This window comes from Pelotomaculum sp. PtaB.Bin117 (genome assembly GCF_002067195.1).
GTDB lineage: Bacteria > Bacillota > Desulfotomaculia > Desulfotomaculales > Pelotomaculaceae > Pelotomaculum_D > Pelotomaculum_D terephthalicicum.
Genome location: NZ_MVQM01000043.1, coordinates 1 through 56,158 on the forward strand (window position 1 = coordinate 1; position 56,158 = coordinate 56,158).

At 52.9% G+C, this 56,158-nt stretch carries 71 protein-coding genes and 1 pseudogene (1 of these 72 cut by a window edge); 1 reads left to right on the plus strand and 71 read right to left on the minus strand.

All coding sequences use genetic code 11. The features are described 5' to 3' along the window. From A4E54_RS02535 to A4E54_RS02695, 33 genes and pseudogenes are all read right to left on the minus strand, one after another. The coding region (locus tag A4E54_RS02535; protein ID WP_286724166.1) for a F0F1 ATP synthase subunit delta at nt 1-534 on the minus strand (534 nt) is incomplete at its 3' end. Beyond that, nucleotides 528-1,019 carry a F0F1 ATP synthase subunit B gene (gene atpF, locus A4E54_RS02540; RefSeq protein WP_240083157.1) on the minus strand — a complete coding sequence of 164 codons (492 nt, stop codon included), beginning with the start codon at nt 1,017-1,019 and terminating at the stop codon, nt 528-530. The genes A4E54_RS02535 and atpF, both read right to left, overlap by 7 nt. Nucleotides 1,020-1,187: 168 nt before the next feature. Beyond that, nucleotides 1,188-1,421 (minus strand): F0F1 ATP synthase subunit C, encoded by a 234-nt coding sequence (atpE, locus tag A4E54_RS02545; RefSeq protein WP_240083156.1) that lies wholly within the window; start codon nt 1,419-1,421, stop codon nt 1,188-1,190. Nucleotides 1,422-1,509: 88 nt separating this feature from the next. After that, entirely contained in the window at nt 1,510-2,274 is a 765-nt protein-coding gene (gene atpB / locus A4E54_RS02550) for a F0F1 ATP synthase subunit A (protein ID WP_240083155.1), read from the minus strand. Between the two features lie 222 nt (nt 2,275-2,496). Continuing rightward, nucleotides 2,497-2,940 carry an ATP synthase subunit I gene (locus A4E54_RS02555; protein ID WP_286724175.1) on the minus strand — a complete coding sequence of 148 codons (444 nt, stop codon included), beginning with the start codon at nt 2,938-2,940 and terminating at the stop codon, nt 2,497-2,499. A gap of 5 nt (nt 2,941-2,945) precedes the next feature. Beyond that, nucleotides 2,946-3,212: an AtpZ/AtpI family protein gene (locus A4E54_RS02560; protein WP_240083153.1), complete on the minus strand. Its 267-nt coding sequence runs from the start codon at nt 3,210-3,212 to the stop codon at nt 2,946-2,948. A 233-nt stretch (nt 3,213-3,445) separates the two neighbouring features. Further along, entirely contained in the window at nt 3,446-4,603 is a 1,158-nt protein-coding gene (gene wecB, locus A4E54_RS02565) for a non-hydrolyzing UDP-N-acetylglucosamine 2-epimerase (RefSeq protein WP_286724177.1), read from the minus strand. A 106-nt stretch (nt 4,604-4,709) separates the two neighbouring features. Next, entirely contained in the window at nt 4,710-5,186 is a 477-nt protein-coding gene (locus tag A4E54_RS02570; protein WP_282442317.1) for a deoxycytidylate deaminase, read from the minus strand. A gap of 13 nt (nt 5,187-5,199) precedes the next feature. Beyond that, on the minus strand, nt 5,200-6,441 hold the full coding sequence (gene glyA, locus A4E54_RS02575; protein ID WP_286724182.1) for a serine hydroxymethyltransferase: 1,242 nt from the start codon (nt 6,439-6,441) through the stop codon (nt 5,200-5,202). 32 nt (nt 6,442-6,473) lie between these two features. After that, on the minus strand, nt 6,474-6,932 hold the full coding sequence (rpiB, locus tag A4E54_RS02580; RefSeq protein WP_248285915.1) for a ribose 5-phosphate isomerase B: 459 nt from the start codon (nt 6,930-6,932) through the stop codon (nt 6,474-6,476). A 97-nt stretch (nt 6,933-7,029) separates the two neighbouring features. Continuing rightward, the gene (locus tag A4E54_RS02585; RefSeq protein ID WP_286724184.1) at nt 7,030-7,509 is read right to left on the minus strand and encodes a low molecular weight protein arginine phosphatase; all 480 of its coding nucleotides are present in this window, start codon (nt 7,507-7,509) and stop codon (nt 7,030-7,032) included. A 58-nt stretch (nt 7,510-7,567) separates the two neighbouring features. Further along, entirely contained in the window at nt 7,568-8,635 is a 1,068-nt protein-coding gene (locus A4E54_RS02590; protein WP_240083148.1) for an L-threonylcarbamoyladenylate synthase, read from the minus strand. Between the two features lie 138 nt (nt 8,636-8,773). Beyond that, nucleotides 8,774-9,640: a peptide chain release factor N(5)-glutamine methyltransferase gene (gene prmC, locus A4E54_RS02595; RefSeq protein WP_240083147.1), complete on the minus strand. Its 867-nt coding sequence runs from the start codon at nt 9,638-9,640 to the stop codon at nt 8,774-8,776. A gap of 2 nt (nt 9,641-9,642) precedes the next feature. Continuing rightward, entirely contained in the window at nt 9,643-10,710 is a 1,068-nt protein-coding gene (prfA, locus tag A4E54_RS02600) for a peptide chain release factor 1 (protein WP_286724187.1), read from the minus strand. A gap of 2 nt (nt 10,711-10,712) precedes the next feature. Then, on the minus strand, nt 10,713-11,579 hold the full coding sequence (locus A4E54_RS02605) for a DUF1385 domain-containing protein (RefSeq protein WP_240083145.1): 867 nt from the start codon (nt 11,577-11,579) through the stop codon (nt 10,713-10,715). A 77-nt stretch (nt 11,580-11,656) separates the two neighbouring features. Beyond that, on the minus strand, nt 11,657-11,860 hold the full coding sequence (gene rpmE / locus A4E54_RS02610; protein WP_240083144.1) for a 50S ribosomal protein L31: 204 nt from the start codon (nt 11,858-11,860) through the stop codon (nt 11,657-11,659). Between the two features lie 232 nt (nt 11,861-12,092). Then, nucleotides 12,093-13,346: a radical SAM family protein gene (locus A4E54_RS02615; protein ID WP_286724192.1), complete on the minus strand. Its 1,254-nt coding sequence runs from the start codon at nt 13,344-13,346 to the stop codon at nt 12,093-12,095. A 162-nt stretch (nt 13,347-13,508) separates the two neighbouring features. Beyond that, a complete protein-coding gene (locus tag A4E54_RS02620) occupies nt 13,509-14,393 on the minus strand; it encodes a peptidoglycan DD-metalloendopeptidase family protein (RefSeq protein WP_240083142.1) in 885 nt (294 codons plus the stop codon). A gap of 66 nt (nt 14,394-14,459) precedes the next feature. Beyond that, complete coding sequence (gene rho / locus A4E54_RS02625) at nt 14,460-15,773, minus strand: transcription termination factor Rho (RefSeq protein WP_240083141.1); 1,314 nt, start codon at nt 15,771-15,773, stop codon at nt 14,460-14,462. Nucleotides 15,774-15,928: 155 nt separating this feature from the next. Beyond that, nucleotides 15,929-16,417 carry a DUF2062 domain-containing protein gene (locus tag A4E54_RS02630; protein ID WP_240083140.1) on the minus strand — a complete coding sequence of 163 codons (489 nt, stop codon included), beginning with the start codon at nt 16,415-16,417 and terminating at the stop codon, nt 15,929-15,931. Between the two features lie 29 nt (nt 16,418-16,446). Then, complete coding sequence (gene fsa, locus A4E54_RS02635; RefSeq protein WP_240083180.1) at nt 16,447-17,094, minus strand: fructose-6-phosphate aldolase; 648 nt, start codon at nt 17,092-17,094, stop codon at nt 16,447-16,449. Beyond that, nucleotides 17,090-17,297, minus strand: a pseudogene (locus tag A4E54_RS02640) (class II fructose-bisphosphate aldolase); the annotation flags it as partial. The pseudogene A4E54_RS02640 and the gene fsa, both read right to left, overlap by 5 nt. A gap of 3 nt (nt 17,298-17,300) precedes the next feature. Beyond that, nucleotides 17,301-17,981, minus strand: coding sequence for a hypothetical protein (locus A4E54_RS02645; RefSeq protein WP_240083139.1), 681 nt, complete (start codon nt 17,979-17,981; stop codon nt 17,301-17,303). A gap of 158 nt (nt 17,982-18,139) precedes the next feature. Then, a complete protein-coding gene (locus A4E54_RS02650; RefSeq protein ID WP_286724200.1) occupies nt 18,140-18,865 on the minus strand; it encodes a Yip1 family protein in 726 nt (241 codons plus the stop codon). A 148-nt stretch (nt 18,866-19,013) separates the two neighbouring features. Beyond that, complete coding sequence (sppA, locus tag A4E54_RS02655) at nt 19,014-19,937, minus strand: signal peptide peptidase SppA (RefSeq protein ID WP_240083137.1); 924 nt, start codon at nt 19,935-19,937, stop codon at nt 19,014-19,016. A gap of 181 nt (nt 19,938-20,118) precedes the next feature. Then, the gene (gene pyrG, locus A4E54_RS02660) at nt 20,119-21,729 is read right to left on the minus strand and encodes a CTP synthase (RefSeq protein WP_240083136.1); all 1,611 of its coding nucleotides are present in this window, start codon (nt 21,727-21,729) and stop codon (nt 20,119-20,121) included. A gap of 101 nt (nt 21,730-21,830) precedes the next feature. Then, complete coding sequence (gene argS / locus A4E54_RS02665) at nt 21,831-23,516, minus strand: arginine--tRNA ligase (RefSeq protein ID WP_240083135.1); 1,686 nt, start codon at nt 23,514-23,516, stop codon at nt 21,831-21,833. A gap of 403 nt (nt 23,517-23,919) precedes the next feature. Then, nucleotides 23,920-25,266 (minus strand): NADP-specific glutamate dehydrogenase, encoded by a 1,347-nt coding sequence (gene gdhA / locus A4E54_RS02670; protein ID WP_240083134.1) that lies wholly within the window; start codon nt 25,264-25,266, stop codon nt 23,920-23,922. Between the two features lie 106 nt (nt 25,267-25,372). Beyond that, nucleotides 25,373-26,698 (minus strand): glutamine synthetase family protein, encoded by a 1,326-nt coding sequence (locus A4E54_RS02675; protein ID WP_286724206.1) that lies wholly within the window; start codon nt 26,696-26,698, stop codon nt 25,373-25,375. 274 nt (nt 26,699-26,972) lie between these two features. Next, entirely contained in the window at nt 26,973-27,668 is a 696-nt protein-coding gene (locus A4E54_RS02680) for a response regulator transcription factor (protein WP_240083132.1), read from the minus strand. Nucleotides 27,669-27,708: 40 nt separating this feature from the next. Continuing rightward, nucleotides 27,709-28,941: a sensor histidine kinase gene (locus A4E54_RS02685; RefSeq protein ID WP_286724210.1), complete on the minus strand. Its 1,233-nt coding sequence runs from the start codon at nt 28,939-28,941 to the stop codon at nt 27,709-27,711. A 245-nt stretch (nt 28,942-29,186) separates the two neighbouring features. Continuing rightward, nucleotides 29,187-30,440, minus strand: a complete 1,254-nt coding sequence (locus tag A4E54_RS02690; protein ID WP_286724213.1) for an aminotransferase class I/II-fold pyridoxal phosphate-dependent enzyme — start codon at nt 30,438-30,440, stop codon at nt 29,187-29,189. Next, on the minus strand, nt 30,437-30,916 hold the full coding sequence (locus tag A4E54_RS02695) for an Lrp/AsnC family transcriptional regulator (protein ID WP_286724216.1): 480 nt from the start codon (nt 30,914-30,916) through the stop codon (nt 30,437-30,439). Before A4E54_RS02695 ends, A4E54_RS02690 begins: the two co-directional genes overlap by 4 nt. Before the next feature lie 147 nt (nt 30,917-31,063). Here A4E54_RS02695 and A4E54_RS02700 point away from each other — a divergent pair, with 147 nt between their 5' ends. Continuing rightward, the gene (locus A4E54_RS02700) at nt 31,064-31,300 is read left to right on the plus strand and encodes a hypothetical protein (RefSeq protein WP_286724218.1); all 237 of its coding nucleotides are present in this window, start codon (nt 31,064-31,066) and stop codon (nt 31,298-31,300) included. 56 nt (nt 31,301-31,356) lie between these two features. Here A4E54_RS02700 and ypeB read toward each other — a convergent pair whose 3' ends face one another. The 38 genes from ypeB to rplV form a co-directional block, all read right to left on the minus strand. Then, nucleotides 31,357-32,718, minus strand: a complete 1,362-nt coding sequence (ypeB, locus tag A4E54_RS02705; protein WP_286724220.1) for a germination protein YpeB — start codon at nt 32,716-32,718, stop codon at nt 31,357-31,359. Between the two features lie 13 nt (nt 32,719-32,731). Continuing rightward, on the minus strand, nt 32,732-33,427 hold the full coding sequence (sleB, locus tag A4E54_RS02710; RefSeq protein ID WP_286724222.1) for a spore cortex-lytic enzyme: 696 nt from the start codon (nt 33,425-33,427) through the stop codon (nt 32,732-32,734). Between the two features lie 135 nt (nt 33,428-33,562). Next, entirely contained in the window at nt 33,563-34,018 is a 456-nt protein-coding gene (locus tag A4E54_RS02715) for a dTDP-4-dehydrorhamnose 3,5-epimerase family protein (RefSeq protein ID WP_286724224.1), read from the minus strand. A gap of 35 nt (nt 34,019-34,053) precedes the next feature. Continuing rightward, nucleotides 34,054-35,058: a dTDP-glucose 4,6-dehydratase gene (rfbB, locus tag A4E54_RS02720; RefSeq protein WP_240083125.1), complete on the minus strand. Its 1,005-nt coding sequence runs from the start codon at nt 35,056-35,058 to the stop codon at nt 34,054-34,056. A gap of 17 nt (nt 35,059-35,075) precedes the next feature. Further along, nucleotides 35,076-36,143, minus strand: coding sequence for a glucose-1-phosphate thymidylyltransferase (locus tag A4E54_RS02725; protein WP_240083124.1), 1,068 nt, complete (start codon nt 36,141-36,143; stop codon nt 35,076-35,078). A 240-nt stretch (nt 36,144-36,383) separates the two neighbouring features. Then, complete coding sequence (gene cwlD / locus A4E54_RS02730) at nt 36,384-37,187, minus strand: N-acetylmuramoyl-L-alanine amidase CwlD (protein ID WP_286724257.1); 804 nt, start codon at nt 37,185-37,187, stop codon at nt 36,384-36,386. A 247-nt stretch (nt 37,188-37,434) separates the two neighbouring features. Further along, the gene (locus A4E54_RS02735) at nt 37,435-38,307 is read right to left on the minus strand and encodes a lipid II flippase family protein (protein ID WP_286724227.1); all 873 of its coding nucleotides are present in this window, start codon (nt 38,305-38,307) and stop codon (nt 37,435-37,437) included. Between the two features lie 558 nt (nt 38,308-38,865). Then, entirely contained in the window at nt 38,866-39,258 is a 393-nt protein-coding gene (gene rpsI, locus A4E54_RS02740) for a 30S ribosomal protein S9 (protein WP_240083122.1), read from the minus strand. 22 nt (nt 39,259-39,280) lie between these two features. After that, on the minus strand, nt 39,281-39,712 hold the full coding sequence (rplM, locus tag A4E54_RS02745) for a 50S ribosomal protein L13 (protein WP_240083121.1): 432 nt from the start codon (nt 39,710-39,712) through the stop codon (nt 39,281-39,283). A 161-nt stretch (nt 39,713-39,873) separates the two neighbouring features. Continuing rightward, entirely contained in the window at nt 39,874-40,662 is a 789-nt protein-coding gene (gene truA / locus A4E54_RS02750) for a tRNA pseudouridine(38-40) synthase TruA (RefSeq protein WP_240083120.1), read from the minus strand. 194 nt (nt 40,663-40,856) lie between these two features. Then, entirely contained in the window at nt 40,857-41,651 is a 795-nt protein-coding gene (locus A4E54_RS02755) for an energy-coupling factor transporter transmembrane component T family protein (protein ID WP_240083119.1), read from the minus strand. Then, the gene (locus tag A4E54_RS02760) at nt 41,648-42,532 is read right to left on the minus strand and encodes an energy-coupling factor transporter ATPase (RefSeq protein WP_240083118.1); all 885 of its coding nucleotides are present in this window, start codon (nt 42,530-42,532) and stop codon (nt 41,648-41,650) included. The genes A4E54_RS02755 and A4E54_RS02760 overlap by 4 nt, the downstream gene beginning before the upstream one ends. Next, nucleotides 42,523-43,410: an energy-coupling factor transporter ATPase gene (locus A4E54_RS02765; RefSeq protein ID WP_240083117.1), complete on the minus strand. Its 888-nt coding sequence runs from the start codon at nt 43,408-43,410 to the stop codon at nt 42,523-42,525. Before A4E54_RS02765 ends, A4E54_RS02760 begins: the two co-directional genes overlap by 10 nt. Nucleotides 43,411-43,415: 5 nt before the next feature. Beyond that, a complete protein-coding gene (gene rplQ, locus A4E54_RS02770; protein WP_240083116.1) occupies nt 43,416-43,754 on the minus strand; it encodes a 50S ribosomal protein L17 in 339 nt (112 codons plus the stop codon). 15 nt (nt 43,755-43,769) lie between these two features. Next, nucleotides 43,770-44,717 (minus strand): DNA-directed RNA polymerase subunit alpha, encoded by a 948-nt coding sequence (locus tag A4E54_RS02775; protein ID WP_240083115.1) that lies wholly within the window; start codon nt 44,715-44,717, stop codon nt 43,770-43,772. An 89-nt stretch (nt 44,718-44,806) separates the two neighbouring features. Next, the gene (gene rpsD / locus A4E54_RS02780; RefSeq protein WP_240083114.1) at nt 44,807-45,433 is read right to left on the minus strand and encodes a 30S ribosomal protein S4; all 627 of its coding nucleotides are present in this window, start codon (nt 45,431-45,433) and stop codon (nt 44,807-44,809) included. 14 nt (nt 45,434-45,447) lie between these two features. Further along, nucleotides 45,448-45,837 (minus strand): 30S ribosomal protein S11, encoded by a 390-nt coding sequence (gene rpsK / locus A4E54_RS02785; protein WP_240083113.1) that lies wholly within the window; start codon nt 45,835-45,837, stop codon nt 45,448-45,450. Nucleotides 45,838-46,097: 260 nt separating this feature from the next. Next, on the minus strand, nt 46,098-46,469 hold the full coding sequence (gene rpsM / locus A4E54_RS02790) for a 30S ribosomal protein S13 (protein WP_240083112.1): 372 nt from the start codon (nt 46,467-46,469) through the stop codon (nt 46,098-46,100). Between the two features lie 23 nt (nt 46,470-46,492). Continuing rightward, the gene (rpmJ, locus tag A4E54_RS02795; protein WP_240083111.1) at nt 46,493-46,606 is read right to left on the minus strand and encodes a 50S ribosomal protein L36; all 114 of its coding nucleotides are present in this window, start codon (nt 46,604-46,606) and stop codon (nt 46,493-46,495) included. A gap of 116 nt (nt 46,607-46,722) precedes the next feature. Further along, a complete protein-coding gene (infA, locus tag A4E54_RS02800) occupies nt 46,723-46,941 on the minus strand; it encodes a translation initiation factor IF-1 (RefSeq protein ID WP_240083110.1) in 219 nt (72 codons plus the stop codon). A gap of 24 nt (nt 46,942-46,965) precedes the next feature. After that, on the minus strand, nt 46,966-47,316 hold the full coding sequence (locus A4E54_RS02805; RefSeq protein ID WP_240083109.1) for a KOW domain-containing RNA-binding protein: 351 nt from the start codon (nt 47,314-47,316) through the stop codon (nt 46,966-46,968). 68 nt (nt 47,317-47,384) lie between these two features. Further along, nucleotides 47,385-48,131, minus strand: a complete 747-nt coding sequence (gene map, locus A4E54_RS02810) for a type I methionyl aminopeptidase (RefSeq protein WP_240083108.1) — start codon at nt 48,129-48,131, stop codon at nt 47,385-47,387. An 8-nt stretch (nt 48,132-48,139) separates the two neighbouring features. Further along, nucleotides 48,140-49,399 (minus strand): preprotein translocase subunit SecY, encoded by a 1,260-nt coding sequence (gene secY / locus A4E54_RS02815; RefSeq protein WP_240083107.1) that lies wholly within the window; start codon nt 49,397-49,399, stop codon nt 48,140-48,142. Continuing rightward, nucleotides 49,400-49,840 (minus strand): 50S ribosomal protein L15, encoded by a 441-nt coding sequence (gene rplO / locus A4E54_RS02820; protein WP_240083106.1) that lies wholly within the window; start codon nt 49,838-49,840, stop codon nt 49,400-49,402. A gap of 68 nt (nt 49,841-49,908) precedes the next feature. Continuing rightward, nucleotides 49,909-50,094 carry a 50S ribosomal protein L30 gene (gene rpmD, locus A4E54_RS02825; RefSeq protein ID WP_240083105.1) on the minus strand — a complete coding sequence of 62 codons (186 nt, stop codon included), beginning with the start codon at nt 50,092-50,094 and terminating at the stop codon, nt 49,909-49,911. A 204-nt stretch (nt 50,095-50,298) separates the two neighbouring features. Further along, nucleotides 50,299-50,799, minus strand: coding sequence for a 30S ribosomal protein S5 (gene rpsE, locus A4E54_RS02830; protein ID WP_240083104.1), 501 nt, complete (start codon nt 50,797-50,799; stop codon nt 50,299-50,301). A gap of 247 nt (nt 50,800-51,046) precedes the next feature. Continuing rightward, the gene (gene rplR, locus A4E54_RS02835; protein ID WP_240083103.1) at nt 51,047-51,415 is read right to left on the minus strand and encodes a 50S ribosomal protein L18; all 369 of its coding nucleotides are present in this window, start codon (nt 51,413-51,415) and stop codon (nt 51,047-51,049) included. Between the two features lie 65 nt (nt 51,416-51,480). Beyond that, nucleotides 51,481-52,029 (minus strand): 50S ribosomal protein L6, encoded by a 549-nt coding sequence (gene rplF, locus A4E54_RS02840; protein ID WP_240083102.1) that lies wholly within the window; start codon nt 52,027-52,029, stop codon nt 51,481-51,483. 45 nt (nt 52,030-52,074) lie between these two features. Beyond that, nucleotides 52,075-52,473 (minus strand): 30S ribosomal protein S8, encoded by a 399-nt coding sequence (gene rpsH / locus A4E54_RS02845; protein WP_240083101.1) that lies wholly within the window; start codon nt 52,471-52,473, stop codon nt 52,075-52,077. 21 nt (nt 52,474-52,494) lie between these two features. Then, on the minus strand, nt 52,495-52,680 hold the full coding sequence (locus A4E54_RS02850; protein WP_240083100.1) for a type Z 30S ribosomal protein S14: 186 nt from the start codon (nt 52,678-52,680) through the stop codon (nt 52,495-52,497). A 75-nt stretch (nt 52,681-52,755) separates the two neighbouring features. Continuing rightward, a complete protein-coding gene (rplE, locus tag A4E54_RS02855) occupies nt 52,756-53,298 on the minus strand; it encodes a 50S ribosomal protein L5 (RefSeq protein WP_240083099.1) in 543 nt (180 codons plus the stop codon). A gap of 122 nt (nt 53,299-53,420) precedes the next feature. Then, nucleotides 53,421-53,744, minus strand: a complete 324-nt coding sequence (rplX, locus tag A4E54_RS02860; protein WP_240083098.1) for a 50S ribosomal protein L24 — start codon at nt 53,742-53,744, stop codon at nt 53,421-53,423. Between the two features lie 51 nt (nt 53,745-53,795). Next, complete coding sequence (gene rplN / locus A4E54_RS02865; RefSeq protein WP_240083097.1) at nt 53,796-54,164, minus strand: 50S ribosomal protein L14; 369 nt, start codon at nt 54,162-54,164, stop codon at nt 53,796-53,798. 42 nt (nt 54,165-54,206) lie between these two features. Continuing rightward, nucleotides 54,207-54,470 carry a 30S ribosomal protein S17 gene (rpsQ, locus tag A4E54_RS02870; RefSeq protein ID WP_240083096.1) on the minus strand — a complete coding sequence of 88 codons (264 nt, stop codon included), beginning with the start codon at nt 54,468-54,470 and terminating at the stop codon, nt 54,207-54,209. A 63-nt stretch (nt 54,471-54,533) separates the two neighbouring features. Continuing rightward, entirely contained in the window at nt 54,534-54,737 is a 204-nt protein-coding gene (gene rpmC, locus A4E54_RS02875) for a 50S ribosomal protein L29 (protein WP_240083095.1), read from the minus strand. Then, on the minus strand, nt 54,727-55,158 hold the full coding sequence (gene rplP / locus A4E54_RS02880) for a 50S ribosomal protein L16 (protein WP_240083094.1): 432 nt from the start codon (nt 55,156-55,158) through the stop codon (nt 54,727-54,729). The genes rpmC and rplP overlap by 11 nt, the downstream gene beginning before the upstream one ends. Before the next feature lie 2 nt (nt 55,159-55,160). Continuing rightward, nucleotides 55,161-55,856, minus strand: coding sequence for a 30S ribosomal protein S3 (gene rpsC / locus A4E54_RS02885; protein WP_240083093.1), 696 nt, complete (start codon nt 55,854-55,856; stop codon nt 55,161-55,163). Continuing rightward, on the minus strand, nt 55,856-56,158 hold the 3' portion of the coding sequence (gene rplV, locus A4E54_RS02890; RefSeq protein ID WP_240083092.1) for a 50S ribosomal protein L22. The gene runs 45 nt beyond the window's last position; 303 of the gene's 348 nt are visible here — the last part of the coding sequence; its start codon lies beyond the right edge, outside the window — the gene reads right to left on this strand; its stop codon occupies nt 55,856-55,858. Before rplV ends, rpsC begins: the two co-directional genes overlap by 1 nt.

Here is a 56,158-nt window from a genome sequence, read left to right on the forward strand (position 1 = left end):
TTGCTTGAGACGATCTCCGAGGGCAGCCAACTTGGCCTTGATCGTGCCGTCAATTACCTTGTCCCCGATCCGGATCAGCACTCCTCCGAGCAGAGATGGATCGGTAGCATAAGAAACCTGCACTTTTTTGCCGGTCAGCTTGGCCAGCAACTGGTCGAATTCGCCTTTTTCCTGATCTTTCAAGTCTACCACCGATGTGACCCGGACCTCCACAATGTTACGCGCCGCGTTGGCCTTGGCGATGAACTCCGACGCGATATCCCCCAAAAATGTTTCCCGCCGGCGATCCACCAGCAATTTAATGAAGTTAAGGGTCAACTCGGATATTTTCCCCTTAAACAGCTGGTCGAGCAGTTCCTTTTTCGCGGCAGCCGTAATCTGGGGGTGGTACAGCACTTTTTGCAGGTCGGTGTTCTCCTGAAGGATCGTGTCTACGGCTTTTAATTCCTCTTCTATTTGGTCAACTTGATTCGATTCCACGGCGAGATCATATAACGCCGCCGAGTAGCGTCCTGCTACAGCCCCTTTTAGCATAGCAGCTCCCCTGCCTCTTTAACGAACTCCTGGACCAGCTCGTGCTGGATGTTGTCGTCAATCTGGCGCTCCAGGATCTTGCCTGCCACAAGAATGGCCAGACTCGCGGCCTGGTCGCGCATCTCGGCAACAGCCTTGTCTTTTTCACGCTGGATCTCGACAAGGGCTGAATCTTTCAGCCTCTTTGCCTCTTCCTTGGCGCTTTCAATGATTTCAACAGCCTGCTCCTCACCCGCTTTGGTAGCTTTCTGGATAATCTCCTGGGCATGCTCGCGGGCGCGGCGCAATTCCGCCTCAAATTCTGCTTTATATTGCTCAGCTTGCTCCCTTTCCTGCTCGGCGGCCGCGATGCTGTCGGCAATAAGCTTTTGACGGTCGGAGAGTAGTTTGGTCAAGGGCTTGTACGCGACAAATTTAAGGAAGATCAATAACAAAATAAAGTGAAACACCTGCGCCAGCAGGGTCGCATTTGGAAAATTTTCCAAAACTTTTTCCCCTCCATTCGCACGTCTGACACCGGACGTCAAACGTAAATTCGGTCGTTAGGGGCCGGAGGTCAATGAAACCAACCGCCGCACGCCGCAAATCCGGCCGCCTGCCGCCAGGCGTCAAACAATGGCCGGCATCCGGCTTCCGGCGACTGATGTCTTTTCTCAGCCACCAACCTTGCCCCACAGCATGAAGGCAATAACAATCGAGATAACCGGCAGAGCCTCAATCAGACCGAGAGAAATAAACAGCAAGGTCATTGTTGATCCCCTGGCTTCCGGCTGGCGGGCAATCGCCTCAATCGCTTTACCGGTCATGACACCGTCACCGATAGCGGCGCCGCATGCGCCCAGGCCGATAGCAATAGCACAACCAATAGCGGCTCCAGCTTGTAACATTCCGTTTTCCATTTAAAATTCCCATCCTTTCATTAAATGTTATACTTAACCTGTTTTTTTAAGAGACTTGGTATCATTTAAAGTTTGGCTAATGATCCGCGGTAGCTATGGAAATATATACGATAGAAAGCATGGTAAAGATAAACGCCTGGATGCAGCCAACGAAAATACTGAAGGCCAGCCATACTACCGAAGCGATAAAGCCTCCCAGCAAGTCGGCCCACATTCCAAACAGCCCCAGTAAAACTATCAGCATCACTTCACCGCCGTAAATATTCCCGTAAAGACGGAAGGCCAGCGTGACCGGCTTGGAAAACTCTTCGATCAAATTAATTGGAAGGAAAAAAACATAAGGCGTGACAAAATGTTTAAAGTAGCCGGCGCCTTTGTACTTCAATCCGTAATAATACATTAGCGCGAAAGTAGTCAGGGATAGCGCGAAAGTGGTGTTGGGATTGGCTGTTGGGGAACTGAGCGTCGGTACAAGTCCAAGAATGTTGGAAAACAGGATAAAGATAAAGAACGTAATAACCACACCGATGATACCCGCTCCTTTTTGCGGGTCCATGTTCTGGTTGACCAGATTCCTGATTCCCTCAAACATCATCTCAAAGACATTTTGCACCCCGCGCGGCCGCCGCATATCCATATTGCGGGTGGCGACAATGGCAAAAAGCGCCACCAGGATCATTGTCAGCCAGGTCATCACCATTACTTTTGGGATAAACTCAAAATGCATGCCGCCTATGTTTAAATTCCAAAGTATTTGATGCCCGTGCTCATCCAACTCCCAGAAATGAAAAACGTTTCCCCAAATATCTAGCCTCTCTTCAACTTCTGCCATGCTTAACATATTCTTTTCTCACCTCCTTCTCTTTAAATGATAGCCATCTGCATAACTCAAATCCATTGATATAGCTGGATTTGGTGCACACTAAATTTGCTTATCACTCAATATATGATGTGATTTCCTCCCATAAATGTTCGAATTAAGTATCCTTATGCCCTTGCAATCATCCCAAATTCTTTAACGGTAAAAAAAAATGATGTATCCTTAAAATCATCTCTCTCATACTTACTCCCGGCTTCTGACTCCTGAGTCCTGCGTAGTTACTGACTTATATTTCAAAGAGCCGGCAAGGCCGCTTCCCTTCAGCAAGGCACCCGCCATACCAAAAGTAAAGATGCACGGAACCACGAAAATCCCGGCCGCGGCCGCGTAAATATTGGCAAAACCTGTTCTGGAAACAAAATACAAGACCGCCATGATGATGAGAAGCCGCAGGAAAACACCGGCCAGCAATTGTGCTTTGGCGCGGAGCAAGTTCCCCCGGGAAAGGGCCTGCAGTCTTTTATTCAGAAAAAAAGCATTCCACATACCCGTGGCCGTACCCACCAGAAAACCCCAAACAACAGGATTTTTCGGCTGCAGCAACAGCACGAAGCAATAGAACGCTAAAAGAAAGCCGGATATGCGCAATGTCCTAGCTAACTGGCCAGCAAAATCCCAGTCTCGCATTATGCTTACTTCCTCTCCCCAAAAAACCTCTGCAGGGTTTTATATATGCCGGTAATCCCAATCGCGATACCGGCAATAACCCCGGCCAGCATGAGCCAGGGCCCGGTGCCGAAATGACGGTCCAAAAACTGCCCGCAGTAGTAACCGGACACAACTGTAACGGCAAGCTCCGTGCCGATAGCAGTGGTTAGGCCCATTGCCTGAAGCGCCCACCGCTGGTCCCGTTTTTCTATATCTTTATCATCTTTATCAAAGTCTTTTTTCTTCTGCATACTTAATCAGCGGATCACGCCCAAGTGAACACGCGCGCCGGCTACCGTCCACCCGGCCTACCCCCTGAATCACCCTCAACATATATTGCTTCTACACTTTTTATACTATTCCTCCAAGAAAAAATAAAATTTTATTTGGAAATTAAATTATTCAGCAGTCAGCAGTCAGGGGTCAGAATATTTAAGGCATTAAACATACCTTATCCTGCCTGCTGTTTACTATGCAGTTACATCTAAAATTTATGAAGGCAAAACTCCTGCATTCGTTCTTTAGAAATGCCAAACTTGTGTTTGATTGCTTGTACGATTCGCCGTGAAGCAAGCCCGTCGCCATAGGGGTTGACGGCGTTGGCCATTTTCCCGTAGCATTCGTGGTCCTCCAGCAGGCGCCTGGTCTCGGACAACACCGCCTCTCTGGCGGTGCCCACCAGCCGGACAGTGCCGGCGTCTACCGCCTCAGGCCGCTCGGTCGTGCTGCGCAGCACTAAAACGGGCTTGCCCAACGCGGGAGCCTCTTCCTGGAGGCCGCCGGAGTCGCTTAAAACAAGGTAACTGCGGTTGATCAGATTGGCGAACGGCTGGTAGTCCAGAGGTTCAATCAAATGAATGCGGTCCCGCCCGCCCAGCTCTTCTTCCACCACACTTCTAACCAGAGGGTTTTTATGCACCGGAAAGACAACTTCCACATCGCGGTAGTTTTCCGTCACTTCCCCCAGCGCCCGGTATATCTCGCGCATCGGCCCGCCCAGGTTCTCCCTGCGGTGGGTCGTAACCAGCAGAACCCTTTGTTTCGCGTAATCAATCCGGCTCAATACCCGGTCGGCAAAAATGTAGCCCGGCCGCACAGTGGCCAGCAGAGCGTCGATTACGGTATTCCCCGTCACATATATGTTTTCCCCGGACACTCCCTCGTCAAGCAGGTTTTGCCTGGCGTTGGCCGTGGGGGCGAAGTGCAGGTCGGCCAGCACGCCGGTCAAGTGGCGGTTGATCTCCTCCGGAAAGGGGGAATACTTGTCACGCGTCCGCAGGCCGGCTTCAACATGTCCCACCGGAATCTGCAGGTAGTAAGCAGCCAGGGCGGCCACAAAGGTGGTGGTTGTATCGCCGTGGACCAGGACCAGACCGGGTTTCTCCTTTTGGAATACTTCCCGCAGCCCGGTCAGCGCCCGGCTGGTGATGTCAAAAAGACTTTGCTGCCGGCGCATAATATCCAGGTCGTAGTGAGGCACTATTTCAAACAGATCGAGCACCTGGTCCAGCATCTCCCGGTGCTGGGCGGTAACAGCCACTTTACATTCCATATCGTCCCGGTGTTTCGCCAACTCTTTTACCAGGGGAGCCATTTTAATCGCCTCCGGCCTGGTCCCGAAAACTGTGATCACTTTCAGCAAAGGATACAACTACCTTTCTCATTCTCTCATTACTGAGCCCCGAGAGTTACATATAATAGTTATTCAGTTGGCAGAGTCAGAATGCTCAAAACGAAAGGCCTTTTCCTTATTCCGACTCCTTAACCCCGACTCCTGATTCCTGGACATACCTGACCAGTTCCACTCCTGCCTCATCAAATATCTCCTGCGCCGAGAGGTCGGGATAATCACCCTGGAAAACCACCTTCCCGACGCCGGCGTTGATCATAATTTTCGCACAGAGCAGGCAGGGCTGGTGGGTGACGTAACAAGTCGCCCCCTTGATGGCGATACCATGCACGGCAGCCTGGATCACGGCGTTTTGTTCGGCGTGCAGCCCGCGGCATAGTTCGTGGCGCTCGCCGGAAGGCACGCCCAACCGCTCGCGCAAACAGCCGATATCCAGGCAATGCTTTAATCCGGCGGGGGCCCCGTTATAACCGCTGGCCAAGATCCGCCTGTCTTTAACGAGAACGGCGCCAACGCGCCGCCGCAGACAGGTGGACCGGTTGGCCACAACTCTGGTAATGTCCATGAAATACCGGTCCCAACCCGGCCGTTCCATAAAGATCAACACCTTAGTACAAAGGATACTTGTCGCACATCTCGCTCACCTTCGCCCGGGCTTTGGCCAACTTTGCCCCGTCGTTGCGGTTGGCGACGGCATAGTCCATAATTTCGGCAATCTGGACCATGTCTTCCTCTTTCAGCCCGCGGGTGGTAACCGCGGGCGTGCCGATGCGGATGCCGCTGGAAGTGTTAGGCGGCAGCGGGTCGAACGGGATGGGGTTCTTATTCACTGTCACGCCTACGGCATCCATCAGTTCTTGCGCCTCTTTACCGGTAATGTTCTTGCTGCGCAGGTCAACCAGGATCAGGTGGTTGTCCGTGCCGCCGGAAACAACCTCAAAGCCCCGCTCCAGCAGGGCGGCGGCCAGCGCGGCGGCATTGTTGACCACTCTTTGCTGATATTCTTTAAAATCCGGCTCCATCGCTTCTTTAAACGCCACCGCTTTGGAGGCGATCACATGCATCAGCGGCCCGCCTTGAATGCCCGGGAAAACCGACTTGTTTATCTGGGCGCCGTACTTCTCACGGCAGAGAATCAAGCCGCCCCTGGGCCCGCGCAGGGTTTTATGAGTGGTGGTGGTAACCACGTCGGAGTATGGAACAGGGCTCATATGCAGCCCGGCCGCCACCAGCCCGGCGATATGGGCCATGTCTACCATCAGGTAAGCCCCCACTGCCGCGGCGATTTCACCGAAACGGGCAAAGTCAATGGCGCGGGGATAAGAACTGGCGCCGGCGATAATCAATTTCGGCTTGTGCTCTCCGGCGATAGCCCGGACTTTTTCATAATCAATCCGGCCGGTTTCTTTATCCACACCGTAAAAGACAAAATTAAAATACTTGCCTGATATATTGATGGGGCTGCCATGGGTCAGGTGGCCGCCGTGGGCCAGGTCCATACCTAAGATGGTATCCCCGGGACTTAATAAGGCAAAGTAAACAGCCGTGTTTGCCTGCGCCCCGGAATGGGGCTGCACATTGGCGAACTCGGCCCCAAACAGCTTTCTGGCGCGTGAAATAGCCAAGCTTTCGGCTACATCCACAAACTCGCAACCGCCGTAATAACGTTTTCCGGGATAACCTTCGGCATACTTGTTGGTCAGAACCGAGCCCTGAGCCTCCATCACCGCCCGGCTGGCTGCGTTTTCTGAAGCGATCAGCTCGAGAGTCCGGCGCTGCCGCTGCGTTTCTTGCTCAATAGCGCGGAATATCTCCGGATCGACTTCAGACAAAGGGCGCAACAAACTCATATAAAACAATCCTCCCCACTGCCGGGTACTACCTACCGGCTACATCGATTATATTTTTGCTCAATGGCTTCTATTTTACTGATCCTGCGGGCGTGCCGCCCCCCTTGGAATTCCGCCTGGAGCCAAGCCGATACAATATCACGCGCCAGGCCGGGACCGATCACCCGCTGTCCCATGGTCAATATATTAGCGCAATTATGCTCCCGTGACGCCCTGGCGGAAAAAGTGTCATGGCACAATGCCGCTCTGACGCCCGGGACTTTATTGGCGGAGATGGCCACTCCGATGCCTGTTCCGCAGCAGAGCACACCACGGTCGAAATCACCGCCGCGCACCGCTTCCGCCACTACCAAGGCCAGGTCGGGATAATCCACCGCTTCCTCGGAAAAAGTGCCGAAGTCCTTGAATTCAACACCAGTATCATGAAAAAAAGCGGCAACTTCTTCCTTGAGTCTAAATCCCCCGTGATCGCTGGCTAGGGCAACTTTCATTATTAATGACTCCTTTTTAACAAGAATAAACTTGCCTAAACTCGCCTATAAACTCGCTTACGCTAAGGATATTTCGACAGAAATCGGAAAAATTCCTCTAATTTTGGGCAAAAAATCCCTCGGGGCTTGCCGCAAGCCGGTCTAAAGCGCGGGATATCAGAGATTCCAACCTTTCCGCACACCGGCGGTAGACTGCCACAGGCTGGCCGACCGGGTCGGGCACATCCCCGTCCGCCCCGGTGAATTCGCTAAGAGTGAACACTTTGCCGGCTGCTTGCGGAAATACGCTCAGGATATAATTACGCTGCGCCAGGGTCATGGTCAGGATTAGTCCGGCCCGGCCGGCTATTTCAGCCGTCAGGCGGGTGGCGCGGTGCTCCGTGAGGTCAATTCCCATCCCAGCCAGCGTTTCCAACGCTTCCGGGGACGCGGGCGCGTCTTGCCAGGCCTCCACGCCGGCTGAAGAAACCGTCATTTTCCCCGAACCTGCCGGGCGCTCCGCCAAAATCTTGCGTGCCAGCGCCTCCGCCATACTGCTGCGGCAAGTGTTGCCCGTGCAGACAAAAAGCAGTTCCATAGGATCACCCTCGCTAACTTCATAAAATAGCAGTACTCGGAATTCAGGAGTGCTGTCCCTATACTCTAATAATTTTTCCCCCCGCCGCCTTGCGCAGCCGGTTCATTACCGCCAGGCCGATACCTTGGTCCGCCAGTCCTTCCGCCAGGATGACGTCGACTTCCATCTCGTCAAAGCGGCGCAAGGTTGCGTACAAAGCCGCGGCCACTGTTTCAGGTCTGTCCCGGCGCCCGGCCGTAACAACCTCCCCGGCGGCGGAAAAATCCTCCCCATCTTTATAGGCAAGGATTCCCACCCGGCAGCCTCGCGCCCGGTACTCCTTCGCCAAATCCATAATTTTCGCCGCTGCGGCTTTTACTTCGCCTTCAATCAAAAAGAGCGGCGCGCGCGGCGCGTAGTGGGTGTACTTCATACCGGGAGAACGCGGCCGGCTTTTGCCTTGAAACCCGGACCGCGCCGCGGGATCCACCGCCACGGCGTCCAGGACTCTGCTCAAATCCTCCGGGGTAATCCCGCCCGGCCTCAGCACCAGCGGCACCGGGACGGTCAGGTCAACGACCGTTGATTCCACTCCCACTCCCGCCGGTCCGCCGTCAATGATTAAGTCAATCCGCCCGGCCAGATCGCTTAAAACATGGCGGGCGGTCGTCGGGCTGGGCCGCCCGGAAGTATTGGCGCTGGGCGCGGCGACGGGTACACCGGCCGCGCGCAGCAAACCCAGCGCCACCGGGTGTGCCGGCATGCGCACGGCGACAGTGCCCAGACCGGCGGTAACTTGAGCCGGCACTGCTTCGCCAACCGGCAATATTATCGTCAGCGGGCCGGGCCAAAAGGCGTTCATCAACGCTTCCGCCGCGCCGGTAGTCTTTTTAACGAGTCCGCCCACCGCCTCCGGGCCTGCGACATGGACAATCAAAGGATTATCCTGGGGACGCCCTTTTGCTGCGAATATCCCGGCCACAGCCCGCCCGTCCAGAGCGTTCGCCCCGAGACCGTACACGGTTTCAGTGGGGAATGCCACCAGCCCGCCCCGCCTCAATACGGACCCGCCCTCTTCCAGGGGGCCGGATTCCGGATGAAAAGGGTCTACGGTTATGTATTTTGTGTTTATCTTCTTATTAAGCATAAATACCTCGGTGTCAAGAGTGTCAAGGGGACGGTTCTCCTGACAAGAAAACGGTCCTGCTGGTTTAAATCTATACTGCTTTTACAGCGCCGGACAAAACAGAGAATCGTCCCTTATCTCTCCCGCCAACACGGTTCGCTATCGGCTGAAGTCCGGCGCGAGGCGGGCTACCGCCAATCTGTCCAGTCCGGCCAGGTCCTGCAGGACCACTGTGTCCCACCACGGGGGACTCAAGAGGCCGGCCACGGCTGCGCGCTGGCCGCTGCCTATTTCCATTAGCAGGCTGCCGCCCGGCTTGAGCATGTCTGCCGCGGCGGGAATCAACCGCCGGTACAGGTCCAGACCGTCTGCGCCGCCGTCCAGGGCGGTCACCGGCTCATACAGCCGCACCTCCCGCGGCAGCGCGCCGAGTTCACGCGTGGCGATATAAGGCAGATTGGCCGCAATCAAGTCCACCCGCCCGGCCAACCCCAGTCCGGCTAACGGTGCGAGCAGATCACCATGTAAAAATGACACGCGCCGCTCAACACCGTGCGAAACAGCGTTAAGCCGGGCCACCTCGATAGCGTCGGGCGACTGGTCGGTAGCGTAAACCACTGCCTGCGGTAAAAATACGGCCAGACTAATCGCAATAGCCCCACAGCCAGTGCCGGCGTCAACGATAATATCACCGGCCCCGGCCAGGTGAATTGCCGTTTCAACCAGCAGTTCGGTTTCCGGCCTGGGGATCAGGACAGAGTTATTGACAGTAAAATCCAATCCCATAAATTCTCTGCGCCCGGTCAGGTAGGCTACCGGCTCGCCCGCCTCCCGCCTGGCGATCAGGGTAAAAAACCGGGCTTCCGCTTCCGGCGGGAGCTCGCGCTCCCAGTCCTGGTAAAGTCCGGCGCGGTTATGGCCGGTCACATGACCGAGCAGCACCCCGGCGTCCAGGGCGGGAGTGCCGGCGCCGCTTTCTCTCAACTTTTGCCCGGCCTTGCGCAGGGCTTCTCTGACAGTTGTCATGATTATTCCACTTGTTTGAGCTGCTCAGCCTGGTCGGTAGTGATCAAGGTCTCGATAACCTCGCCCAGGTCGCCTTCCAGAACTCCGTCCAGGCGGTGCAGAGTAAGGCCGATCCGGTGGTCGGTCACCCGGTTCTGGGGGAAATTATAAGTACGGATCCGCTCACTGCGGTCACCAGACCCGACCATTGACTTGCGGGTGCTGGCCAGCCTTTGCTGGTGTTCGGTCTGGGCCCGGTCAAGCAAGCGCGCCATCAGCACCTTCATCGCCCTGTCCTTATTTTTATGCTGTGATTTTTCATCCTGCATGGAAACGACTATTCCGGTCGGGATATGGGTTATCCGAACGGCGGACTGGGTTGTGTTCACCGACTGGCCGCCATGGCCGGAAGCGCAGAACACATCTATGCGCAGGTCATTCGGGTCAATCTCCACGTCCACCTCCTCGGCCTCGGGCAAAACCGCCACCGTGGCCGCCGATGTGTGAATTCGCCCGCCGGACTCGGTGGTGGGAATCCGCTGCACCCGGTGTGTGCCGCTTTCGAATTTCAGCCTGCTGTAAGCGCCGCGTCCCTCAATGTTAAAGACTACTTCTTTAAAACCGCCGATATCGGTGTAATTGGCGCTTAATATTTCAGTTTTCCAGCCCTGAGTTTCCGCGAAGCGCGCGTACATGCGAAACAGGTCGGCCGCGAACAAAGCCGCTTCTTCACCGCCTGTCCCGGCGCGTATTTCCATGATCACGTTCTTCTCATCGTTTGGGTCCTTGGGCAGCAGCAGCACTTTCAGCTTCAATTCCAGGTCCGACTTTACTGCAAGCAATTGTTCAAGTTCGGCCCGGGCCATATCCAGTATGTCCCCGTCCGACTCTTCATCCAGGATTGCCTGTGTCTCCTGAATTTCCTTAGCTGTTTTCTTATATTCTTTGTACACGCCGACCACGTCGGCAAGATCGGCATGGGCCTTGACATATTGCTGCCAGCGCCCCAGGTCGGCAATTACCTCCGGGGCGGCGATCAATTTACTCAGTTCCTCGTACTTTTCCTCCAGGGCCGACAATTTCTCCAGCATTTCTACTCACCCGCCTTAAGCACTGCCCCGAAGGCAGTTATCGCCACTTCCACCTGCCCGTCGTCCGGCTGGCTGGTTGTTAATTTTTGCAGCCAAAGACCCGGCGCGATCAGGCAGCGGCACCAGGGAACACTGGCGTATCTACCTGATAGTTTAACCAATTCGTAGGAAATCCCCGCAATCACGGGCAATAGAAGCACCCGGGAGAGAATCCGCCACCACAGGACCTGATGGCCCAGCAGGGAAAATATCAGAATGCTGATCACCAGCACGATTAAAATAAAACTTGTACCGCAGCGGGGATGAGCGGTGGAGTGCCGCTGCACCTGCCCCACGGACAGTTCGTCTCCGGCCTCATAGGCGTTAATCACTTTATGTTCGGCCCCGTGGTACTGAAAAACACGCTTGATATCCTCCAGCCGGCCGATGGCGACCACGTAGGCCAGAAAGATGGCAATGCGGAAAACTCCTTCAATCAGGCTCTGTAAAAAGCTTCCAGGAACAATACTATGCAGAAAATGAGCCATAGCAACGGGCAGGAGGGCAAAAAGAAGCACGGCCAGCCCCAGCGCCGCGCCGATAGTGAAAACGATTTCTTTCGTGGTCAGCTCTTCATCTTCACCGACGGCCTGGTTAGCCGAATAGGTCAGCGCCTCTATGCCGAGCACCAGGGATTCGATCAGCACCACCACGCCCCGCACCAGCGGCCACTTTAAGACCGGCACCCGCTTGGTCAGCGAGCCCACCGGCTTTTTGTCCACCGCAATAGTCTGGTCCGGCAGGCGCACGGCGACGGCGCGTGAATCAGGGCCGCGCATCATTACTCCCTCAATTACCGCCTGGCCTCCATAAGGGTATTTATTGTCCATAGCTTACACCTCTTTATAACAAACACTGACTGCACGCTTAAATCAGAAATAGCAGAGCGCCCGCCCTGCTACCTGTCCTACTTCGTCAAGCCGTATTTTTTACGGAAGCGCTCGGCTCTCCCGCCAGTATCTATGGTTCGTTGCGTTCCGGTGTAAAACGGGTGGCACTTTGAACAGATTTCCACCCGGATTTCCGGTTTGGTTGAGCCTGTTTCAAAGCTCTCGCCACAAACACAGGTCACCTTGGCTTTCCCATATTTCGGATGTATACCTTCTTTCATCGGGTTTCACCTCTTTTCCTAAATGGAGCATTGCTATTCAGGTATTCCAGAATTCAGGAGTCAGAATTCAGAATATTTCAAGACAATAAACAACTCAGCTTATTAGCATTTTCAGCATCTGATGGTGAAGCGAAGCTTCATGGGAGTCTGACTACTGAATACTGACTACGCTACTATAAAAATACACTTATTTATTGTAGCATATCGATCAGCCGCCTGCAAGAACAACCTGCTACCTTACCGGATGGCTGTAGCTGCCCACGCTCAGCCCCGGCACTTCTTCCAATGCCTCAAGCAGGCCCGTCACACCGATAATGTCGCCCCCGCCGCCGGGTAAACGCTCAAAAAGCCAGTCCGGGTCGATATTCAGGTTGCGCAGCTGAACCAGCTCCACTCCCGCTTCCCCGACAAAATCCACCAAAGCTTTTACTTCATCCGCCCGGTCGGTCAGGCCGGGCAAGACCAGCAAATTAAGGGAAGTGCAGACGCCGTGTGAGGCCGCCGCATCCAGTGAACGGCGAACATCGGGCAGGCCGTAGTCCCGCGGCCGGTAGTAAGCGTTGTAGGTATCCTCAAGGGCGCTGATCAAGCTGACCCGGATCGCATCCAGGCCGGCCCGGCAAATATCCTTTACACCGGCGGTATGCCCGCCGTTGCTGTTCATGTTAATCGTGCCCAGGCCGGTTGCCCCGCGAATAAGCCCGATCGCTTCCGCGATAATGCCCGCCGCCAGCGCCGGCTCTCCTTCACAGCCCTGCCCGAAACTAACGATGGCCCCTTCTCCCCCGTCCAGGTGAGGAACCGCCGCTTCGGCCACTTCCACGGGAGTGGGCCGGAATTTTATACGCGTCTGCGGCGAGGGGCAGCAGTCCGCCGGCTGCAGCGATATACAGCCCAGGCAGCGGGCGTTGCAGGCGGGTGAAACCGGAAGCCCGCCCTCCCAGCGGCCGTAAAAAATATTTTGGGCGGTGAAACAATGATACTCCAGGGCACAATGCGCAAGATGGCTGAGAATGCGGTTTTCCGGCAATGACGCCAGCTTGCCGCGCACCCGCGCGGGGAGATCCGCGGTGTCGTAGTGCGCGGGGTTCCAGCGGTCGGGCTCGTCGGTGCGCCGCGCCGCCGCATAAAGCTCGCCGTTGCGGCAAGCCACGGCGGTGTAACCGAGCAAAGGCAGCGGCCGCTCTTGTTTGTGCCGCATATAAGAAGGCAGCAGGGTACGGGTATAACCCTGGGGAAGCAGGGCGCCAACCGCCCACGACCGCCCGTCCGCCCAGGGATTTTGCTCAAGGGTGGTAAACTGCCCCGCCCTGGTCAATCCCACCGGCGTTCCGCCGGGCACCAGCACCAGGGAGGCTCCTGAAGGCAGTTTTTCCATGTCTTCATCCACCAGTTCGACAAAACGGTCGCCGGTCCGGCCGGCGGCGCGCAGGGTGCGGTGGTCATAAAGCTGCCCGTCATCCCCGGCAAACAGCAGGTGGTACAATGCGATATCCCTCCGGTTCATTGACCGAGACTTTTTCCCATATCATATCTTGTGCAGGTAGCTATGTAAAGGGTCAGAACTGGTAAACCAGGCTGAAGATAATAAAGGGCTGTCCCCCAAAATGCTTTTTGGGGCAGCCCCTTTTGTGTTGCAAATTGATATTTAGCTGTAGTAACTCCCCCGCCCCAGCCACATCATCGGGTCAAGCGGGACACCGTTTTGCAGCACCTCCAGGTGCAGGTGGGGTCCGGTAGAACGGCCGGTGCTGCCGACCAGGGCGATAATGGTGTTGGTATCGACAATGCTTCCTTCATTTACAAGCAGTTTTGCACAGTGCCCGTAAAGCGTGCGCAATCCGTTGCCGTGGTCGATAATCACCGCCAGCCCATAGGTTCCCCTGGGGCCGGCGAAGACCACCCTGCCGGAGGCGGCAGCCCGCATTGGGGTATTCTCCTCAGCGGCGATGTCAATGCCTTCGTGCGGCTTGCCGTCTCTGGTGCCGAAAGGCGAGGTAATCGTGCCTAACAGCGGCCAGGCCAACTGCTTTATCAGCGAGCCGGCAACGGGCAGAGCCGTTTCTTGGCTTATAGCGCCGCGCGGGATAACCAATTGTCTGCCGGCGACAATGCTGTTGACGTCCGGCAGTCCGTTCCGGGATGCAAGCGCGTTCACGTCTACCTTATACTGTTTCGCGATGCTCAGCAGCGTTTCCCCTGTCTGAATCTGGTGCACGATACTGTCGTCCGCGGGCATTTTGATCAGCTGGCCGGCGCGGATGCTGTCCGGGTCGGCCAGGCCATTTGCCGCTGCTAGAGCCTGCACGGACATCCTTTTTCCTCTGGCGATGCCGGAAAGGGTGTCACCGGGTTTTACCTCGTATATACTCTGGGTTGCGGCTGTGACAGCGGGCGGCGGCGTAACGTAAGGCGCTCCCTCAAGAATACGCTCGTCCAGGCGGGCGCCGGCCGGACAGACAGTCCACAGGACAGCCAGCAAGGTAATAGCCGCGCTTGCGACAAGCATCATTATTATATTTTTATGTTTCATAAAAATTCACCTCTTCAAAGCCATACAAAACTTAGTTTTGCCAGAAAAGGTGAATATTATACATGATTAAGTCCCGATGTTATAGTTATTCCTACGGGAGGGCTCAGCACGCCCGGCAGCGACCGCCTCGGCGCGCCGCAGGTGGCGGAAGGCGTGCAGCAAATCGCGGTTGGTCCTGGTCCGTTTGATTTGTTCCAGCAGCATTTCCATAGCTTCCAGCGAATTCGCGCCGCTGGTTGCCTTGCGAAACTGCCAGATCATCTCCAGTTCATCTTTTGACAGCAGCAATTCTTCCTTGCGCGTCCCCGACCGGTGCACATCGATAGCGGGGAAAACTCTTCTTTCCGCCAGACGCCTGTCCAGAATCAGTTCCATATTGCCGGTGCCTTTAAATTCTTCAAAGATCACGTCGTCCATCCGGCTGCCTGTTTCAATCAGGGCCGTGGCCAGAATCGTCAAACTGCCGCCTTCCTCGATATTGCGCGCCGCGCCGAAAAAACGTTTTGGCTTATGCAGCGAGGCGGGGTCCACACCGCCGGAAAGGGTGCGGCCGCTGGGCGGCACGATCAGGTTGTGGGCTCTCGCCAGGCGGGTAATACTGTCAAGAAGGATAACAACGTCATATTTATGCTCCACCAGACGTTTTACCCGTTCCAAAACCATATCCGCCACTTTCACATGGTTTTCCGGCGGCTCGTCAAAGGTCGAACTGACTACTTCACCGTTCACCGAACGCTCGATGTCGGTAACTTCCTCCGGCCGCTCATCTATTAACAGCACCATCAAGACAATTTCCGGGTGGTTTCTGGTAATACTATTGGCGATTTCTTTAAGGAGAATAGTCTTTCCTGCTTTGGGCGGGGATACAATCAGGCCACGCTGGCCTTTACCAATTGGGGATACTAAATCAATAATGCGGGTGGACAGTTTATCCGGTTCGGTTTCCAGGGTGATGCGCTCCATAGGGTAGAGGGGTGTCAGCCCGTCGAAATGAAACCTCTCCCCGGATTGCTCCGGGTCTATGCCGTTAACTTGTTCCACTCTCAACAGGGCAAAATACCGCTCGCTTTCCTTGGGTTTCCGCACCTGCCCGCCCACCAGATCACCGGTGCGCAAATCAAAACGTCTGATCTGGGAAGCGGATACATATATATCGTCATGACTGGGCAAATACTGCATGGGTCTAAGAAAACCGTAACCATCGGGCAGTATTTCCAGCACACCTTGCGCAAACAACAGGCCGTCTTTTTGGGTCTGGACTTTTAGAATTTCAAAGATCAACTCTTTTTTGCGTAATTTATAATATGCCGGCAGCTCAAGACCTTTGGCGATCTTATATAACTCAACCATGGTCTTGTTCTCAAGCTCGGAATAATTCAAAGGCACCCCTCCCGCTCAAGAGAAAATTATTTTTTTAACAACACCAGAATTCAGTAGTCAGCAATCAGAATATATCAATAAATAAACCGCTCTTTCATTCTGACTGCTGACTACTGACTCCTGTCTACTGATCTTATAACCAGGGCGGACACATTTTATACGGCCTTTCGTTGTTTCCTCTTCAGTAAATATTTCAATAAAAAATACACAGGCAAAGAAACCACCACAGCGTTAACCAGGCTGCCCACCAGAAACGGGTAGCCATGTTCAGCAATTCCCGACAATAAAACGCTAAACATACTATCACCGGCAATTTTAATGTCCGGTCCGCTTACCTCCCCCAGCAGGGCCTTTCCCGTCATCAGGTCCAAGGTAAAGAAAAACGGCACCGCCAGTTTAAAAAATACCACTGTGGCAACCGCCGCCACCGGGTTGCAACGGATCAGGCGGGCTACCAGATAAGAGAGCGGAATGCTGATGATTGGTATCGGGAGAAAATCAAAAGATAATCCCAAGGCTACACCACAGGCTATCTTCTGAGGTGAGTCCGGCAGTTCCATCATCTTGCGGTGATAGGCTTTAACCGCTTCCGCCAGCCTGGAAGCAATTTTTTTCTTGCAGTAAACATTACTCTCGGAAAACACGTATTACTCCTTCAGGTTAGTATCATCACTTATTTATTTTTTACAGTCTCCCAGTCTTCAAGGAATTTTTTAATACCGGCATCGGTCAAGGGGTGTTTGAGCATCTGCATAATTACTTTGTATGGAACCGTGGCAATATGAGAGCCGGCCTTTGCCGCAGCAGTGACGTGCACCGGGTGGCGGATGCTGGCGGCTATGATCTCGGTGGCTAGCGCATAGCGGTCGAATATATCAACTATGTCGCAGATCAGTTCAATTCCGTCCTGGCTGATATCATCCAAACGGCCTACAAACGGGCTGACGAAAGCAGCTCCGGCACGGGCGGCCAGGAGGGCCTGGTTGGCGGAAAAGATCAGGGTAACATTGGTGCGGACACCTTTTTCGGCCAATATACTGGTGGCTTTCAACCCTTCCGCAGTCATGGGGACTTTGATCACAATATTGGGGTGAATGGCGGACAATTCCAAAGCTTCCTCAACCATGGCCGACGCCTCTGTGCCGACTACCTCGGCGCTGATCGGCCCGTCGACAATTGCAGCAATCTCACGGACTACTTCGGCAAAATTACGGCCTTCCTTGGCGATTAATGACGGGTTGGTGGTAACACCGCAAATAACCCCGAGCGCGTATGCCTCCCTAATTTCTTCGACATTTGCCGTATCAATAAACAGCTTAATTTATAACACCTCCCTTCGGCGCTCTATCCGCGCTGCCCAGAACCCGGATCTTTTCACGGATTACCGCGACAGCCGCATCTCTGGCAGGGGCGAGGATCTTGCGGGGGGTCAATCTCCAGCGGGCTGGCCGCGAGTATATCATGAATTGCCGCGCAAAATGCCTCACGGATGTTAGTGTCGATATTGACCTTGCGCACTCCCAGGCGTTATGTCTCATTTCTTTTGCGCCGCGTTTTTTTTAACTTGCCTACGTTCGCCAGACTGTCAAGGCACTTAAATCCATGCCGCGCAAGTTCAATTGATTCAACCTGCTGAATTACGCTCAAATCCTCTTCTGTTTCCGCATAGACGATATTGATGCTGTCACAATTCTTACAGTGCAGCTCCAGCCTGTCCGAGAAAATATCCACTTCAATCTTGTAATTGCCGCACTGGCAAAACAATCCGCCGGCGCAGGCAATCTCATGCAGGCGGTTCAGCACTTCAAACATGATTTTTGAGTTGTGAAAGTAACTGTCATAGCCAAACTCGTCAAAAAAGTTTTCCAGTTCCTGCCCGTTGTTCATCATCATTTCGCTAATCTTGGACACAGGACCGATATTACCCACTACCAAGTCGGTCTCCAGGCAGGAAAGCCGGGTTACTTCCCCGGACCAAAGCGACTTTCCGGGAATTTCGAGAAGATGGCCGCTTTCGCAAACCATGCAGGCCAGTTTTAGCAAATAGCTGGACCGGTTTTTGATAACTTCCATCTTGGTGGCGCCGCAGGAACAGTTGATGGAAACAGCTTTGCCCTTGGGGAAGGCAAACCGGGAAAAGTAATGAACATCCATTTTTCCGCACTCAGGGCAACGCATAGCCAACACGGCGTCTGTTGCTATCAGCATTGTTTACCCCCCCTAAAGAACTGATAAAACCCTTTCCTTCAAAACCTGTATATAGTTACTTCGACAACAGGAATAAAAGTCCTCTTTCTCCAAGGGAAATAAAATGCCGACTGCCCTAATGGCCGTCATTGCTCCAACTCCGGCGGACATATTATCTTTTAAAAGTAACCGGGGCCGTTCATTTCAAAGGGTACCGACACGGCAAGAGCTACCAGCGCCGCAATAATCAGCATCAGCAGAACCAGGAGAATCAGAAAAGGCGACATCACCACCAGAACCGACCGGCCTGCGGTCAAACCGTGCACCTGCTTCAGACCGATCACCAGCAGGACAACGCTCCATACCGCCGTGGCCAACCCCGCCAATACGATTATAACCAATCCACCCGTTCCCAGCCAGAAGGACAACAAGTTAACCGGAAACATAAAAATAGAAGGCAGCCCCGCCAGTCCCACGACCACGAAGACGCCCGTCGCAGCGCCCTTCCCGCCAAGCAGTTCTGCCGCAAGGTGAATGAAGGCGCTGTAGCCGAACCATTTTACATAGCCCCAAAGCAGGCCGAAGATCGCCCCCAAAGGCGCCAGCACCCGCGAGAAAGGCAGAATTTGCAAACCGGCGTCATAAAGACCTGCTGTCATTGCCCGTGAAACGGCAAGCAGCCCCACCGTCACGTCAGAAACACATAGAATGGTAAACACCAGTAAGGCAAGGCCAACCGGCGGCCTTCTCGCAACAGTTTCCATAGTTTTCACCGGGTCAAAAAGCACGCCGTAAACCAACTCTAAAAAGTCCGGACGGGACCCGCCGCCGGTGAAGTACTGTTCAGATTCCGGGCTTACATCCGTGACCATACTGTCTTCCCGGTTAATATCACCATCCAACAAAAAGCACCTCACTTTTTTAGGAGTCAGGAGAGACAAAAGACAATGGACAATGGGGACGGTTCTTATTGTTTGACATGGCCCCCCCAACAATGAGAACCGTCCCCATTGTCCCTTCATTGTCCCTTGTCCCACCCTGACTCCTGACCTGTTATCTCAACCCGTAAGAATAAGCTGACTCCCCTCCCGTAAAAGCCGGCATACCTTTGCCTGACAGGATGCTTTGCCAGCCACCGCCTAAAAAGTTTCGCCAGATACTGTTGGAACCGAGCTCGGCAATTGCCGGCTCACCTGATATTCCCGCCAGTTTGCCGGCCAGCAGCACCGCGTCGTGAAAATCGCCCAGTTGGTCAACCAGACCAATCTCCATGGCCTGCCGCCCGGTAAAGACCCTGCCGTCAGCCAGTTGTTTGACTTCTAAAACTTCCTTATGCCTGCCTTTTGCCACAGCATCAACAAATTGGTTGTAGATATCATCAATCATCGATTGAAAAATTGCCCTCTCCTCCGCCGTTGCCGGCCTGGAATAAGAACCCATATCCTTATAGGGGCCGCTTTTAAAAGTTTGCTCGCTGATTCCCAGCTTGTCATACAATCCCTCAAGGTTTGGCGTCTGCATTATGACTCCGATACTGCCGGTCATCGTGCCGGGATTGGCAACTATTTGATCTGTGCACGCGGCTACCCAGTAAGCGCCGGAAGCAGCCACGTCCCCCATTGAGGCCACTACTTTTTTGCCTGACTGCCTCAATCTTTCTATCTCCAACCCGATTTCCTGCGAGGCCGCCGGAGTACCGCCAGGGCTGTTCAGCCTTATTACCACGGCCCCTATCTCAGGCTCCCTGGCAGCCCTTCGCAGGGTGGCGGCTATTTCTTCCGCACTACAGCCGCTGCTTAAAAAACCGGTGCCGCTTTGGCCGGACGCAATGGCGCCGTCAATATAAATCACACCGACTTTACTTTTGTCAAAGCCGGTCTGCCGGGGCGACCTGTCTCCAGTGCGCAAGCCGAATGAGAGAATAACTGACAGCGCGACCAGCCCAAGAATAACGCCTGCGATTATTTTCCTGCTCAATACCAACCACCTCTTATAATCTCATGTTACCTTAGCATGCTGTTTTGCTTGGAAAACATGCACGCTTACGACAACAAATCCGCACGGGGGATGCGGGCCGACAACGCAACTCAATTTCAGACCTCGCCTTGTGATAAAAAAGCTTTGGTTTTTACCCAAAGCTGCAAAAAATTCGCCGGGGTTATTTATTTCGCTCCGCAAACTTCCTGGCCGCCCCGATAAATTCTCTGAATAACGGGTGCGGCCGGTTGGGCCGGGATTTAAACTCGGGGTGAAACTGGGTGGCTACAAACCAGGGGTGGCCGGTCAGCTCAATTATCTCCACCAAATAGCCGTCAGGGCGCGTGCCGGTGAATACCAGGCCGCCCCGGGTGAAATCTTCCCGGTAGGCGTTGTTCATTTCATAACGGTGGCGGTGTCTTTCTTCAATTATTTCTTCCCGGTAGGCCTGCCGGGCCAGTGAGCCGGGCTGGAGCATGCACGGGTAGTGCCCCAGGCGCATGGTTCCCCCCATCTGGTCGAGTGTTTTTTGCTCCGGCAGCAGGTCAATGACCGGATAAGGCGTGTCAGGGTTAAACTCAATGCTGTTCGCCCCCTGCCAGTTCAACACATTGCGGGCAAACTCCACCACGGCAAGCTGCATTCCTAAGCAAAGGCCCAGGTACGGCACTTTTTTTTCCCGGGCATACCGGATGGCTTCGATCTTGCCCTCAATGCCGCGGTCTCCAAAACCGCCGGGCACCAGAACGCCGTCAACGTCAGCTAAAAAATCCTCGACTTTTGCCCGCTCAACTTCTTCTGAGTCGATCCATTTGATCTTAATCGCCGACTCATTATAAAAGCCCGCGTGACGCAGGGCTTCCGCGACGCTCAGGTAGGCGTCGGGCAGGGAGACGTATTTCCCCACCAGGCCTATGGTGGTAGTGTAGCGCAGGTTTTTCATCTTCACCACCATTTCCTGCCATTCGCTCAGATCCGGCGGGCCGGTGGAGATACCCAATTTGCCTAGGACAATATCAGCCAGGCCTTCTTCTTCAAGCATCAGGGGAACCTCATAAATAGACGGCGCGTCCACGGCCTGGATCACCGCGTCCTTGTCAATGTCGCAGAATAGCGCCAGTTTATCCTCCATTTCCTTGGAAAGCGGCCGCTCGCTGCGGCAGACAATCACATCCGGCTGGATGCCGATGCTTCTGAGTTCTTTGACGCTGTGCTGAGTGGGCTTGGTTTTCAGCTCGTTCGCCGCCCGCAGGTACGGAACCAGGGTAACATGGATATATACAACATTATTTTTGCCGAGATTGCCCTTCAACTGGCGGATTGCTTCCAAAAAGGGCAGCGATTCAATGTCGCCGACAGTCCCGCCGATTTCGGTTATGATAATATCGGCGCCCGATTCATCAGCCACACTGCGCACCCGCTCCTTAATTTCATTGGTGATATGCGGAATTACCTGCACCGTGCCGCCCAGGTAGTCGCCCCTGCGTTCCTTGTTTATAACTGACGAATATATTCCTCCGGTAGTGACGTTGCAGTTTCTGAAGATATTTATATCAATAAACCGCTCGTAGTGCCCAAGGTCAAGATCGGTTTCCGCGCCGTCCTCAGTGACAAAAACCTCTCCGTGCTGGTAAGGGCTCATGGTACCGGGATCAACGTTAATATACGGGTCCAGCTTCTGAATGGCTACCTTCAGCCCGCGGCATTTCAACAGACGCCCCAGGGAGGCGGCCGTAATTCCTTTTCCCAGCGAAGATACAACCCCGCCGGTAACAAAAATGAACTTGGCCATAAACTCCTCCTTATGTCTTCCCAAAACTATCTCTCCAAAACTACTCTCCCATTCTATTGCTACCGACAGGACCTGTCAACAGTGACCAATGGATTGCCTGCCTACATACGTTCCGGTGCGGCCAGCCCCAGGAGGTGCAAGGCGTTTTGCAGGGTAATCCGGGTGGCGTCCACCAGCACCAGGCGGGCGCCGGACAAGGCTTGATCCGCGGTAATCACCCGGTGGGCGTTATAAAAGCTGTGCAAGAGGCCGGCCAGTTCGTGGGCGTAGCGCGCGATGCGCTGCGGCGCGAGCCCCTTGGCGGCCGAGGCCACTTCGCCGGGAAAGTCCGCCAGCTTCCTCGCCAGGGCAAACTCACTCTCTTCTTGGAGCAGGTTAAAATCAACTTCAGCCGGGTCCGGCACTTTGCCGCCCTGTTCTTTGCACTGCCTCAGGATGCTGCAGATGCGGGCGTGGGCGTACTGGATGTAATAAACCGGGTTCTCGTTAGTTTCCGCTCTGGCCAAATCCAGGTCAAAATCCAAGTGGCTGTCGGAACTGCGCATAACGAAAAAGTAACGGGCGGCGTCCTTGCCGACTTCCTCCATCAGCTCTTCCAGGGTCACAAATTGCCCGCTCCGCTTGGACATGCGCACCAGTTCACCGCCCTTGTACAGGCGGACAAGCTGCATAATGACAACTTCCAGGGCTTCCGGGTCGCAACCCAGGGCGGCCACGGCGCCTTTCATGCGGGCCACGTGGCCGTGGTGGTCGGCGCCCCAGATATCGATCACCCGCTCGAAGCCCCGCTGAAACTTGTTCAGGTGATAGGCTATATCAGTCGCGAAATAGGTTGGTATGCCGTTAGAGCGCACCAGCACCTCGTCCTTTTCCGCGCCGAAGGCACTTGCCTTAAACCACAGGGCTTCTTCATGCTCATAAATATGCCCCTGCTCCCGCAATAATTTCAAGGTGTCCCCGACCGCCCCGGACTCATGCAGAAACCGCTCGGAAAACCAGACATCGTACCGGACGCCGAAATCCTCCAGCGCTCGCTTGATAGCCTCCAGTTTTTCGTTCAGCGCGTATTTCACCAGGGCGGCCCGCCGCTCCCCGGCCTCAGCCTTCAGGTACGCGTCTCCGTTGCGGTCAACAAAGCCGCGCACTGTGCCGATAAGGTCCTCTCCGTGATAGCCCTCTTCGGGAAACGGTACGTCCATACCCAACAGCTGCATATAGCGGGCTTCCAGGGAAGTGCCGAAGTTCTCGATCTGGTTGCCGGCATCGTTTATATAAAATTCGCGGGTAACAGAAAAACCCGCGAAGTCCAGAATCGAGGCAATACTGTCTCCCAACGCCGCCCCGCGGGCATTGCCCATGTGCAGCAAGCCGGTGGGGTTGGCGCTGACAAATTCCACCTGAACCCTTTTGCCCTTTCCTTCGTCCACGCGTCCGTAGTTTTCCCGCTGGGCAATAATCCTGGGAAGAATCTCGTAAACCCAGGCCGGTTTAAGGTAAAAATTAATAAAACCGGGGCCGGCGATTTCTACCCGTTCCACCCAGGTCCCGGTTAAGGAAAAGTTATTGACCAGCATCTCCGCTATTTTGCGCGGCGCCATACGGGCCGGCTTGGCCAGCAGCATGGCCAGGTTGGCGGCAAAATCACCGTGGTCTTTCTCACGGGGCACTTCCACCGTAAAGTCCGGCACTTGCTCAACCTTGACAGCCCCGCTGCTGCGGGCAGATTCCAGCGCTCCGGCCAGGGCTCCGGCCAGGCTGGCACTAATTTCTTCAACTATTCCGCCCATTTATATCATTAAACCTCCTTGACAGACACTATTTAGCCAATTCAGTAATTAGGTTAATACTTTGCACCGGCTCTGTCAAGTCAACATTGAGGCGGGAAATGGCTCTTCAACGCGATGAGATGCTCTGTAAAACGCAAAAAATAAGCCCCGGCAATACCGGGGACGGCAAAAACTCCTGCTGAGTTTTTGCCGGGCTGATGATAAATCGATTACTTTTTATCAAGCAGGCATTGCAATAATTTCTTTAAATCTCGCAGTTCTTTTTCAAGGACGGATAGCTTCTGGACAGCCTGACTCGGACTACAGTTTCCAAATTGGGCGCACTTTGCACAGGGGTCAATGTAGGCTAGCGGGCATTGCTCCATTATTCTGCCTCCTTTCCTTGTTGATTCTCTTGCTTTTTCTATACTACCCCCTGGGCCATCATGGCGTTGGCCACCTTGAGAAAACCAGCGATGTTCGCGCCTGTCACGAGGTTGCCCGCGCAGCCGTATTCCTTAGCCACCCGGCTGGTCCGGCGGTAAATGTTAATCATGATGTCCTTTAATTTGGCGTCCACTTCCTCAAATGTCCAGGAACACCGCATACTGTTCTGGGACATTTCCAGGGCTGAAGTGGCCACTCCGCCGGCGTTGGCTGCCTTTGCGGGCGCGAAAAGAATTTCATTATCCCGGAACACTTTTATCGCTTCCGGGGTGGAGGGCATGTTAGCGCCTTCAGCTACCGCGATAACCCCATTGGCGGCCATCTTCAAGGCCGATTCCGCGTCAATCTCATTCTGGGTGGCGCAGGGAAGGGCGATATCGCACTTAACCGACCAGATTCCCCGCGAACCTTCGTAATAATTTGCCGTGGGATGCTCATCAACATAAGACCTGATTCTTTTTCTTTCAACTTCTTTCAGCCTCTTCAAGGTATCCAGGCTAATCCCGCCGGAATCGTAAATATAACCGTTGGAATCGCTCATTGCCACCACGGTGGCGCCAAGCTGCCGGGCCTTTTCGAGCGCGTAAATAGCCACATTCCCGGAACCGGAAATAACTACTGTCTTATTAGCAAAGGATTGCCCTTTGGCCTTGAGCATCTCCTCAGCAAAGTAGACCAGGCCGTAACCGGTAGCCTCGGTTCTGGTCAAGCTGCCGCCGTAGGCCAGTCCTTTGCCTGTCAGCACTCCATTGTAAAGTCCCGTGCACTTCTTGTACTGACCGTACAGGTAACCTATTTCCCGGCCGCCGACTCCGATATCCCCGGCCGGCACATCCACGTCCGCCCCGATGTGCCGGTAAAGTTCCGCCATGAAACTTTGACAGAAACGCATGACCTCACCGTCCGACTTTCCTTTGGGATCGAAATCACTGCCGCCTTTACCTCCCCCGATGGGCAGGCCGGTCAGGGAGTTTTTAAATATCTGTTCAAATCCAAGGAATTTAATTATCCCGAGATTTACGGAAGGGTGAAAACGCAGACCACCCTTGTAAGGGCCGATGGCACTGTTGAACTGAACCCGGAAACCCCGGTTAACCTGTACCCGGCCGCTGTCGTCAACCCAGGGCACCCGGAAAATAATCTGCCGTTCCGGCTCCACTATTCTGCACAGGATACCCGATTCCACCAGCTCTGGATGTCTTTCAATGGCCGGTTCCAAAGATTCGAGCACTTCCAAAACGGCCTGATGAAATTCCGGTTCGTTCGGATTTCTTTCAGCAACCTTCTCCACTATTTCGCTAACAACCTGGTGCGCTGATCCCACTAATATGCCTCCTTTTTATCTGCTTTATCTGCATTCTTTTTTCAGGCAAAAGCGGCGGGTATTCTACCGCTTTTGATCATCCGGCCCCTCCCGAAAAAACCGGGGACTAGAAGAAAGAAAAATACTCCTGCAATTCCCATGGATGTACAAATGCTTGAAAGCGTTCCCACTCTTTACCCTTGGCCATGGCAAACCTCCGGTAGATATATTCGCCCAGCGTGTCCCTGGTCAGTTGATCAGAGGCCAGCTCCCGCAGTGCTTCCGCCAGGGTGCGGGGCAGGCATTCAACCCTAAAGCCCCGGTTCTGGTTCTCATCTATGCGCAAGGTATTTTCGGCCAGCGGCGGGGGCGGCTGAAGCTGCCGCTGCATACCGTGCAAACCTGCTTTTAAAATTACTGCCAGGGCCAAGTACGGGTTGCAGGCCGGATCAGGGTTTCTTACCTCCACCCTGATTTTCCGGTCATGGTGAGCAGCGACCCGGAGCACCGAATCGCGGCTGCCCTCCGACCAGGCTATCTGCATGGGCGTCATGTCCCCGGTCACCAGCCTCTTATATGAGTTAATCAACGGATTGGTAATGGCTGTATTGGCCCGGGTATGGGCCAGTACCCCCCCGATGAAATGTCCGAGCTCCCGCTCAAGCGGCAATGGCTGCTCCGTATCGAGAGCAGGGCAGTTATCCTCGCGATGGGGAAACAGGTGCAGGTGCAGCGCCGAACCTGGTGCGCCGTTAAGCGGTTTGGGCATTAAGGAAGCGTGCAATCCGTGCCGCTGGGCAATAGTGCGCACAATGAACTTGAAGGTTACCAGTTTATCCGCAATAGCCAAGGCGTTATCCGGTTTCAAAGCAATTTCATGCTGGCCGGGCCCTGCCTCATGGTGGCTAAAGCCAATGTCGAACCCCATTTCTTCCAGGGTCAGCACGATATCACGCCGCGCATTTTCACCCGAATCAACCGGAGTCAGGTCGCAGAACCCGGCGCAATCGTGGGCATTGGTGGTTGGGTTTCCTCTGTCGTCGGTACAGAAAAGATAAAACTGCACCTCCGCGCCCACGTAAATTTTAATTCTCATCTGAGCGGCTTCACTCAACACTTTCTTTAAGACATTGCGTGAACAGCCCGAGTAAGGAGAACCGGCCGCATCAAACACATCGCAGATGAAGCGGGCCACGGCCCCTTCCCTGGGCCGCCAGGGAAACACTACAAAAGTGGATGGGTCCGGCAAAAGGGTGATATCCTGCTCATGGTGATTTGTCACCCCATCCACAACCGAGCTATCGAAGGAAATTCGGCCCGACAACACCCCTGCCAAATCCTCCGAAGTTACGGCAATATTTTTCAACACGCCAAAAGTATCGGTGAACTGCATGCGCAGGAATTTCACATGACTCTCTTTTGCCTTTTCTAAAACGTCTTCGCGAGTGAGCATTGGCCCCCCCCTTCCAAATTACCGGTATATTCATTACATTGCTTGCACTGTTTGTTCGAAATACCAAAAAATTATTATAATTGATTAACCATAAATAAATCATAAGAAAAATACCTAAAAAATAATAATTTCATAATACTTACCACCTTATTTTATTTGATGATTAATAAATAAATCATAAGAAAAAAGGCTAAAAAATAATAATTTCATAAAAAAACTCCGCCTTTTCCGGCAGAGCTGAATTATTGATTCCTTTTGCTGCAAGTTTGCTATACTATTCGCTTGCTAATTGGTAGCCGATACCGTGTTTACTGAGAATATATTTAGGTTTGTTCGGGTCATCCCCGACTTTTTTGCGCAAACTGCCAATATAGTTTCTCAAATATTGCAGCTCGTTGCGGTATTCCAGTCCCCATACCCACGTCAGCAAGTCCTCATGGGTAATTATTTTCCCCGCGTTGATGCCCAGATGATACAGGACCTGATATTCCGTGGCGGTGAGCCTCACTTCCTCACCCCCGACAAAGACCCGCCTTTGGGCAAAATTAATCACCAGGTCACCCGATGTGAAAGCAGGATGCTTCAGGGAATCACTTGATTGGCCGGCTCTCCTGAGAACCGCCTTGACACGGCGCAACAGCTCCTCAACGCTAAACGGTTTGGTTAAATAATCATCAGCCCCCACATCAAAACCAAGTATCCGGTCCTTTTCGCGGGCCCGGCCCGTGAGCATAATAACCGGGATATCGGAAAACTCGCGGATTCTCTTACATACTTCAAACCCGTTGAACGAACCGGGAAGCATTATATCCAAAATCACTAAATCGTAATTAGAAGCTTCCAGCATTTCTATAGCGGTTTTTCCGTCAACGGCTATACCCACCTCGTACCCGCTGGCCAACAGGTTGACTTTAACCAACCGTACCAGACGTGGTTCGTCATCCACTATCAATACTGTCTTTCGCTTCATTCCGAGCCCTCCTGTCACTCTTTTAAAGCAATAATTCAAATTATAGCTGTTTGGATACAACCGGCAGGGTAAAATAAAAAGTGGTTCCCTCGTTCAACTTGCTCTTCGCCCAGATCTTTCCGCCGTGACTAATCAATATTTGACGGGCCAACGGCAGTCCCAGCCCCATTCCTTTTTGATATTCCTGGATGCCGCTGCTGACCCGGAAAAACTTTTCAAACAGCCTGTTTAAATGCTCGTCGCCAATGCCAATCCCCTGATCGGCCACCGAAACAACTATTTCCCCGGCCGAAACCTTTCCTTCGATTGTAATTTGAGTGTTTTCCACGGAATACTTGACCGCGTTGTCTACGAGGTTGCGAAGCACCTGTTCAATCCTGATCGGATCAGCCTCCACAAACGGGAAATCTCCCGCAAACAACACTGTATACTGATGATTTTTATTTCTGTAGGACTGATCCCTGAGTATTTTGTTTACTATTTGGGGCAGTAAAACCGGTTCTTTTTTCAGCTCGATATCGCCTTTCCAGCTTAATGTGGAAGAATCCAGCAAGTTATTGATTAGACTCTCAATATGATCTGTTTCTTCAACAATAATATTGAGGAACTCTTTTTGAGCATCAGGATCCCAGGTTACGTCTTCCCGCAGCAAGGTTGTAACGTAACCCTTTATACAGGCCAGAGGCGTCCTTAAATCATGAGACAATCCGGCCAGCATCTCCGACCACATTTGCGCCACATCTTCGGAAGGCAGAAAATATGAGGCAACTTTTCCGGCGTTTTGGTCGACATCCAAGCTGCATTCGATTGCATGCGTAATCGCTTTAAGTATTTCCGTAACAGAAAAGGAGTTCAGCAGCAGCCCTTCTCCGCAGGCCATTAAAAAACCTTTCTTGCCTGCCATGGGGAAACAGGTTACTTTCTGATCAGGCTGGCCGTATTTTTCGACAGCTCTTTGTCTTACCGGGCAATCAAAAACATGGCATGGCGTACCCTGATTCGTTGCCGAATCTTGCTGAGAACACCAGAGGACATCAACATCTATATCAGTAGTATCAGCCCTGCTGTTTTTATCCTGACTGTTAAAATGCACTATGCAATGCTGCGCCAAAATTATCCCGACAGCGCACCCTTTAATCCCCAGGGTGCCGACAAGCCAGCCGGGCACCCATTTGTAATTACCATGCTCTTGCAGCAATTTACCCGTAAATTGAAGTATTTTTATAGGAATGTCAGCCGGGTAAGCGTCTTTTGCATAATTTTTTTCATTCATAATGCCTTACTCCTTGGCAGAGTTGTCCGTAATTTCCCGGATGCTAAATTTCTTGTCCGGGTTTGCCCGTTATTGCAGATACAACTCGATCAACTTCTCTGCCAAGTATACAATTTCCTCGAAAAAGGGACAAGAACAATTTGGATTACATATGTAATGTCAAAAAAAATAAAGCCGCCTTTTAAGCTGGCTTTATCGACATCTGCACATAATATTCTCATTCACAAGGGAGTTAAAAATATATCTTACACCGTCTGGCGCATTCCTTCCCCTTCATCCTGCTCAGGCTTTCTGAAAGAAGCGGTCAATACTTTCCCCCGCCCCAGCCGGCGCTTGACAAAGCTGCCCATCCTCTTTAGCGCCTCACCTAGATCTTCCAGGGAGGCCGCGTAGGCGCAGCGGACAAATCCCTCACCTTGTTCTCCGAAAGCGTTGCCCGGCACCACAAGCACTTTTTCCTCATTGAGCAACTGCACGGCGAACTCCTCCGACGTAAGTCCGGTGCTCCTGATGTCGGGAAAAGCGTAAAACGCGCCGCGCGGCTCGAAACACGGCAAGCCTATTTCACGAAAAGCATCCACGACCAGCCGCCGCCGGCGGTTATACATGTCAATCATTTTGCGCATTTCGCGCCGGCCGTTCTTCAGCGCCTCCAGGGCGGCAAGCTGGGCGGTAATCGGGGCGCATAACATGGTGTACTGGTGTATCTTGGTCATGGCTGAGATAAAATCGCCGTTGCCGGCCGCGTATCCGACACGCCAGCCGGTCATGGCGTAGGCCTTGGAGAACCCGTTCAGCAACACCGTGCGTTCACGCATGCCCGGCAGGGAAGAAACACAGGTGTGCTCTCCCACATAGGTCAGTTTGTCATAAACCTCATCGGAAATGACAACCAGGTTGTGCGCCGCCGCCACTTCCGCAATTTCCAGCAGGTTTTTCCTGTCAATGGTAGCGCCGGTGGGATTGTTCGGATAGCTCAGTACGAGAATTCTGGCTTTCGGAGTAATGGCCTTTTCGACTTGCTCAGCCGCCAACTGAAAGCCGTCTTCCACCGATGTTTTCAAGTATACCGGCCGGCCGCCGGCCAGAATGACGCAAGGCGCGTAGGAAACGTAGGAAGGCTGGGGAATCATTACCTCGTCTCCCGGCCGGAGCAGGGTACGCATGGCCAGGTCCAGCCCTTCGCTGACCCCGACCGTCACCAGCACTTCACTGCGCGGGTTATAGTCCACTTTGTAAGTGTCACGGATGTCCCGGGCAATCTCCTCGCGCAGTTCCAGCATCCCGTGGTTCGAGGTGTACATGGTGTAACCTTTTTCCAGCGAATATACACAAGCCTCCCGGATGTGCCATGGCGTCACGAAATCGGGCTCGCCCACACCCAGCGAAATAATGCCTTTCACCTCCGTAACCAGATCAAAAAAGCGCCTGATGCCGGAAGGCGGCAGGTCACACACGGCGGGGTTAATCATTCCCCTCCAGTCGGTTTGTAAAGTCATGGCATGATCACCTGCCTCCTGTCTTCTTCTTTGTCATCAATGATGACGCCGTGGTGCTTATACGTTTTCAGGACAAAATGGGTCGCTGTGCTGAGAACATACTCCATCGAAGCTAGTTTAAAGGAGACAAAATGAGCAACTTCCTTCATTGTGCCGCCTTCAATCATCACCATCAGGTCATAAGCGCCCGACATCAGCCTGACGCTCCGCACCTCGGGAAACCGGTAGATGCGCTCGGCCACGGCGTCAAAACCCACGTCCCGCTGCGGTGATATTTTTACTTCAATCATTGCGGAAACCTTCTCGGCTCCGAGTTTATCCCAGTTAATCAGGGTAAAATAACCTTGGATCAGTTTCTTTTCTTCCGACTCTTTAATAATCCGGGCGACTTCTTCCTCATCCCGTCCGAGCATGGTGGCAATTTGGCCGGCGGTGAGCCTGGCGTCGGATTCGAGAAGTTCCAGCACCTCTCTCAATCCATATCACTCCTTCGTGATGATCTGAGGATTGACCATGCAGCTTATGTTAGGCCGTAATCAAAAAGCCGCTTATCAGCAATCCTTTAAACAATAAAAAAAACCGCCCCCCAAAAGGGACGGGATCTTCTCGCGGTACCACCCTATTTGGCCGCATGCCTCACCCCTTTTCGGGATTTCTCATACAGCCCTCTCCTGCCGTTTAACGGCGGCAAGCCGGCGGCGGCTTATTCTCTCCCCCAAGGGAGGGATTTTTCACCCGCGGCATCCAGGGCGGCCCTGGCGCTTTCCTCCACCGGGCTTACACCATACCCCGGCTCGCTGGCGATTAACGGCGCCTTTCTTCCCCTTCATTGCCTTGCGTTTGCTTTGATAAATTCATAAAATTAAAGTTATCTTAGCACAAACGCATTCAGGTGTCAACCGGAAAAACCAGACATTTACATGGTCAATGTGCCGCCAGGCGTTTCAATTAATTTTAAAACATTTTCCTCCCGCCCGGTCACAGCGTTAATATATATCAGGTAGGAATCCTCCCCCAACTTGCCGTGAAACTCATAAGCCAGTTTTTCATCTGAAACCCCAACCGGAATGAGCACAAGCTCTCCCCCGGATACATTCAGCCGCGGGTTTATCGCCGCGCGCGCGTGCTCGCGTGAAACGGCGGCTTCCGGCAGGGGGCGCTGCCTGTGGGACATCAAGTAACCCGAGGTTTCCGTTCCGGTAACCTCGCCGCTGTCCAAAGCAACAGTCACCTTCACCAAATCGGGATAAAGGGTAACGCCATTTTGCAGCGCCGCGCAGTTAAAAGTGACTGAGTTCCCGTGCTGCTGGAAATAAGTCGAGCGCATTTCCCCAAAACCACGGCCGGCCAGGAACTGCAGGGCTTTCCGCCGCGCTTCATCAATGCTCACAGTCTGGCCGCCGACCGGCCGGGAATTCATCATCCAGATTACTTTGCCGCCCTGCCGGGACACATCCAGTACTGTCGCCGCGCCGTCCGGCCCGCCCACCCGGGTTACTTCCACCCGGTGAGCCGGAATGCGCCCGTTGGTTGTCCCGGTAACCCTGGCCTGGTAGTCGGCTTCATCCTGCTTGTCAATAAAAGCAAGCGCTCTTTGCTCCGCTTCCGGCGCGTCCACATCGCCCTGTCCGCTCAAATCCCGGGGTTCAGTGCGTTCCAGGTGCTCTGAATAAGGCCCGTCATAGATCAGCGCGGGGTAGCGCTGCATCTGTTTATCCATTGACTGAAAGTCAGTCGTGGCCAGATCATCCGGGTTTTTTTGCAGTTTGCCCCTAACCTGGCGCACCATTTCTCCAAAATAAAAATTGTTCTGAGCCATGCCGGCCTGCATTCCCTGCAACTCACTGTTTAAAGCAGCCGCCTGCTGGTAAAGGCTGTTCAGGGTATCCCAGTGTTTGGTGTCAATAGCTTCGCCCTGGTTGATCTGCCGGGCCAGACTGTCGGCATAATCTCCCACCTGGCTTAAAAACTTGGCCGTGCGCCCGGCCAGCGCGTCGTTTAACGGCAGTTGGCCGAGGTTGGACTGGGCAAACGCCGCCTGCTGGCGAATATCCATCAACAGGGCGCTGTCCAGGCGCGGGTCAGAGGCAATCATGCTTTTTGACAGGAGCACTTCAACGCTTTGAGTCTGGCTTGCCAAATCGTAAAAAGCGCGCTGGTACTTATTGCTTAGATAATTCTCCAGTTTGCGGTTGGCCGTGTACTGGCTGTAGCCCCAGGAACCGGCCGCGGCCAAAGCCAGCAGGCCGATGACCGCCGCTAATATCCATTTTCTCATCAAACAACCCCCTTTACCGGGCAAAAACGTGGTTGCCAATTTGCGTGACAATATTTCTGCTCCATATCCACGGGTTTACGGACTTGCCCGGGTTCCAGAAAAAAAGCGCCCCGCCCGAGGGGTCATACCCACCCATGGCCATCTGGGCGGCCTGAACGGATTCTTCGCTTAAGGGCCGGTACGCCTGTCCGTTTTCAATCGACTCGAAAGCTTCCGGCTGAAAAATCACCTCACTGATTGAGTGCGGAAACGAAGCGCTTTTTGTCCGGTTTAATATAACCGCGCCTACAGCCACCTTGCCGAGCAGCGGCTCGTCCGCCGCTTCACCCTCAATCACCCGGGCCAGGAGAGTAACATCACCCCGGTCGGTGGCCGCGCCCCGGGAAACAGCCGGCGTCTCACTGGGAACGCTAAATCCGAGAGCGTCCCAGGTAGCCTGTCCCACGACACCGTCGGCAGGTATGCCGTTGTTTTGCTGGAAGTTAATGACTGCCTGAAAGGTGCCGTCACCGTAATACCCATCCTGGCTGCCGTTATAATACCCCCATTGGCTGAGCCGTTGCTGCACCCGAAAAACATCATCCCCGGCGCTTCCCCGGTACAAGCTGGGGTTTTGCGCCGCAGCCTGCCTTTCGTGCAGTGAAACCAGCCCTGCCGCCAGCGCCAGCAAGCAAGCCGCATAAATTATTAATTTTTTTTTCGAAAACAAACCGTTGCCGTTAATCGCTCATCACCCCCTGGCAACCGATAATATTTTAATAATATTTTTTCTATTGTCCCCAATTTTATGTGGAAATGCCGGTATTTTTTCAAAAAAAAAGACCTTTCCAGAGGTCTGCCATTCCTACCTGTTTTTCGTGGTCCAGTCAAAGCCGATATCCGGGTCATTCCAGGCCAGGCGCTTTTCGTCCGGTTTGTCCGGGTCATACGGGGCTGTGGTAAAATAGATGATCAGCGCCGGCATGCTGCCGAGCACCCGGTAGCCGTGCGCTACCATTTTGGGAATAACCAGCAAGATTGGATTATCTTCACCCAGGTAAAAAACATTTGTCTCTCCTTTGGTTGGCGAATCTTCGCGCAGATCGTGCAGAACAACCTGGGCGCTGCCAACCGGAAAGAACCACAAGTCATCCTGGCGCTCATGATAATGGAAAGCTTTAACCACACCGGGATATGTCCTGGACATCGACGCCTGGCCGAAACGGGACAGCAATTGGTCGTCGTCCCTTAATATTTCCATAAAAAAGCCGCGGTCATCGCAGTGTTTAACCAGTTTCTTTACCTGCACGTCCTTAATCATCAAGCTACGCTCCTCATCCGCCGCACCGGCCGGGCTCACCGGGCGGTATACATTTTTTCGTAATACTCCAGGTATTCGCCGGACTTAATTTTCCGCCACCATTTTTTATTGGCGCGGTACCAGCTGACGGTGTCCCGCAGCCCCCGCTCGAAAGTGTATACCGGCCGCCACCCCAGTTCTTCCTTAATCTTGGCGGCGTCAATGGCATAGCGGCGATCGTGGCCGGGTCTGTCCGGCACGTGTTTAATCAATGATTCCGGCTTGCCCAGTTCAGCCAGGATAAGGCGGATTATTTCTACGTTGGCCCGCTCGTTGTTGCCGCCGATGTTGTATATTTCCCCCGGCTTGCCCCGGTGCAGCACCAGATCCAGCGCCCCGCAGTGGTCCAGCACATGGAGCCAGTCCCGCACGTGCAGGCCGTCTCCATATAAAGGAAGCGGCCTGTCTTCCAGAGCGTTGGTGACCATCAAAGGAATCAGCTTCTCAGGAAACTGGTAAGGCCCATAGTTATTGGAGCAGCGGGTAATGCTCACCGGAACGCCGAAGGTGCGATGATAAGCCAGCGCGAGCAGATCAGCCGCCGCTTTGCTTGCGGAATAAGGGCTGCCGGGAGCCAGGGAGGTCTCTTCAGTGAAATATCCGTTTTCTCCCAACGAGCCGTAGACTTCATCGGTAGACACCTGCAGAAACCTCCTAATGCCATGCCTGCGGGCCGCCTCCAGCAACTCTTGCACCCCCAGGACATTGGTCCGCACGAAAACGCCGGCGTCTATTATACTGCGGTCGACATGGGTCTCCGCCGCGAAATTGACCACGGCGTCTATCCCCTGCGAGAAAATCTGCTCAAGACAGTTCCGGTCCGTGATATCACCGCGCACGAAGCTATAACCTGATTTTTCCGCAACATTGGTCAGGTTGTCAAGATTACCGGCATATGTTAGCGAATCAAGGTTAATTATCCGGTAATCATACCGGTCCAATAAGTACCTGATAAAATTGCTGCCGATAAACCCCGCCCCGCCTGTTACCAAAACTCTCATTTTCAGTCCCCCCGCGGCTATAATATGATTTCCGTGTCATCTCCGACGAACAGGCGGCAGGCGTGGCGGCCGGCGGCAGCGCGGCTGATCCGGGTATTGCCGCCGATCAGGCTGTCTTCAACCCGTTCCACGCCGGATAGCCGGCAGTTTTCCAGCACCACTGAATATTCCACCCCGACCTGATCAAGAACAGTGCCCTTGCCGACAGCCGTATAAGGGCCGATAAAAGAATCTTTGACCACGGCGTTTTCCCCGATCACCACCGGCCCGCGAATGACGCTGTTGGTTATTGCCGCGCCAGCGGCGATGTCAACCCTGCCGGAAATCTCACTGGCGGTGTCGACCGATCCGTCCACTTGGCGGACGGCGTATTCGTCCAAAACTACCCGGTTGGCTTCCAGAATGTCATCCTTCTTGCCGGTATCCAGCCACCAGCCTTCCAGCAGCCTGGCTTCCACCCGGTGACCGGCGTCAACCATCTGCTGAATGGCGTCGGTGATTTCCAGTTCTCCCCGCCAGGAGGGTTTGACCCTGTCTATGGCGGTATGTATCGCCCGGTTAAAAAGATAAATACCCACCAGAGCCAAGTCGCTGAGCGGCTCTTGGGGTTTTTCCACCAGCTTCAATACTTCTTGCCGGGACCCGAGCACCGCCACTCCGAACTGCCGGGGGTCTTTTACTTTCTTTAACTGAATAATGGAATCGCTGCGGCCGGCGCTAAATTCCCTGACCAGCGCGCCGACACCTCCCTGAATCAAGTTGTCGCCGAGGAACATCAGAAACGATGAATCACCCAGGAAGTTCCTGGCGATTTTTACCGCGTGCGCCAGCCCCGCCGGGTTTTCCTGGAGAATGTACGTGAGCACCGCGCCCCAACGCGAGCCGTCCCCCAGCGCCTCCTTGATATGGCCGCCGGTTTCCGGAGATATAATAATGCCGATATCTTTTATCCCGGCGCTGCTGACCTGCTCCAACACGAAGTTGATAATCGGCTTATTGGCTACCGGTATTAATTGTTTGGCAGTGGTATAAGTAAGCGGCCGGAGCCGGGTGCCGCGCCCGCCCGCGAGAATAAGCGCCTTCAATAAAACGACCTCCGAATTATTCAGGAGTCAGGAGTCAGAAATCAGTAGTCAGAATAAAAGAATGATTTTAGTCATTAAATATTCTGACTCCTGAAATTCTCAATATCTGCTTTATAGCAATAATTGTTCAGTAATCAGAAGAGAGAATGGTTTTTAGTCTTGAAATATTCTGAATTCTGAATTCTGAATACTGACTCCTGACTGCCTGCCTTATAGCAGTAATATATGCGAATATGCGGCTCAAGGTTCCCCTAACGGACCGGGAGTCTGTTCTTTGAACACCTTAATTACTTCTTCACTGTAATAGGGCGCGCCGGCTTCCGCCGCCGCGGCGAAATACCTGGCGATACCCGCGTAAATCGCCCGGCTTACCTTGCCCTGGTAGGCCGGATCCTGCAAAAGCCGGCTTTCACTTGCATTGGTAATGAAGCCGGTTTCCACCAGCACCGCCGGTATGGAAGTGTTCCTGGTTATGTAATAGTCAGCCTCTTTTGTTAAACGGTCGGTGTTTTTTAAAAAGTTGGTCAATTCGGACTGGATGATTTGACCGGCCCTCTTACTTTCAGGAAAGCCAGGCTGGACGAAGGTCTGAGCCCCGCGCGGAGCTTCAGAGGAATGACTGTTGACATGAATACTGATCAAGAGGTCCGCCTTATGTTCATTTGCCAGCGCCACCCTCTTTTTTAAATCTTCCTGTTTTTTTTCCAGCAAACTGGTTGTGCCGGGTTCACTCAGGTCGCTATCGGTCTCCCTGGTCATCAGCACTGTCGCCCCCGCCTGCTTGAGCTCAGCAGCCAGGCGCTTGCCAATCGCCAGATTGATGTCTTTTTCCATAACACCGTTTTTACCCACAACTCCCGGATCAAATCCCCCGTGGCCGGGATCCACGACAATCACCTTATCGACAACCGGCCAGGCCAAAACCGCCTGGGATTCCCGTGCCGCCCCGGCATCCAAGTACATAGTCACGGGCAGCGCCAGGAACACTAAAAAGGCAGTGGCGAACAAATAGCGTTTATTGATTTTGAAAGCTTTTATAAACATTAAATGCAAAAAAATCCCCCCTAGGACAACTACCTTCTAAAAAGTATGCTGTCTAAGAGAGGATTATGAAAATGGGTTTGCATATTCGGGTATTCAGGAGCCAGGAGCCTGAATTCGGAATATTTCAGAGCCACAAACCCAGTCTCTTATTCTCATTCCTGATTCTAACCCCTAAATCAAAACTCCCAAACTTTTGACTCTCGTTCCTTATCTCCTGACTACTAACTACTGACTCCTGACTCCTGGATTATGCGATCCACCTGGTCAATATTTGCAGCCCGTTTGCGACCGGTACAAAGATAACCTGACTGAACAGGGTTCCGAACAGGTTGGACAACGCCAGGTAGAAAATTATTTGCTTTAATTCCAGTTCATCCTGCTCTCCCGCCGCCACCGCGTCGGTCACCTTGGCCAGGACCGGGTCCACCATCATCACATTAAGCACAATTGAGGCGTTGCCCACTATTGACGCCATCAGCACCGCGGTGGAGCGGTACTCGGGATAAAGAGCGCCGGCATAAAGACCGGACAAAACATTGGCGGTCCACAGGCTGTAGCTAACCAGATTCCAAACCAGAAAAGCGCCGGGAGTGGCCATCTTTCTAAATATTATTTTTTTCAGCGTACGCAGTGAGGTGAACCGCAGCCGGAGAATACCGCCGCCGGGCCTGAAGAAAGAAAACAATACCAGCGGTATTACTCGAAAAACTGAGCCTGTCCGGCCGAAGGCCCTGATTGAGTTGGAAAATGACGTTACAAAGCTGGGGATAAGCAAAATGCCCAGAGTAGTCCCCACAGTGGCACCGAGGATGACAAAGCGCAGTTTTTCGTTTAAACCCGCCAGCGCCTCCTGGTAAACCAGCGTATCGGTAACAGCAGCGCCGGGTTCTGCCGACAGTGACCGGTCATAGGCTTGATCGATAATTTGTTCCACGGTTGAAGCCAGCAGCGGCGCCTGAAGCGTATTGGCAAAACTTGCCGCCAGGTAGACCACGCCGAAAAGCGAAATGGCAGTGGCCAGGTGACCTGTGCGAACACCGGCGAGGCGGGACGAGCGGGTCAGCGTATTTATTAGATTAATAAACACCGTCAATAAAAAGACTAATAGCAAACGTTCCACTTGAGCCTCCAAAGTCATCTCAGAAACTGGTAACTTATTACATCATAACATAATGAATAGTTTATAAGCAATCGGACCTTAAGGCGTGTCATTTTAAGGTTCATAATTGGTTTTTATGAAGGCGAAAAGGAATAGGTATTCACCTCTTTCAACAGTAGTGTTCGAAAAGGCTTGACTTGCCGGACCGGGTGTTTATCCGAAGCGACGCGGAGCACTGGATGCGGTTTATAGCGCGTGCAGGCATGCAGAAAAGCTCAAATAGACGCGTAGGCAGCTTATAGCAGTCTGGTTTCAGCGGTTGATAAAACGATGTTATTTAGGTAACATGAAAACTGCGAAGAGAGCGGAGGATAATCCCGGTCCGCCTACCTAAAATATTTTTCGAACACGGTCATATTTCAACAAGGGGACACTAAACTTTGTTCCTAAGCAAGAACGAATTCACCTGTTCACAATTTTCGAAAATCGCAATGTCCTAAATGAAAAAGGAAGGTTTACCTTCCTTTTTTGTAGACTATGGTTCTATTATTAATAAGCAAAATAACACACGAATTGTATTTAACGTTTTGAAAATTGAGGCGCGCGGCGGGCTTTCTTCAAGCCGTATTTCCGGCGTTCTTTCATCCGCGGATCCCTGGTTAAAAAACCGGCTTTCTTCAACATGGGACGAAGATTGGGATCTGCCTGAACGAGCGCGCGGGCAATACCCATTTTTATCGCTCCCGCCTGGCCGCTGATACCGCCGCCCAAAACCTTGGCCTGAATATCAAACCGTCCCGCTCCGCCAATCAGTTCAATCGGCTGGCGGACGATCATTTCCAGTGTCCGCCGGCCGAAATATTCGCTTAAAGGTCTTTTGTTAATGGTCACATTACCTTCACCAGGCAGTAAAAACACCCTGGCTATAGCATTTTTCCTCCGTCCGGTACCGTAAAACATCACTTGAGCCATTTTGTCGGTTCCTCCTTCTCTGTTACATCTGCCAGGCTTCAGGCTTCTGCGCTTGATGAGGATGCTCAGGGCCCTTGTATACTTTAAGCTTCCTGCCCATATCCGCACCCAACTTGTTATGAGGCAGCATTCCCTTGATGGCCTTTTCCACCGCGAGTTCAGGCCTTGTTTTCATCAAGGTGCCGTAACTGACTACTTTCAGGCCGCCGGGGTAGCCGGAGTGCCTTATGTATTTTTTGTTGGCAAGTTTATTGCCGGTCAACACAATTTTCTCGGCATTGATCACTATGACAAAGTCACCGGTATCGACATGGGGAGTAAAGTCAGGTTTATGTTTTCCACGCAGAATCCGTGCCGCTTCAACGGCCAGCCTGCCGAGAACCTTGCCTTCAGCGTCCAGAGTATACCACTTGCGTTCTTTTATCTCAAGAGGTTTAGCCATGTAGCTCTTCATTAAAAATACCTCCTCAAAATAAGGCAAAAAGTAAAACAAACTATGCCGCTTTTCAACGGACGGGGCTAATGAACCGTCAAAAAACCACGTATTACAATATAACATAAAGCATTTCCAGTGTCAAGTTAAACAAGGTCAAAACTGACAGATATAAAAACCAGTCAATCGACAGCGGCATACGGTTTGCCAATCATGGCTTCCGCCGCCGGATACTCTACTTTTTCCAAACACAAACCCCTGGCCGGGAGGGTGGGACCGCCTTTCAGGCTGTCCAGGCTTGCCAGGATGCCGGCCACTTCGCCTGCCGCCAGTTTCCCCAGACCCACCCGGAGCAAGGTGCCGGAAATCATGCGGGCCATGTGGTAGAGAAATCCATCCGCCCGCAATATTATGTAAACGAGATCACCCTCGCTTGCCACCCGCGCCTGGTAAAGCGTGCGCACCGTCGTTTTAACCGGCGTGCCCAGGGCGCGAAAGGCGCTGAAGTCGTGCCTTCCCTCCAAATAGCCGGCTGCTTCCCGCATGGCGTTAAAGTCCAGCTGTTTGGGCACATGGTAACTGTACAGGCGGTGGAAAGGGGAATGCCATTTTCCGTGATAAACTGTGTAGCGATATGTTTTAGCGATGGCGGAAAAGCGCGCGTGAAACGACACCGGCACTTCTTCCGCGTCCAAGGCCACGATATCCCGCGGCAGCAAACTGTTCAGGGCGTATGCCGTCCGCTCCGCCGGCACGGGCCAGCCATCTGCCGCGAAACTGATTACTTGCCCGCGGGCGTGCACTCCGGCATCCGTCCTGCCGGCGCCGCTAACCTGAACAGGCCTTTGAGCCAGCTGGAACAGCCGCTCTTCCAGAACGCCCTGCACCGTTTGAAACCTTGTGCCGCGCTGCTCCTGGAATCCATGGTAATTGGTGCCGTCATAAGCTATCGTAACCTTAATATTGCGCATATTATCCTCAAATTAACAGCTACAGTGAAATGTTCGCTTGTACGCAACCACTCGGGAATCAAAGTAAGCTATTGGTCTATCGTCCCGAAATATTCTGACTCCTGACTTCTGACTCCTGACTCCTAAAAAAATATTAGCTCGAACTACGCGCTGCAGTCTGGCGGCATTACCAGCGCGTTCATATTCTCCCTGCTTTATGTATATCTAAGCCAAACCGTTATGGCAAGGATCGCGAAGGTAATGAGCAGCGTCATATAATCCTCCGGTTTCAGCGTCAAACTGTGCATTCTCGTCCGGTTGGCGCCGCCCCGGTAGCAGCGCGCCTCCATAGCCACGGCAAGTTCCTCGGCGCTGCGCAGCGCCCCGGCGAAAAGCGGCACGAACAACGGCAACAAACCTTTCACCCGGTCCATCGCCCCGCCTGAACCAAACCCGGCGCCGCGGGACCGCTGGGCTTTGGCAATTTTATCAGCCTCATTCAGCAAGGTGGGAACAAAACGCAAGGCTATAGTCATCATCATGGCTAATTCATGGGTAGGCACCCCGACCCGTCTAAGCGGAGCAAGGATACTTTCCAGCGCGGCGGTGAGGTTTACCGGGGACGTAGTCAGAGTAAGCAGAAAAGCGATTAAAATCAGCAATACCAGTCTTAAAAAAATCTGGCCGCCCCCTGCCAGACCCTCCTTGGTGACTTTTAAAAACCCCAGCCCGAACCATACTTCCCCCGGCGTCAACAGTGCCTGGAGAAAAAATGTAACCGCCAGCAGCAGCCAAATCGACAACAAGCCCCGAAAAAAAATCTTCGCGGAAATCCCCGTGAGAATCATGGATAAAAAAACAAATCCGGTCAACAGAGCAAACTCATACCATGAGGCGATGATAAAAACCGCAATTGCCGTCGCGATTACACAAACAACCTTGGTCCGAGGATCAAGGCGGTGCAATAATGAGTTGCCCGGAACAAACTGGCCGATAGTAACGTTAATCATACGCCAGGCTGCCTCATTTCCATATTACGCTCCATGTTCAGTATCCTGGCAATTTCCACAACCGCTTCATCAATCGTTAGCAAATCAGCCCGCACCGGCAACCCGCGGGCCTGCAGACGGAGCATTAATTCTACCGTCGCCGGAACATCCAGCCCCAGGGCGCGCAGTTCTTCAGTCTTGTTGAAAACCTCCCGCGGCGGCGCCTCCATGGCCAGGCGGCCTTTATGCAAAACGGCTACCCGGTCTGCCCAGCGGGCAACCTCCTCCATGTTGTGGGTAACCAGCACCACTGTTATCCCCCGCTCCCCCCGGAGCCGGTCAATACGTTCCATTAACTGCCTTCTGCTCACCGGGTCCAGGCCGGCGGCCGGTTCATCAAGCACCAACACTTCCGGGCGCAAGGCCAGCACACCGGCAATGGCAGCTTTCCTGCGCATGCCGCCGCTCAGACGGAACGGGGATGTCCGCCCTACTTCCTCCGGGTCCAGGTCAACCAGTCTCAACGCGTCAATGACCCTTTCCCTGACCTCGGCGTTGTTTAAGCCCAGGTTTCTCGGGCCGAAAGCCACATCGTCAAAAACAGTTTCCTCAAAAAGCTGGTGCTCGGGCTGTTGGAAAACCAGCCCCACCCTGTGCCAAAGTTCCCGGCGCAATCCTTTATTTGCTACGTCAATACCGCACACCCGCACATTTCCGCCGGTGGGCGCCAGGATGCCGTTAAAATGCTGGACCAGGGTGGACTTGCCGGAACCGGTCGCCCCAACCAGCGCGTAAAACTCGCCTCTTTGGATTTCCAGCGACACACTATCCAGCGAGGTTACTTCAAACGGTGTGCCCCTGGAGTAAACATGAGTAAGATTTTCGACCTTAATTACCGGCATAGGTACGCCACCATATCCTTAATAGTGAGAATACCATCAGGCACTAAAAAGCCCCGCCTTCTCAGGCGACAGGCAATTTTAGCCGCAACCGGCAACTCTAACCCCACATTCCGCAGCAACTGTTCCTCCGCGAACACCTCGGCCGGGGTTCCCGCCAGCACAGACCGGCCGGAGCACAAGACCATTACTCTATCCGCCACGGCGGCTTCTTCCATGTAATGAGTCACCAGAACCACAGTGACGCCGTTGGAACGGTTTAAACGGAGCAGGGTATCCATAAGTTCCCGGCGGCCGGACGGGTCAAGCATGGAGCTTGGCTCATCCAGGACCAGGCAGTCCGGACGCATTGCCAGCACACCGGCGATAGCCAGCCGCTGTTTTTGACCGCCGGAGAGCAGATGCGGAGCATGGTTCCGGTATTCCGACAGCCCGGTTAAAACCAGGGCCTCATCTACTCTGGCCCGCACCTCCGGCGGGGGCAGTCCCAGGTTCTCAGCGCCGAAGGCTACGTCTTCTTCCACCAGCGAGCTGACGATCTGGTTGTCGGGGTTTTGAAAAACCATCCCCACTCTCTGCCGGATTTCCCATAAATATTCCCCCTGGCGGGTGTCCATCCCATCCACCAGGACCGTACCCTCAAAAGGTGTGAGCAGGGCGTTAAAGTGCCTGGCAAGGGTAGATTTCCCCGACCCGTTGGGACCGACCAGAGCAAGGAATTCGCCTTTATATACATCCAGGTCCACACCATGCAAAGCCGCCTGCTCCGACTGGCCGCCGCGGTTGTAGAAATATGTGAGGCCTTTGACCCTGATATAAACCGCGCCTTCACGGGAACGGCCGCGCGCCGCTTGCTTTCCGGGCAGAGCATTACTAGACATGCAGGTTAAATCAGCTCTAAAATAACCGCTTTAGCGGCGTCGCCCCGGCGGTAGCCAACTTTGACAATCCTGGTATAGCCGCCCGGGCGGTCCGCATATTTCGGCGCGATTTTATCAAACAGTTTGCGCACCACATCTTCTTCATAGAGGTACGCCAGCGCCTGGCGCCTGGCTGCGAGGTCGTTCTGCTTGGCGGTAGTAACCAGCCTTTCGGCGATACTTTTTACTTCCTTGGCCCTGGCTTCAGTGGTATTTATCCGCTCGTCCCGGAAGAGGGATGTGACCAGGTTTCTTAACATAGCCTTCCTGTGGCCGGTGTTTCTTCCTAGCTTCTGGTAGCCCACTCTCAAATCCCTCCCTTATTCATCGCTTTTTTTCAGCAATAACCCCAGTTCGTGTAATTTATTGACTACCTCTTCCAGAGATTTTTTCCCCAGATTTCTTACTTTCATCATATCGTCTTCGTTGCGCTGGATTAACTCCTCAACCGTGTTAATCCCAGCCCGCTTCAGGCAGTTGTAGGAACGCACCGATAAATCCAGCTCTTCAATGGTCATTTCCAGGATTCTATCCTTTTGCTCCTCTTCCTTTTCCACCATGATCTCCACATCGCTGACCGTTTCCGTCAATCCGATAAACAGACGCAAATGTTCGCTCATAATCTTGGCTGAAAGGCTGACTGCCTCGTCAGGTCTGATGCTCCCGTCGGTCCAGACTTCCAATGTCAGCTTGTCGTAGTCCGTTATCTGGCCGACCCGGGTGTTCTCCACATTATAATTGACCTTGCTCACTGGTGTAAAAACTGAATCCACCGGAATCACGCCGATAATGTGTTCATTCTTTTTATTACGCTCCGCGGAGACGTAGCCCCGTCCTTTGGAGACGGTAATATCCATGGATAAACTGGCATTATCGGACAGAGTGGCTATCACCAGATCGGGGTTTAATATTTCCACATCGGAGTCACAGACGATATCCCCGGCTTTCACCACACCGGCGTCCTCAGCTTCTATGCGCAGAGTCTTTTCTTCATCGCTGTAAAGTTTCAGGCTGAGACTCTTGAGGTTTAAAATAATGTCCGTGACATCCTCCACAACCCCCGGGATGGTTGAAAATTCATGAAGCACTCCGTTAATCTTAACAGAAGTAACAGCTGCGCCCGGCAATGAGGAAAGCAGGATGCGGCGCAGGGAGTTCCCCAGAGTAATGCCGTAGCCCCTTTCCAGTGGCTCCACTGTAAACTTGCCGTAAGTGTAATCGTCGCTCATTTCTACAACTTCAATTTTCGGTTTTTCAATTTCAAGCACGGACGTTTCCCTCCTATTGGCGGTTGGTGGTTGGCGGCTGGTTAACACCCGGCAACCGACTGCTCACGACCAACGGCCAAAATGGCCTCCTACCTGGAGTATAACTCAACAATCAGGTGCTCCTGAACGGGAGCGTCGATCTGATCCCTTGCCGGGAGCGCCACTACGCGGGCGATGGCCTGGTCGGCCTCAAATTCAAGCCATGCGGGAGGAGTGCGCTCGGCAGCCCTCTCCAGCAGCTCTTTCACTCTCGGCGATTCCTTGCTCTTTTCCCGGACGGTAATTACATCGCCCACGCGGAGCGAATATGACGGTATGTTCACTTTACGGCCGTTAACCATAAAATGTCCATGCCGCACAAGCTGCCTGGCTTCGTTCCGGGATGCCCCGAGTCCCAGGCGATAGACTGCGTTGTCAAGCCGCCTTTCCAATAAGCGGAGCAGATTTTCACCGGTAACACCCGGCTGCCGCTCGGCTCTCACGAAGTAGCGCCTGAATTGGCCTTCCAAAATGCCGTATATCCGGCGCGCTTTTTGTTTTTCCCTTAATTGCAGGCCGTACTCCGAAACTTTCTTTCGTCCTTGGCCGTGCTGACCGGGAGCGTAAGCCCTGCGGTCAACGCCACATTTGGTTGAGTAACAACGGTCGCCTTTGAGGTATAGTTTCAGTCCTTCCCGGCGACATTGCCGGCACACTGCTTCAGTATATCTCGCCATACCAGCACACCTCCTTAAACTCTCCGGCGCTTGGGCGGCCGGCAACCGTTATGAGGAATCGGGGTTACATCTTTAATCAAATTGACTTCCAGCCCCGCCGCCTGCAGAGAGCGGATAGCCGCCTCACGGCCGGCGCCGGGTCCTTTAACCATTACCTCCACTACTTTCAGGCCATGCTCCATGGCCTCTTTAGCGGCATTTTCAGCCGCCATTTGAGCCGCGAACGGAGTGCTTTTCCGGGAACCTTTAAAGCCCACGCCTCCGGCGCTGGCCCAGGATATCGCATTTCCCCTGGTATCGGTAATGGTTACTATGGTGTTATTAAAAGTAGATCTGATATGCGCAACACCAGATTCGATATTTTTGCGTTCACGTCTTTTCGTTCTGGTTACGCGACGCGCCATTTAATAACCTCCTTAATTTAATGGATTTAATAGATTTTTTCGTTCATCAAGTTTGCTCAGATTATCCGCTTGATCGCATGGCGTAGCGCTTACCCACAGGCTAGCGCGTTCGCCCCCCGGATCTGCCAAACTCACCAACTCAGCCGGCTTAAAACTGCTGCCCCGCTTTTTTCGGGAACGGCTAAGCTAAACAACAATTTAATCCTAAACCGCCCTCCAGGTAAGCGCCACGCCACACTGAGCCAACCTTAACACTCATGCTACTTTTTCCTGCGCACGCCGACAGTCTTACGCGGCCCTTTACGGGTCCTGGCGTTGGTCTTGGTCCGCTGCCCCCGCACCGGCATGCCGCGGCGGTGCCTTAACCCGCGGTAGCAGCCAATTTCAATCAGACGCTTGATGTTCAAGGCTATCTCCCGGCGCAAATCACCTTCCACTTTGTGGTTCTTTTCAATAATTTCACGCAGCTTGTTGATTTCATCCTCAGTCAGATCCTTCACCCTGGTATCAGGGTTGACATTTGTCTGAGACAGGATTTTTTGGGACGTCGGCTTACCAATGCCAAAAATATAAGTAAGGGCAATCTCGACCCGTTTATCCCTCGGCAAGTCTACGCCTGCGATACGTGCCATAAATTATTCAACACCTCCTGGTATTACCCTTGGACCTGTTTATGTTTGGGGTTCTCACAAATCACCATAACTTTGCCCTTCCTGCGAATGATCTTGCACTTTTCGCAGATGGGCTTGACGGATGGCCTCACTTTCATCGCAAACCCTCCATTTCGGTCGTCTGTAGTCGTTGTCGGGTTAATTGTTGAAATCCGGATTCGCCGAATTCTTTTTTAATTCTTTTATTCTGACTTCTGACTTCTGACTCCTGACTTTACTTGTATCGATAAATAATACGCCCGCGGTTTAAATCATAAGGCGAGAGTTCGACTGTCACCCGGTCACCGGCCAAAATCCTGATAAAGTTCATCCTAATCTTGCCGGAAACATGCGCCAGCACTTTATGGCCGTTCTGGAGTTCCACACGGAACATGGCGTTTGGCAGCGGTTCGATGACAGTACCTTCAGCCTCGATAACATCTTGCTTTGACATTAGGTATCTGACCAACTCCTTATCTTAAAATGAACACTCGTTAAAGTTTTTCACTAGACTCTTGAGCTCCTCGCGAATATCCGCGTTGGTTATCCTTTTCCCTTTTTCCGCTTTGCTCGATAACTCACCGGCAATAACTTCATGAATATGCAAGTGTTTGATATTTTTATATTTGGGATTTTCCACTTTTCGCCCTTCCCCGTCCGCAACGCACACCCTGGATAGACTTTCGCAACCTATCACCAGATAATATCTGCCTCTATCGCGGCCTTTTGTCGAGCTAACCAAGTGCCCGACCTGTAAAGCGTCCCGGTCGCCGTATTTCCGGCTGAAAACGATATTGCCACTATTATCATCAGGCACTGACTGAGACATCTATTTCCTTCCTTTCATCATCTGGAAAACAGCTACCGGCAATCAGTACTTTTCTTTAATTATCGTAGTCATAATATGGTCAGTATCTCCGGTTTGTCATCCGTAATGGCAACAGTATGTTCGAAATGGGCTGAAAGCTTTGCGTCCAAAGTTACTACCGTCCAGTTGTTTGTAAGAGTCCGCACTTCAAAAGTGCCCATATTGATCATCGGTTCGATCGCTAATGTCATTCCCGCTTTCAGTCTGGGGCCTCTGCCGGGCTTGCCGAAATTCGGAACCTGCGGGTCCTCGTGCGGGCTGCTGCCTATTCCATGCCCGACATAGTCACGCACTACCGAATAGCCATAGCCTTCGGCACAAGTTTGTACGGCATTGGATATATCTGATAGCCTGGCGCCTTCCCTGGCATGCTCAATTCCCTTATAAAGGGATTCTTCCGTCGCCTTTAAGAGCCGCATGGCATCGCTGCTTACTTCTCCCACCGGAACGGTAACGGCGCTGTCTCCATAGTATCCGTTTACTTCCGCCCCAATGTCGATACTAATAATATCTCCACTCACCAGCTTCCTTAAACTGGGAAACCCGTGCACAACTTCTTCATTCACTGAAGCACAGATGCTGTAGGGGAAACCGTATAACCCCTTGAAAGCCGGTTTGGCGCCGGCTTTGATAATATAGTCCTCCGCCAGCCGGTCCAGTTCCCTGGTCGTTACCCCAACCCTAACGGCACTGGTGAGTTCCGCCAGTGTTTCGGCCACAACCCGCCCGGCGTCTCTCATATAGGAGAGTTCTTTTTCGGATTTACAGGTAATCATATGCCCACCTACTTAATAAACCCCTGGTAACTGCGCATCAACATGTGCGATTCCAATTGCTTCATCGTGTCCAGCGCCACCCCGACCACAATCAGCAGCGCGGTGCCGCCGAAATAGATATTTGGTATCTGGGTCGCCATCAGTACAAAGTTCGGCAATATTGCCACCAGGGCCAGGAAAATGGCTCCGGCCAGGGTTATCTTGTTCATCACCCGGCTGATATATTCCGCCGTCGGCCGCCCGGGGCGCAACCCCGGGATAAAACCGCCGTATTTTTTGATATTATCCGCCATATCTGACGGGTTCATGATGACGGCGGTATAAAAGAAAGTGAAGCCGATAATCAAAAGAGCGTAAATAACCGTGTGTGAAACTGTTCCCCACCCGAACCACTTCGAGTAGAACGCCGCGATTGCTTCGTTGGAAAAATATTTCACGAGCGTTTCCGGAAACATCAACAGTGACGAGGCGAAAATTACCGGTATAACACCGGCCTGATTGACCCGCAGCGGCAGGTGGGTTGTCTGTCCGCCGTAAACCCTGCGTCCAACCACCCGCTTGGCGTACTGCACGGGTATGCGCCGCTGCCCTTCCTGAACCATAACCACACCGGCGATCACCAGACCCCCGATGACGACAAGCAGCACAAGACTCAAGATGTTAATTGTACCCGCGTCTAAATAAGCCATAATTCTTTGTAAACCTGAGGGAACCCTTGAGACAATACCCGCGAAAATCAACAGCGAAATACCGTTGCCAATCCCTTTTTCAGTAATTTGTTCACCCGTCCACATCAGGAAGGTGGTCCCGGCGGTAATGGTGACGGCAGTCATTAAATAAGTCGCCGGACCGGGATGATAAAGCGAACCACCGACTCCGACCACCATGCCGATACCCTGGATAAACGCCAGTACCACGGTAAGGTAGCGGGTGTACTGGGTAATTTTCTTGCGGCCTTCTTCGCCTTCTTTACTCAGACGCTCCAGGTGCGGAATGACCACTGTCAGGAGCTGCATAATAATTGAAGCGTTGATGTAAGGCATAATACCCATGGCAAAAACAGAAAAATTCTTCAGCGCGCCGCCGGAAATCACGTCAAAAAACCCGAAAATAGCGCCGCTGCTAACCAGTTCGGCAAATTTTTCCGAATTCACCCCGGGCACGGGAATATGAGCGCCCAGCCGGAAAACAAAAATCATACCAAGGGTGTAAAGCAGCTTTGTCCTCAATTCAGTAGCTTTCAGGGCATTCGCAATACTTCCCAGCAATTAAATCACCTCAGCTTTGCCGCCGGCGGCTGTGATCTTTTCCTCAGCCGACTTGCTGAAAGCTTGGGCACATACGGTTAGAGATTTTTCCAGCTTGCCGTTGCCAAGTATTTTCACACCGTCACCGATCTTTTTGATCAAGCGGGCGTCAAGCAAAGTATCCGGAGTCACGGTAACACCGTCCTCAAACCGGTTAAGCGCCGCTACATTGACAGCGATAATTTCCTTGGCAAACTTATTATAGAACCCCCGTTTCGGCATGCGACGCTGCAGCGGCATTTGCCCGCCCTCAAACCCGGGACGCACACCTCCGCCGGAGCGTGACTTTTGCCCTTTATGGCCGCGGCCGGCGGTCTTGCCCAAACCGGAGCCGATCCCTTGACCCTTGCGGGTGGGTTTAGGTCTAGCCCCTGGAGCCGGCCTTAGTTCATGCAGTTTCAAGATGACACCTCCTTAACATTCCTTACGGACCTGCGCTTCTCAGTCCCGCTTGTCTAAATTCGCGGGCCTTACGCTCCGGCTTCCTCGACTTTCAACAAATGCGCAACCTTATTAATCATACCCCTGATTTGCGGAGTGTCTTCGTGGATTACCGACCGGCTTACTTTGGTCAGACCCAGGGTCCGCACTGTAACCCTCTGCTTTTCCGGCCGGCCGATCAGGCTCTTCACCAGGGTTACCTTCAACTTGGCCACAACATTCCCCCCTTTTCTTGAGAGAGCATTACGTTACCTTTCAGTTCAACCGGGGACATCAGGTGTGAGGTGTGTCCCCCTCCAATCGGGGACATTCCTTCACTCGCCTGCTCTAATAGTAGCTAGTGTTCCAGCAGGCCACGCTCAGGAGCAATCCCTCTGTACTTTATACAACACAGGAAGGTGTGTCCCCATTCCTATTTTTTACCCCAGCAGTTCTTCCACCGTTTTATTTCTCAGCCGGGCCACATCCTCCGGAGTCTTCAGACTCTTCAGCGCATCCATGGTGGCACGGACCATGTTGTTAGCATTGTTGGAACCCAGGGACTTGGTAAGTATATCGTGCACTCCGGCCAACTCCAGGATCGCCCGGACCGGACCGCCCGCAATCACACCGGTGCCCGGCGCCGCCGGTTTCAGCAAAACTTTACCGGCCCCGAAATGCCCGGTAACTTCATGGGGAATGGTTGTTCCGGAAAGGGGTACTTTTATTAATGATTTCTTCGCGTCTTCAATGCCCTTGCGGATGGCCTCGGGAACCTCACCCGCTTTGCCCAGACCGGCGCCGACATGACCGTCGCTGTCGCCCACTACCATCAGAGCGGAAAAACTGAATCGCCGTCCGCCTTTTACGACCTTGGCCACCCGGTTGATATACACTACTTTTTCGGTTGTTTCCAGTTTGCTGGCGTCAATCCTCGCCATCTATTTCCCTCCTTTCTCATCGGGGACATTCCTTCACCGACCCGCCCTATAAGTAACTGGGATTCCAACAGGCCGATTTTAGGAATATTCCCTTCCAGATTTACACTCTACTAGAAGGTTTATCACCATTCCGCTCGGGGACATTCCTTCACTCGCCTGCTCTAAGAGTTACTATAGCATCAACAGGCCACCTAAAGGAGTATTCTCTTCGGACTTTTACCACACAGGAAGGTGTGTCCCCATTCCGCTAAAACTCCAGTCCGCCTGCCCGCGCGGCGTCAGCCAGGGCCTTGATCCGGCCATGGTAAATATAGCCGGCGCGATCAAATACCACCACTTTGATTCCTGCCTCAACTGCTTTTTTAGCCAGCAAATCTCCTACCGCAGCGGCTGCCGCTAAGTCGCCGCCATTTGCCAGTTTGCCTTTCAGCTCCGGTCCCAAGGTGGACGCGGCCACTAGAGTTACACCGCGTTCATCATCAATGATTTGGGCGTAAATATTTTGGATGCTGCGAAACACGTTCAGCCTGGGCCGGCCGGCAGAACCGGTTATTTTCTTGCGCACCCTGAAGCGCTTTTTTGCCCGCAGGGCCTTACGGTCGGGTTTATTCAGCACTTAGGAATTCACTGCCTTTCTAAAAAGTAATAAATAAATTATCCGTACTTACAGACTGCCAATCTCTACTTCTTGCCTTTGCCGCCGGCCTTGCCGACCTTGCGCCGGACCCTTTCACCTTCGTACCTGACGCCTTTCCCTTTATATGGTTCCGGTTCACGTACAGCACGAATGAACGCCGCCATGGCTCCCACTTTTTCCTTGTCGATACCCTTCACACTGATTCTGGCCGGCGCCGGAACTTCAATTACCAGTCCCTCTTGCGGCTCAATCTCCACCGGGTGTGAATAACCCATGGCCATTACGAGTTTGTTGCCTTGTTTGGAGGCGCGGTAACCAACGCCGACCAATTCCAGGTTTTTCTGAAAACCGACTGTTACTCCCACCACCATGTTGTTAACAAGAGTACGTGTCAAACCGTGCAATGACCTGTGCTGTTTATTGTCAGAAGGACGTTGGACCAATAATTGTCCCCCCTCGTATTTCACAACCATGTCCCGGTGCAGCTCTCTTTCCAACTGCCCCTTGGGGCCTTTAACCCGTATCCGGTTCCCGTCGATCTGCACATCAACACCTGCGGGTACCGGTACCGGCTGTCTACCAATCCTGGACATAAATTACACCTGCCATCCTAATTGTATTCAAGCACATGGTATTAATTACCACACGTAGCAAACTACCTCGCCGCCAAGTCCTTCTTTACGCGCCTTTCTATCGGACATGAATCCTTTAGAGGTGGAAATAATAGCTATTCCGAGACCGCCTAAAACTTTCGGCACATTATCTTTCCTGGCGTACACTCTTAAACCTGGCTTTGATATGCGCTTGAGACCGGTGATCACCCGTTCCTTATTAGTGCCATATTTAAGATAAACCCGGATAATCCCCTGCTTTCCGTCGTCTACAAATTCGCAATCCTTAACAAAGCCTTCATCTTTCAATATATTAGCGATTGCTTTTTTTACCTTGGAAGCAGGCGCCTCTACTTTATCATGATAAAATGTATTGGCGTTCCGGATTCTGGTCAAGAAATCTGCAATAGGATCGGTCATAACCACGCGAAACTACCTCCTTCCTGATCACCAACTGGCTTTGCGGATTCCTGGAATTTCACCTTTATACGAGAGCTCCCGGAAACAAATCCGGCAAATCTCAAACTTTCTCATGTAGGCGTGCGGACGCCCGCAGATTTTGCATCTATTGTGTCCGCGCACCGTAAACTTCGGCGCCCGCATAGCCCTTAAAACCATTGATTTTTTAGCCACCAACTTGCCTCCTTTTCGTATTTGGTAGCCGGTTGCCCGTAGTTTTCTACTACTGACCACTGACCACTGTAACTCTTATGCCGCCCGGAACGGCATGCCCATTAATCCCAACAGTTCTCTCGCCTCTTCGTCCGTTTTCGCCGTAGTCACAAAAATGATGTCCATGCCGCGGATTTTATCTATCTTGTCATAATCAATTTCCGGAAACATAAGCTGTTCACGAACACCCATGCTGTAGTTGCCGCGCCCGTCAAACGATTTGGGCGAAATGCCCCGGAAGTCACGCACCCTTGGCATCGCTATGTTAAAAAGCTTGTCAACAAACTCATACATGCGTTCGCCGCGCAAAGTAACCTTTGCGCCGATGGTCATACCGGCACGCAGCTTGAAGGCCGCGATAGATTTCTTCGCTTTAGTCGTAACAGGTTTTTGTCCGGTAATAATCATCAAGTCGTTTAACGCGGCGTCGATTGCTTTTGAATTCTGAATCGCCTCGCCCACGCCCATGCTGACAACCACTTTTTCCAGCTTGGGAACCTGCATGATATTTTTATACGCAAACTTTTTGATCATGGCGGGCACTATATCGTTCTTGTACTTGTCTTTTAATCTGGACATCTTAAACTACCTCCCTTCTCGGCAATCGGTTGTCGGTTCTGCAATCAGCTGCTTTTTTGAAATCACCATTGGGGTTTTCCCTTATTCCGACTCCTGACTACCGACTACTGACTACTGATCACTTATATCGCTTCTCCGCATTTTTTACAGACACGTTCTTTTTCCCCGTTTTCAAGCACCTTCTTGCCGACCCTGGTTGGGGTGTTGCACTTATTGCAGAAAAGCATCACGTTTGAGCTGTGTATGGGGGCCTCTTTTTCCAATATACCCCCTTGCGGCAGTTTCTGGGTAGGCTTGGAGTGGCGTTTAACAATATTTACCCCCTCGATGATTAGCTTGTTTTTAGCCGGTATGACTTCCAGAACCTTGCCCTTCTTCCCCGCGCTTTTACCAGTGACCACCAATACTGTGTCTCCTTTGCGGACGTGGATCTTGGGTTTTACCATATATTTTGTGTCACCTCCGAACTCACCGTCAATATTTAAAGATAGCCGGCGCTAGAGCACTTCCGGCGCCAGAGAAACAATCTTCATGAACTCACGGTCTCTCAATTCCCGGGCCACCGGACCAAAAATACGCGTTCCCCGCGGACTCTTGTCATCCTTGATAATAACAGCGGCGTTTTCGTCAAACTTGATGTAGGACCCGTCCGGGCGCCTGACTTCTTTTTTCGTGCGGACCACCACGGCCCTTACCACATCACTTTTCTTAACAACGCCGCCTGGCGTGGCTTCTTTAACGGAACATACAACGATGTCGCCCACACCTGCATAGCGCCGCAACGATCCGCCCAAAACACGGATGCACATCAGCCTGCGCGCCCCGGTGTTGTCAGCAACGTTGAGCAAAGACTGTACTTGAATCAATGCTGCAACCTCCTCACACTTACTACTTACGACTATCAACCGTTAAATCTGTTTGCCTCGCTCCAGGATCTCAACTACACGCCACCGCTTTTCTTTCGACAGCGGCCTGGTTTCCATAACTTTCACCTTGTCGCCGATCCTGCAGGAGTTTTCTGCGTCATGCGCTTTGAATTTACGGGTGCGCCGAATGATGCGCTGGTACCTGGGGTGTTTGACCAGGGTTTCAACAGCCACAACCACGGTCTTTTCCATTTTATCACTTACCACCCTGCCGGTAAGAACCTTGCGCAATCCACGTTGTTCCATCCATAATACTCCTTCCTGAACATATCCCTTGTGAGCCTGGCACCTTAAATCCTGACGCTGTTCTTACGCCCGTTGGATTCCCAACTCACGCTCGCGAATTACCGTCTTGACACGCGCGATCCTGCGGCGGATTTCCTGCAGTTTCATCGGGTTATCCAACTGCCCGGTGGCCATTTGAAATCTCAATTTAAAGAGTTCATCCTTGGAGTCGTCCAGCTTTTTATAAAGCTCGGAATCCGTCAACTCTCTAATATCCTTAGTTTTCAACGACTGCACCTACTTCCCCGCGCTTCACAAATTTAGTTTTAACCGGTAGCTTGTGAGACGCCAATCGCATCGCTTCACGGGCAACTTCTTCGGAAATGCCCGCCAACTCAAACATAATCCGTCCCGGCTTGACAACAGCAATCCAATATTCCGGTGTACCCTTGCCGGAGCCCATCCGGGTCTCAGCCGGTTTGGTGGTAATTGGTTTATCAGGAAAAATTCTGATCCAGACCTTGCCGCCACGCTTGATATAACGCGTCATGGCAATACGGGCCGCTTCTATCTGCCTGTTGGTTATCCAGGCCGACTCCAGAGCCTGAAGGCCAAATTCACCAAAACTGACATCTTTGCCGCCTTTAGCCCTGCCGGCTATTCCGGGGCGGTGCTGTTTGCGGTATTTAACCCTTTTCGGTATAAGCATCCCTATACGCCTCCTTCACCAGGTGCGGCCTTTCCTCCCCTGGCCGGGGTTTTTTCTGCATCTTTGACTGCCGGTAAAACTTCTCCTTTATAGATCCATACTTTAATGCCGATTTTTCCGTAAGTGGTGTTCGCTTCGGCAAAACCGTAATCTATATCGGCGCGCAAGGTATGAAGAGGAACCTTGCCTTCGCTGTACCATTCGCTGCGGGCAATTTCAGCGCCGGCCAAGCGGCCGCCGCACGCGATCTTGATCCCTTTCGCCCCCATTTTCATGGAGCGGTTGACCACTTGCTTCATGGCCCTTCTGAACGCAATCCGTTTCACCAGTTGGGAGGCCACATTTTCAGCCACGAGTTGGGCGTCCACCTCAGGGATCTTGATCTCCACGATATTTACACTGACCTGCTTAGCGGTGATTCGTTCAAGCTGCTTGCGCAGGTTCTCCACTTCCATACCGCCCCGTCCGATGACAATGCCCGGCTTGGCGGTGTGGATAAACACTTTAATCCGGTTGGCCGCCCGCTCTATCTGGATGCGCGAAACGCCTGCCACGAAAAGCTTCTTTTTGATAAACTTGCGTATTTTCAGGTCCTCGTGCAAGAGGCCGGCATAGTTTTTCTTGTCGGCAAACCACTTGCCTTCCCAGTCCCGGATAATACCAATCCGCAGGCCCTTGGGATTTACCTTCTGCCCCACTAAGATCTACCCTCCTTTTTGTCACCCACCACAACTGTTATGTGGCTGGTACGTTTGCGTAAAACATCTGCGCGGCCCATGGCCCGGGCCTGGAACCGCTTTAATGTAGGTCCTTGATCAACATAAGCCGCGGTTACGAACAACTCATCCTTATCGGCCTGCTGATTGTGTTCGGCGTTGGCGGCGGCGGATTTAACCACCTTTGTTACCGCCCCCGAGGCCCGTTTGGGTGTATATTTTAAGATAGCAAGGGCCTCCTGAATTTTCTTGCCCCGGATCAGGTCCACTACTATGCGCACCTT

Coding starts and splice junctions, on each gene's coding strand:
- A4E54_RS02685 (WP_286724210.1), bottom strand. CDS start 28,941: ATGAATGAAAAAAATTATGCAAAAGACGCTTACCCGGCTGACATTCCT.
- A4E54_RS02585 (WP_286724184.1), bottom strand. CDS start 7,509: ATGGAACTGCTTTTTGTCTGCACGGGCAACACTTGCCGCAGCAGTATG.
- cwlD (WP_286724257.1), bottom strand. CDS start 37,187: ATGTTTATAAAAGCTTTCAAAATCAATAAACGCTATTTGTTCGCCACT.
- A4E54_RS02680 (WP_240083132.1), bottom strand. CDS start 27,668: ATGAAGCGAAAGACAGTATTGATAGTGGATGACGAACCACGTCTGGTA.
- A4E54_RS02645 (WP_240083139.1), bottom strand. CDS start 17,981: ATGCTGATAGCAACAGACGCCGTGTTGGCTATGCGTTGCCCTGAGTGC.
- prmC (WP_240083147.1), bottom strand. CDS start 9,640: ATGACAACTGTCAGAGAAGCCCTGCGCAAGGCCGGGCAAAAGTTGAGA.
- rpmE (WP_240083144.1), bottom strand. CDS start 11,860: ATGAAAGAAGGTATACATCCGAAATATGGGAAAGCCAAGGTGACCTGT.
- A4E54_RS02805 (WP_240083109.1), bottom strand. CDS start 47,316: ATGTCTCAGTCAGTGCCTGATGATAATAGTGGCAATATCGTTTTCAGC.
- rpiB (WP_248285915.1), bottom strand. CDS start 6,932: ATGAAAGTTGCCCTAGCCAGCGATCACGGGGGATTTAGACTCAAGGAA.
- A4E54_RS02755 (WP_240083119.1), bottom strand. CDS start 41,651: ATGATTAACGTTACTATCGGCCAGTTTGTTCCGGGCAACTCATTATTG.
- rpsM (WP_240083112.1), bottom strand. CDS start 46,469: ATGGCACGTATCGCAGGCGTAGACTTGCCGAGGGATAAACGGGTCGAG.
- rpsI (WP_240083122.1), bottom strand. CDS start 39,258: ATGGCTCAAGTGATGTTTTACGGTACCGGACGGAGGAAAAATGCTATA.
- rfbB (WP_240083125.1), bottom strand. CDS start 35,058: ATGAGAGTTTTGGTAACAGGCGGGGCGGGGTTTATCGGCAGCAATTTT.
- glyA (WP_286724182.1), bottom strand. CDS start 6,441: ATGAGTTTGTTGCGCCCTTTGTCTGAAGTCGATCCGGAGATATTCCGC.
- A4E54_RS02675 (WP_286724206.1), bottom strand. CDS start 26,698: ATGCTCACTCGCGAAGACGTTTTAGAAAAGGCAAAAGAGAGTCATGTG.
- A4E54_RS02715 (WP_286724224.1), bottom strand. CDS start 34,018: ATGATTAAGGACGTGCAGGTAAAGAAACTGGTTAAACACTGCGATGAC.
- rplE (WP_240083099.1), bottom strand. CDS start 53,298: ATGTCCAGATTAAAAGACAAGTACAAGAACGATATAGTGCCCGCCATG.
- map (WP_240083108.1), bottom strand. CDS start 48,131: ATGATTACCTGTAAATCCGAAAAAGAACTCTCCTATATGAGAGACGCC.
- rpsD (WP_240083114.1), bottom strand. CDS start 45,433: ATGGCGAGATATACTGAAGCAGTGTGCCGGCAATGTCGCCGGGAAGGA.
- A4E54_RS02570 (WP_282442317.1), bottom strand. CDS start 5,186: ATGGAACGGCCGGGTTGGGACCGGTATTTCATGGACATTACCAGAGTT.
- pyrG (WP_240083136.1), bottom strand. CDS start 21,729: ATGGCCAAGTTCATTTTTGTTACCGGCGGGGTTGTATCTTCGCTGGGA.
- rplF (WP_240083102.1), bottom strand. CDS start 52,029: ATGTCCAGGATTGGTAGACAGCCGGTACCGGTACCCGCAGGTGTTGAT.
- A4E54_RS02760 (WP_240083118.1), bottom strand. CDS start 42,532: ATGCCGGTAATTAAGGTCGAAAATCTTACTCATGTTTACTCCAGGGGC.
- prfA (WP_286724187.1), bottom strand. CDS start 10,710: ATGCTGGAGAAATTGTCGGCCCTGGAGGAAAAGTACGAGGAACTGAGT.
- A4E54_RS02620 (WP_240083142.1), bottom strand. CDS start 14,393: ATGAAACATAAAAATATAATAATGATGCTTGTCGCAAGCGCGGCTATT.
- argS (WP_240083135.1), bottom strand. CDS start 23,516: ATGGGCGGAATAGTTGAAGAAATTAGTGCCAGCCTGGCCGGAGCCCTG.
- A4E54_RS02765 (WP_240083117.1), bottom strand. CDS start 43,410: ATGTCTAGTAATGCTCTGCCCGGAAAGCAAGCGGCGCGCGGCCGTTCC.
- ypeB (WP_286724220.1), bottom strand. CDS start 32,718: ATGAGAAAATGGATATTAGCGGCGGTCATCGGCCTGCTGGCTTTGGCC.
- rplX (WP_240083098.1), bottom strand. CDS start 53,744: ATGGTAAAACCCAAGATCCACGTCCGCAAAGGAGACACAGTATTGGTG.
- A4E54_RS02590 (WP_240083148.1), bottom strand. CDS start 8,635: ATGCTTAATAAGAAGATAAACACAAAATACATAACCGTAGACCCTTTT.
- A4E54_RS02690 (WP_286724213.1), bottom strand. CDS start 30,440: ATGACTTTACAAACCGACTGGAGGGGAATGATTAACCCCGCCGTGTGT.
- atpB (WP_240083155.1), bottom strand. CDS start 2,274: ATGTTAAGCATGGCAGAAGTTGAAGAGAGGCTAGATATTTGGGGAAAC.
- truA (WP_240083120.1), bottom strand. CDS start 40,662: ATGCGCAATATTAAGGTTACGATAGCTTATGACGGCACCAATTACCAT.
- rplP (WP_240083094.1), bottom strand. CDS start 55,158: ATGCTTATACCGAAAAGGGTTAAATACCGCAAACAGCACCGCCCCGGA.
- rplM (WP_240083121.1), bottom strand. CDS start 39,712: ATGAAGAGCTACATGGCTAAACCTCTTGAGATAAAAGAACGCAAGTGG.
- A4E54_RS02605 (WP_240083145.1), bottom strand. CDS start 11,579: ATGGACAATAAATACCCTTATGGAGGCCAGGCGGTAATTGAGGGAGTA.
- rpsQ (WP_240083096.1), bottom strand. CDS start 54,470: ATGGAACAACGTGGATTGCGCAAGGTTCTTACCGGCAGGGTGGTAAGT.
- infA (WP_240083110.1), bottom strand. CDS start 46,941: ATGTCAAAGCAAGATGTTATCGAGGCTGAAGGTACTGTCATCGAACCG.
- rpmJ (WP_240083111.1), bottom strand. CDS start 46,606: ATGAAAGTGAGGCCATCCGTCAAGCCCATCTGCGAAAAGTGCAAGATC.
- A4E54_RS02555 (WP_286724175.1), bottom strand. CDS start 2,940: ATGCGAGACTGGGATTTTGCTGGCCAGTTAGCTAGGACATTGCGCATA.
- atpE (WP_240083156.1), bottom strand. CDS start 1,421: ATGTTACAAGCTGGAGCCGCTATTGGTTGTGCTATTGCTATCGGCCTG.
- A4E54_RS02560 (WP_240083153.1), bottom strand. CDS start 3,212: ATGCAGAAGAAAAAAGACTTTGATAAAGATGATAAAGATATAGAAAAA.
- rpsK (WP_240083113.1), bottom strand. CDS start 45,837: ATGGCGCGTCGCGTAACCAGAACGAAAAGACGTGAACGCAAAAATATC.
- rpsE (WP_240083104.1), bottom strand. CDS start 50,799: ATGGCGAGGATTGACGCCAGCAAACTGGAAACAACCGAAAAAGTAGTG.